The following is a 57,671-nucleotide window of genomic DNA, read 5'->3' as shown; positions in this document are numbered from 1 at the left end:
GGAGCGGGCGCTGACGCCGGTGCTGGAATGGGTGCTGGCAGGCGCTTGGGCGCCGGGGCCGGCAACGGTGCCGGAATGATGGGAATGGGCCCCGCCGCGGGCCAGGGCATGATGGATCCCATGGGCGTCGACGTCGGCGGGTTTGCCGGCCGTCGCGAACAGGAGGGCGCGCCCCGACCGGCGATCACGTTCGTGGTCTCCGCGGACGGCACCATCGAGCCGCGCCCCATCCTGATCGGCGTGAACGACTGGGACAATACCGAGGTGCTGGTCGGGCTCGAAGAGGGTGAAGAGGTGGCGCTCATCGGCGCGGCCCAGCTGCAGGCGCAGCAGCAGGAGTTCATCGACCGCATGCGCGAGCGGATGGGCGGCGGAAGCCCGTTCGGAGGAGGTACCCCGCGCGGCGGAAGGCGCTGAGGCAGCCCGGAGATCCGAAATGCTGATCAAGGAAATCGTCGTCGTCGCCCTTCAGGCCATCAGGGTCAACGCGTTGCGCTCGTTCCTCACCACGCTGGGGATCATCATCGGCGTCGCCGCGGTGATCGCCATGGTGTCGCTGGGCGAGGGCGCGCAACAGCGCGTGGAAGAGCAGATCCAGAACATGGGCACCAACGTGCTCACCATCCGGCCCGGGCAGAGCATGTTCCGGGGCATCCGGGACGGAGGCGCGCGCGCGCGCCTGTACGACGAGGACGCGGAGGCGCTGCGCATGCAGACGGGAGGCTCGCTCCTGATCGCTCCGGAAATCGAGCAGCGCCAGCAGGTTTCCTATCTGCGCTGGAACTCGAGCAACGAGGTGCTGGGCACCTGGCCCGAGTATTTCGACGTCCAGAACATCGATCTGGATCTCGGAAGGATATTCGACGAAGGCGAAGTGCAGGGCCGCCGCCGCGTGGCCGTCGTGGGGTCGGAGATCCCCAACCAGCTGGAGACGCCAGCGGCGCTGCTGGTGGGGCGCACCGTCCAGATCCGCGGAATCCCCTTCGAGGTCATCGGCGTTCTCGAAGAGCAGGGCGAATCCAGCCCGTGGTCGCAGCCGGATGAGCGTGTCTACATCCCGCTGAGCACGGCCCAGTACCGGGTCTTCGGGGGCCGCGACCGGCTCAATTCCATCAGCGTGAAGGTCCTGGACGAAGGTTCCATGGACGCGGCCTACGCCGACATCGACCGCATCCTGCGGCGTGAGCACCGCATTCCGCCCGGTGAGGAGGCCGACTTCTCCATCCGCAATTCGGCGCAGTTGCTCGAGTCGTTCAACGAGACGCAGCAGACCTTCACCTACCTGCTCGGGGGCATCGCGGCGATCAGCCTGCTGGTGGGCGGCATCGGCATCATGAACATCATGCTGGTGAGCGTCACCGAGCGCACCCGCGAGATCGGCATCCGCAAGGCCATGGGCGCCACTCGCCTGAACATCCTGCTCCAGTTCATCATCGAGTCGCTCGTGCTGTGCACGATGGGCGGGATTCTGGGGGTGGCCGCGGGAGTCGGCAGCGCCGAACTCCTCTCGAACACCGCGGGCTGGGAAACGGCGGTGGCGCCGGCGGCCGTGGCTGTGGCGCTGCTCTTCTCAGCGGGGATCGGGCTCTTCTTCGGGATATGGCCCGCGCGCCGGGCGGCGCTGCTCGATCCGATCGACTCGCTCAGGTACGAGTAGGGCGGGGGGGCGCCAGGCTCCCTACTGTCGCGGCAGAATGACCACCAGGGTCGTGTCGCCGCGCACCACCTGCATCTCCGGGCGACCCCGGCGGATCAGCCGCCCCAGGCGGATGCGGAATTCCGTCAGGCTGCTTGCGGGCTCTCCACCGATGCTCACGATCACGTCCTCGGGCGCCAGGCCGGCGCGGTAGGCGGGACTGCCTTCCACGACCTGCACGACCCGAAGCCTGCTTCCCCCAATGCCGGCCGAAGCGTCCGGTTCCACCACCTCGAGTTCGGCTCCCGCCACGAAACGGTGACCGAGCAGGTAGGGAGACCGGAAGCGAACGCCAGGCGGCGGGCCTCCGGGGCCTCTGCGTCCGCCGAAGCCACTGCCGTCGATGGTGATGCGCCCGCGCGCGGGCGACACCCTGCGGCCTCCGCGCTCGTCCGGCCCGGTCTCGTCGACCGTAATCCGTACACGTGCCGGGGGAGGCCCGCCCGGAGGCCGGGGACCGAAACGCTGGGAGCGCATCGCCTCACGGGCCCGCACCATCATTTCCTGTACCCGCTCCATCACCTCCGCGGCCGCTTCCAGTTCGCCGGTGGGCTCGGCCTGCTCGACCATGGCCCGGCGGACGGCCTCCATGTCAGTCCGAATTCTCGCCCAGGTCGTATCGGCCATGAGCGAGTCCACCATGCGCAGGATCTGCAGGCGCGCCGAGTCGACGCGCGCGGTGAACTCCTCCATCGTGGCCGGATCCATGGGATCGGGCCGCGTTCCGGCGACCACGCGCAGGGTCCGCTCCCGGTTTGCGCGCAGCAGGGTGAGCTCGACGGGAAGCCCGGGGCGAAGCCGCTCGCCCAGCTCGACCAGGGCTTCCGGCGAGACATCGGCCCCATCCAGACGGACCAGGAGATCGAACGGACGCACCCCCGCCCGGTCGGCGGGACTTCCGCGGTCCACCCGCACGATCATCACGCGGGTGGAACCGTCGGGCCGCGCGCGGCCTTCGACCTGGATGCCGATCCAGCCACCCTCAGCCGCCTGGACCCGCGTCTGAGCCTCCGCGCCCGCGGCTAACAGCGAAAGCAGCAGGAGCAAGGCTCCGGAAGCGCCGAAACGGAGCATGCTAGTACCGATCGGCGGAGGCGAAGAGCGCGTTCAACGCCGCTTCGCGCTCCGCTACCGCGCTGACCAGGAACCCGTTCAGGAACGGATCGTCGGGAGCTTCCTGAACGGCCGCCTGTCCCATGGCTACCATCGCGTCGATGACCGCAAGACGACGGGGATCCATGGGTGTCTCGGCCTCGGGACCGCGGGTCAGCGCCCGATACCGCAGCATCGCGTCCCGGTAGTTCTGTTCCGCGAGATGCAGGACCTGGGCCGCTTCCTCGGCAGTTGCGGCCTCCTCGATGGAGAGTTCGGCCGGGGACACCCCGCCCGCCGTCATCTCGCCCGCTGCAACTTGTCCGCCACCTGCCTGCAGACCCCATTCCGCCGGTGCCAGCACCGCTCCGGAGAGACCTCCCGCAAGGAAGAGCACCAGCGCGGCGGCGGCCTGCATCCAGCCGCGCCTGCGGTCGATCAGGCGGATGACCGCATCAGCCGGATTGCTTCCGCGCAGGAGTCCCTCGCGTTCCAGCCGTGCCTCCAGCGCCGGCCAGTCTCCGGGCGCCGGCCGCAGGTCCGGCAGCGACCCCAGCGTCTCCGTCTGCTCACGCAGCCGCTCCAGCTCCCGGGAGCAGTCCGGGCAGCGCGCCAGGTGCCGCCTCTCGCTCCTGAAGGGTGTCTCGTCAACCAGGCGAGCCAGAGCTTCCAGACTCAGATGCTCCATGCTTCCCGCTCCTGTTCGTGTCGGGGTTCGTGAACCGAACCCAGCCATTGTCTCATTTTCGCCCGCGCCTTGAAGAGCTGCGACTTGGATGTTCCCGCCGTCACGCCCAACATCTCACCGATGTCCTGATGCGTGTAGCCCTCCACGTCGTGAAGGATCAGCACGCGCCGCATCCCCTCCGGGAGCCGGTCCATTGCTCGTTCCAGCCGCTGCGCCAGGAGAGGATCTCCCGGCGAGTAACGCACCGGAACGGTATCCGGGATCGGCACCTCCCGATCCTGCCGGGTGCTCTCCCGGCGCCTCGATTGCAGCGCCGCGTTGACGGCGATGCGGTGCAGCCAGGTCGAGAACTTCGATTCGCCGCGGAACGTCGGCAGCGCCCGGATGACGCGCACCCAGGTCTCCTGGGCGTAGTCCTGAGCCGTATGGTCGTCCCCGGCGATTCTGCGCACCACGGCATACACGCGGGGGCTGTAGCGGTCGTACAGCGACCGCACCGCCCGAGCGTCACCTTCGCTCGCCCTGCGGATCAGCCGGGATTCGTTCATCCCTTCATCCGTCGGTACCCGCTCGTCGCGAAGCGCGATTGTCCTCTGTGCTCGACTCATTCGGGTTGTATCCAGACCGGTTCCGGCGTCCCGAACTACGTCTGTTGGATGAGTTGCGGCGCCAGTTGGTTGCCTGTAACCTTGCGCCGCATCTTGAACAAGCCTAAAGCCCCGGATAAGCCACGCAAATGAACGCGATTCCGTGGAAGGCGCGCGGCGCCACCCATCTGGAGTGCACCTGGACAGGCGAGACCTTCGACAGCGAGCAGCTGATGGGGCTCTCGCCCGCCGGTAGACCGCTGTTCGCCCGCTACGACCTGGACACCATCCGGCGCCACTTCCGCCCGGGTGATCTGGAGGGACGGCGGCCCGATCTCTGGCGCTACGAGGAGGTGCTGCCGGTACGGGTTCCCGAATGCCAGCTGTCCCTCGGAGAGGGCTGGACGCCGCTCACGGACGCACCGCGCCTCGCGAAGCGCTACGGCATGCGCCGCCTCTGGGTGAAGAACGAAGGCATGAACCCCACCGGCAGCTTCAAGGACCGCGGGCTGTGCCTGGCCGTATCGCGCGCGAAGGAGTTGGGGGCGAAGGAGCTGGCCATTCCCACGGCGGGCAACGCGGGCAGCGCTGCGGCCGCGTACGGAGCCGCGGGCGGGCTGCCGGTTCACATCGTCGCGCCCAACGACACCCCGGCCACCATCGTGGAGGAAATCCAGGGATTGGGCGCCGACCTGGTGCTGATGGACGGCCTCATCACCGACTGCGGCAAGGTCGTGCGCGAGGGGGCGGACTACATGGGCTGGTGGGATCTCTCCACGTTGAAGGAACCCTACCGCGTGGAGGGCAAGAAGACGATGGGGTACGAGCTCTTCGAACAACTCGGGTTCCGGCTGCCGGACGCCGTGATCTACCCGACGGGCGGCGGCACCGGCCTCATCGGGATGTGGAAGGCGTTCGACGAGATGAAGCGGATGGGCTGGATCGGGAGCGAGCGCCCGAAGATGTTCTCGGTTCAGCCGACCGGGTGCGCGCCGGTGGTGCGCGCCTGGCAGGACGGAACCGAGGCCGCCCGGTTCTGGGACGACGCCGAGACCTATGCGGCAGGTCTGCGGGTCCCGGCGGCGGTGGGCGACTTCCTCATGCTGCGCGCGATCAGGGAATCCGGGGGTGGCGCGGTCGCGATCGAGGACGCGGCGATGGCCGAGGCGGTGCGCGCGATGGGCGAGTGCACCGGCATCTTCGCGTGCCCGGAGGGAGGGGCGGTGCTGGCGGCCGTGCCGGAGCTGAAGGAGATGGGACTGCTCTCCGAGGACGACGAGACGGTGCTCTTCAACACCGGGAGCGGGCTCAAGTATGTGGGAATGACGCCGGTGGAGTCAGGGTGAGCTCTTCGTCTTCGCTCACGATCTGCCCGTCGAAGAGGTGGACGGTCCGGTCGGCGATGTGGGAATAGCGCGGATCGTGCGTCACCATGCAGATCGTGGCGCCATCGTCATGTAGTTCTGCAAGCAGCCTCATCACCGCGCTTCCGTTCCGCGAGTCGAGATTTCCGGTGGGCTCGTCCGCGAGCAGGATGAGTGGCTTTCCGACGATCGCGCGCGCGACCGCGACGCGCTGCTGCTGGCCGCCCGACAGCTGATTGGGGTAGTGTCGCGTGCGATGAGCGAGCTCCACCCGCTCGAGGGACTCCTGCACGCGCTCTTTGCGTTCCGCGAACCCCATTCCTCGATACGTCAGCGGCAACTCGACATTCTCGTACACCGTGAGATCGCCGATCAGGTTGAACGCCTGGAAGATGAAGCCGATCGCCCGGTTTCGAACCCGTGCGCGCTGGCTCGCATCCAGGTTCTCGGCCGGGGTGCCGTCCAGCAGGTATCGCCCGCTCGTGGGGCCGTCCAGCAATCCCAGAATCGACAGCAGCGTCGTCTTGCCGCAGCCCGACGGCCCCGCAATCGATACGTATTCGCCGCTGCGTATCGACAGATTGATGTTCGACAGCGCGTGGGTCTCCACCTCTTCGGCGAGGAAGACCTTGCCCACGCCGTCCAGTCGGATCAGCGCATCACTGGTCATCATCGTGCTCCTCCGCGTCCCCTCAGCCTCACCCGGCTGAACCCGTCCCATTGGGACATGTCCGACAGAATCACGACATCGCCTGGCTGCAGTCCCTCACGTATCTCGATGTCGTTCAGCGAACTGGCGCCGAGACGGACGGTGACCCGCTCCGCGAACCGCCCGCCATCGACCACCCTGAAGAGGCTCACCTGCTGATTGGCCTGCCCGAACGTCGGACGGCCCATGTGGACAACGTCGTCCAGGCGCTCGACGATCACGCTTCCGTCAACGCTGAGATCGGGCCGTGCCGACGGCGGAAGGCTCGGCGGTAGCGCGACGTCGATCGTCACGGTGCCGTTCCGAACCGCGGGATCGATGCGCACCACCCGCCCCTGAATCGTGTCCGTCCGGGTGTCGATCTTCGCGACCTGTCCGACGGCGATTTCCTGCGCCTGCGTCTGTGGTATGCGGATCTCGGCCTTCAGGCGGCCCGGCACGACGACTCGCGACAGGGCCTGGCCCGACTGCACCCACTGTCCCTCCTGGAGCGGAATGTCGAGCGGCGCCAGGACGCCGCTCACCGACGCGGTCACGTGCATGGACTGGATTCGATCGCGGCTGAACCGAGCCAGGTCGGCGAGGCGCGTGATCTGCTCCTCCTGGGCGCTGATTTGCTCCCCTGACGTGGCCTGGATCACGGCCAGGCGCTCTGTCTCGGTCTCGAGGCGAAGCGACAGAGCTTCCACGGACTCGCGTGACCGGTCGAGGTCGGCTCGGGCGACGAGTTCCGGATTCTCGTCGAAGAGCTGCTGGTTGATGCGATGGATTCGCTCTGCCTCCAGGTAGTCCGCACGCACGGTTGCCGTGGTGGCGCGCTGCTGAAGCTCTTGCATCCGCAGGCTGGTGCGCAGTTGAACGAGGCTCGCGTGCGTCGCCGACAACTGCTGCTGGGCCTGCAGCAATTGCATGTCCACATCGGGGTTGCTCAGGCGCATGATGAGATCACCGGCCGAGACGTCGGCGCCCGGCAGGGAAAGGATCTGCTCGATGCGCCCGGCGGTCACGGCGGTGATCCAGCGCATCTGCTCCGGTACGAGAGTGCCCGGACCCCGTACCTGCCGAATCAATGTTCCGTGCGCCACCGTGTCGCTCCATACGGCGGCGGCATCGACGGTCGGGACGCCCGACGGAAGCAGCTGCCATCCGAAGACGGCGATCGCGAAGGCGCCGATGGCCGTTGCGCTCCACGCCAGCTTCTTCTTCCGCTTTCGGGGGCCGGTATCGCGAATGATGTCCAAGTCTGGCTCCTTGGGGTTCTCACGAGGCCAGGGCTGTGACCGGGTCTACCCCCGTCGCTTCCCGCGCGGGAATCCAGCACGCGAAGGTGGCCACAGCGAGGATTCCGGCCGCCGCTGTGCCGAGTGTCCTGGCGTCGGTGCCCGTGACGCCCCAGAGGTAGGTTTCCAGCAGATCCGAGACGGCCATCGCACCCGCGAGTCCAACGCCGATCCCGACGACGACCGGGAGCAGTCCTCGCACGACGACCAGCCGCAGTACCCGGTCGCCATTCGCGCCTACGGCCATGCGGATTCCGATCTCGCGGCGACGACTTCGCACGGTTTGGGCCAGCACGGCGTAGACGCCGACTGCGGTCAGGATGAGCGAGAGAGCTCCGAAGAGCGTCACGAGCAGGGTGCCGAATCGTTCCCGCGCCATTGAGTCCGCGACCGTCTCGCTCAGAGCGAAGACGTCGGGGCCGGGAAGCGCGGGATCCACCGTGCGTATCGCCTGGGCGAACGCCAGTTCGAGTCGCTCCACGGGCAGGGTGCTCCGCACCACGAAAACCGGCATCGCGGCTCGGATGTTGGCGATGTAGTCGCCGGCCTGAGCGTGCGGAAGGTACATCGTTCGCCGGACCTCGGTCCGGAACGAGACATCCTGTACGTCCGCGGCCACACCGACGATCAGGACTCCGGGCCCCGCCAGGGAAGGGAATCGGTACTCGTTGTTGATTCGCCCGAGATCTATGCGCTGTCCGACGGCGTCGTCGCCGGGAAAATAGTTGCGTGCGAAGCTCTCGTTGACGATGGCGACCGGGACCGCGCCCTGAACATCCGCGGGCGCGAACGATCGTCCGCGGACCACCGGGACCGCCAGCGTCTCGAAGTAGCCCCGGGTGACGGTTCGCAGCTCGACCGAACCACCGAACTCGTCGCGTCCGGCTATCGAAATGGGGAAGTTCAGGCCCCGCTCGAAGGGGAGACTGCTCGCTCCGGCGGCGAGATCGATTCCGTCCGAGCTTCGCACACTCTCGATCACTCCCTGTGCGAACTGGTCGAGCTGCTCGGAAGTGTCATAGTTGGGAGGTCTGATCGGCAGCTTGACGGCTACGAGTGCTTCGGGATCGAACCCGGGGTCGGCTTGCCTGAGGTTCGACCAGGTGGTGAAGAGCAGGCCGGCGGCCACGAGCAGGATGGTCGAGAGCGCCGTCTGCCCCGACACCAGCGCCTCCTGCAGTCGACGCTGCCCGGTCGTGGTCCGGGAGCCCTGTCCCAGCGCCCGCCAGAGTCCCCCGCGCACCGCGGGCCGCGCGGCCACCAGACTCACCACGACGGCGGCCGTCAGCGAAATCGCGGTCGTGAACGCCACAACCCTCCAGTCCACCGTGATCGAGCCTGCCAGCGGCAGCCGGACGGGAGCCCACGCGACGAGCACATTGGCGCCCGACACCGCGAGCGCGACTCCGACGGCGGCCGCCGCGGAAGCCACCACGATGGCCTCTGCCATGCCAAGTCGCACGATCCGGCTCTCGGTCGCGCCGAGAGCAGCGCACAGCGCCATCTCTCCTCGCCGTCGCAATGCTCTAACCAGGAACAGGTTGCCGACGTTGGCGCAGGTGATCAGCAGGACGGCCATGACGGCGCCCATCAGGATCCAGATCGCATTCGCAGTCTGCCCGACGTACAAGTCCGAGAAGGAGTCGAGCGTCATTCCCGGTTCGGCTTCGGCGGCCTGCTGCGGGTACGTCATCCGGAACCCGGCATTGAGCGACGCCACCCCGGTCCGGGCGTCGCTCATCGTGTAGTCGTCGCCGAGCCTTGCGATGGCCGGCCAATTCTCGCCGTGGTCGTCAGGATCGACGGTTGGTACCTCAGTGGGCAGGACCATCTCCACGGGTTCCGGCACGTAAGGGAAGGCGAAGTCCTCGGGAAGCAGCCCGATGATCGCGTAGGGCTCTTCTTCAAGCCTGATCGAGACGCGGCCGGACACGTCCATCTGTTCGCCGAAGTGCTCGCGCCAGAACGCGGGAGACACCACCGCGACCCTGGGCCCTCCGGGCCGGTATTCATCCTCGGCGAAGGCGCGACCCACCGCCGGCGACATGCCCACGACGCCGAAGAAGCCTGAGGTTACGCGCAGGACTTGAGCGCCCGTGATCTCACCGACTTCGCCGACCCGTCCGAAAGACGACTGCCAGCTCGCGAAGGTGCCCAGGGAGCGTGTGCGCTCCTGCCAGTACGAGAACTGGGCTGCCGTCAGGTAGGGGGAAACGTAGGTGCCGTAGTTCCACGCCAGATTCACGACCCGCTGGCCGTCCGGAAACGGCACGGGCCGCAACACCACGGCGCTCAGCACGCTGAAGATCGCGCTCGTGGCGCCGATCCCCAGAGCGAGCACCAATGCGGCCACGACGGTGAACCCGGGGGTCCTCCGAAGGGACCTCAGGGAGTAGCGGACGTCATCGAGGATTGCGGACACGGTCTTCCTCTCAGAGCTCGGCGTCGGGCCGCAGACGCCGCCCAACCGCGGCTTCAAGCGACCAGATGGCGGCATGAAAGTCGTACACGGCAGCCAGGTGGTCGCGCTCCGACTGCGCCATCGAGTCCTCGGCATCCAGAAGCTCCAGGAACGGGGCCGCCCCGAGCGTATAGCGCCGGCGCGCGAGCTCGAGCTGCTCCGACGCCACCTCCAGATTGCGCTCCTGGATGCGCAGGGCCCGGTATGCCGTCGCCAGATCGTCGTAGGACTGCGTAACGGCCGCCCGGAGCCTGAGTTGCTCCGCCCTGCGAGCGTAGGTGGCATCTCGCCGGTCCGCGTGAGCCTGGGCGATGTTGCGCTGTCGGGCGAAGCCCTCGAATACAGGGAGACTCACGCTCAGGCGAAGGCTCAGCGGCTGCCTGGTAAAGTCGAACGGGAACGTCTGGTTCGCCGCCAGGACCTGCTGGCGAATCTGCTCGGTGAGCACGTACTTCGAGCAGTCTTCCGCCGTGAGCCCCGGCAGGTCCTGCAGGTGGGCCAGGAGGGCGTTGTCGAACTGGCAGCTTCGCCGCTGGCGGTCGACGCTGCCCCGGGCCTGCTGAACGACGTAGTCCCGGTTGCCGACCTGGCGGGTGAAGCCCGACCAGACCGCTGACGCCGAAACGGTTGGAAAGTAGCTGCTGCGGGCCCGGTTGACCTGCGCCGAAGCCGACGCCTCCGACGCCAGCGCCGCCCGCAGGCCGGGATGTCCCGACATGGCCGTCTCGATCAGCTCTCTCCGATCCCAGCCTGGTTCGAACACGGCGAAGTCCGAAGCCAGCTCGAGCGGGGCTCCCAGATCCGTGCCGAGTTGCTCCATGAGGCGGGCGATCTCGGTGCGGTAGAGGTTTTCCGCCCGGAGAAGGGCCACCCGGGCTCGCCCCAGGTCGACCTCGGATTGCTTGCCTTCGGTCGAAAGGGCGGCTCCCGCGTCAACCCGCGCGCCGATCAGCGCAAAGTTCTGCTCCCAGCGGGCCACCTGACGCTCCGCTACTTCGACCGCGTCCCTTGCCCTCAACGCAGCGAGGTACTGCAGCGTCACGGTGGCCTCCAGGGCAAACTCGTCCGCCGCGCCACTGGCCTCGGCGGCGCGCTGGTTCGCACGCGCGGACCTGGCCTGAAAGAACGTATTGCCGTCGATCGACCAGTTGACGGACAGGAAATAGCTGGAGAGCAGGTAGTCGGTGGTGCCCGCCGCGATGTCGGCCGACGAGAAGATGCCGAAGCGCTGCACGCCCGCGTACTCGTACTGGGCTCCTCCCCCGGCCGTGACCGAAGGCAGGAACTGACCCCAGGCCTCGCGGACCTGCCATGTGGCTCGATCCAGGTCGTTGGTCGCCGACAGAAAGGCCGGGTTGCCATCCTTCGCGATCCGGATGGCCTCTTCGAGCGAAAGGCTCATGCGTTCCTGGCCCGATGCGCCAGCGGGGGTTGAAGCGGTGCCGACCCCGGCCATCAGGACGAGAACCGCGCCCACTGCGGTGCCTCGAACCATTGATTCCCGCTCCACGTCCGGAGTGATTGTTGCCTTCGAGCGAAGGACATTGTAAGAAGCGTGCCAGAGCGGTGTCGTCTGTTCTATGTGATTTCAAGACAACTGGTTATGGAGTGTCATCGGCCCGTGTGGAAGAGTGCCGTCCGCCCGGTTGTGGGACTCGAACGTGCGATTGTGAACGGTTGAGGTTGGTGCCCGGGTGCCGATCCCTGTGGCCTTCGCAAGCCTTCGGAGAGGCCGCGGACTCGCCCGCGTTCATCAATCGCCCGAATCCATGGGAATCGCGATGCGCGCCCGCGCTCCGCCGCCGTCTCTCCGATTCTCCAGCGACAGGGTGCCGCCATGACTCTCGGCGATCTGCCGTGACAGCACGAGGCCGACCCCGGAGCCCCCGGACTTCGTCGTAAAGAAGGGCACGAAGAGGTTGCCGGTGTCTCCGAGCCCCGGGCCCTCGTCTTCGACGATGATCTCAACCCTGGCGTCATGAACCTCCCATCCGAGCCGCACCCGGCGGCCCTCGGCTTCGAGGGTGGCATCGGCCGCGTTCCTGACCAGGTTGATGAGGGCTTGCTGGAGCTGATCGGCGTCCGCGGAACAACTGGCGTCGGGACCCGCCACCACCTCCACGGGAACCCGCGTCTCCAGGTCGGCAACCACCTGTACCAGACTGCCGACCGGGACTGGAGCCAGCTTCGGTGCCGGCAGCCGTGCGAGCCGGGCGTATGAAGCCATGAACCGCCCCAGCGTCTCGGCCCGTGACGAGATCACGCCCAGGCCTCGCTCCACATCCTCCTCGATATCGGCGGGAAGCCGGCTGCGCCTGAGAAGCGTGTGGAGGCTGCCCGAAATCGACTTGATCGGGGCCAGTGAATTGTTGATCTCATGGGACAGCACCCGGATGATGCGCTTCCAGGCCTTGCGCTCCTCTTCGTGCAACGCGCGGCTCAGGTCCGAGAGCGCGATCAACCGGAGGGGATACCCCTCCTGGCGGACGACACTGCGCCGGAGTTCCCACCGGCCCGACCCGCCGGGAAACGACAGCTCCACCGTGCGCGGCGTAGTACCGGTCAACTGGCTGGAGAGACGCAGCTCCTCGGCTGTCCTGCCCCTGAGTCGGTGTGCCGGTTGCCCGAGGAGTCTCTCGCCCGCGCGATTGACGATGCGCAGCACACCCTGCGGGTCGAAGGCCAGCACCACGATGTCGATCTCCTCCAGGACCTTGCGGAGCGTCTCGGTGGCTTCAACGGCTCCGAGCCTCTGCTCCCTCAGGATCTCCTCGAGTGAGTTGATCTCCAGGTAGGCCAGCGAGAGAGGGTCCCGGGCGTCACCAACCCTGGCCCTGATCGAGAAGTCCCCCTCACGCAGGGCCGCGAGCATGTTCGCGATGGTCTCGAAAGGACGGAGCGCATGGTTCTTCGCAGCGGCACTGAGCCCGAGCCAACCGGCGATCAACGCCAGCGACAGCGGCCACCGGATGGTCGGGTCGAACTCGCTCCGCCAGAGCAGCAGGAGTGCGACGACGATGGCGGGCAGGCCCGCCAACACGGTAAGGAGGAGAACCCGCCTGTCGTGTCGCGTACCCAGCCACCTGAGGCTCATTCCGTCTCCCGGCCTTCCATGCCGCGCGAACGCGATCAACCAGTCACGGGTTTCCGATCATCGTCCTGGGCCCTGATCCGCTTCAGACGCCGGTAGAGGGAGCTGCGGGTAAGCCCGAGCGCCCGCGCCGCCTTGCTCACATTTCCACCGTGGCGATCCAGCGCCTTCCGTACGAGGATGCGCTCGGCCTCCTCCAGCGTAACGTCGTAGAGGGCTGCCGAATCGCCTTCGCGCCCGCGCAGCCGCAGGTCGGCCGCCTGGATGTGCGAGCCGCGTGCCATGACCACGGCCCGCTCGACCGAGTGCTGCAGCTCGCGCACGTTACCGGGCCAGGCGTGCGCCGTGAGGGCGGCCTCGGCCCCCGCCGAGAAGCCGACAATGGCTCTTCCGTACCGGGCTGCCTGCCTCCCCAGGAAGTGCCGGGCCAGCAAGGGGATGTCCTCGGGACGGTCCCGGAGTGGCGGAAGCTCGATCTCGACCGTGTTCAACCGATAGAGCAGATCTTCGCGGAAATCACCGCTCGCCACTGCTTCGCCGATGCTGGCGTTGGTGGCGGAAATGACCCGCACATCCACGTGCCGCACTTTCGACGAGCCGACGCGCCGGATCTCGCCGCTCTCGAGCACGCGCAGGAACCTGGCCTGCTGTTGCAACGATACGTTGGCGATCTCATCGAGAAACAGGGTGCCCTTGTGGGCGAGTTCGAAGCACCCGACCCGCTCGGTCCTGGCGTCGGTGAAGGCGCCTTTTACATGTCCGAAGATCTCGCTCTCGAAGATCCCTTCGCCAAACCCTCCGGCGTTCACGGCGACGAGGTCGTACCCGGATCGATGCGACACGGCATGCAGCCGTCGGGCGACTACCTCCTTGCCCGTCCCGTGCTCCCCGGTAATCAGCACGTTTGCGTGCGAAGGGCCGACGCGATTGATGATCTCCAGCACCGGCCGCATGGCCGCGGATTCGGCGATGAGTTTCGGTGCGCTCTCTCCCTTGAGCCTTATGTTCTCGGTCTCGAGGCGCTGGGCACGGCGCAACGCCCGCCCGAGATCCACCTGCGTTCGAATCGTGGCGAGCAGCCGTTCGTTGTCCCATGGCTTCTCGACATAGTCCCGGGCTCCCCGGCGCATCGCCTCCACGGCTCCGCCCACGCTGCCCCACGCGGTCATGGTGACCACGGGCAGGGTCTCGTCCAGTTCACGAAGGTCGCCGAGCAGCGCCAGTCCCTCCTTTCCGGAGGTGGTGTCGCGGGTATAGTTGAGGTCGAGCAGGACCAGGTCGAAGTCGCCCTTCTCGACCGCGCGCCGGACCGCACCGGGGGACGTGACGGCCGTGGTCTCGAAGCCCTCGCCCTTAAGCAGCAGGCGCAGTGCTTCCAGAATGTCCGCCTGGTCGTCCGCGATCAGGATGCGCGCCGTCATGGGCTGCCTGCCTCATTCTCGTCCAATGGGGAAGTCGTGAACTCACGAGAAAGCTTCGTGCCAATCGAGGGTAAGATATCGTATCAGATTGTAGCCCAATAGCTTATGGTCCACCATCAGGCGATGAGCGCCAGGACGGCCATCGGCCGATAGTGGGACGGCCTGTTCCGTTTTCGAACAACCGGGGTGGGTTGGTGGGGGTTGTTGGGCGACCATTGTCCACCCGCCCCAGGCTCGACTAGCGTCCCGTCCGCTCGATTCTCCAGACGTCGACATGGTCAAGGTCAAGGCTGTCCTGGCGGACGCTAACCAGGTAGCCCGCGCCGAACACGGGGACGGAGCCTTCCTTGCGCGGCGGGGCGGCAAGGCTGCCCAGCAGCCGGCCTTCGGGGTCGAAGACCTCCAGCCGGTTGCCGGCGGTGCGAATCACCTCCACCCACAGCGTGCCGTCGGGAGCGAGGAAGATGTCCTCGATGAAAGGCTTGCGCTCGGGCCGGCTCGGCCGGCGCGGATCACAGGACGCGTTCGGATTCTCGGAGAGGAACTCCTCGAAGTCCCGGTTTCCGGCCGTCCATTCCTCGTCCGAGACGGGCTCTTCCGGCAGGCCGCGCTCGATGATGCGAAGGGTATCCGTGCCATTCCGGGTGATGGCGATCCGGTAGACATCCGTCATCGCCGAATACTGGACGTTATCCGCGCCGGGATGTTGAACCAGCCCGGAGCCGAAGGGAATGTCGAAGAAGGTGATCACCGGTTCGTGTGCGCAGAGGATGCCGGTCGAACCCGGCGGCGCTTGCAGCCACGACAGCGTGTCCCCCGTCTCGCCACGGCTGTCGTGACCGACGAGCACCGACGTGACCCCGGTCGCATCCCGCGTGAACCCAAGGCGGTAGACCCGGTCCGCGCTCACGGGCCGGAACCGGATGTGGCCGACGGGTCCGCTCACGCTCCCCTCGATCCGCTGCTGTCCCAGCCACTCGCCTCCGGCGGAGAATTCGCCGATGCGCCCCAGGTTGGGATCCAGGGTCAGGAGCCGGTCGCCCACCCACGCGAGCGAATACAGGCTGCGGAACTCGCCCGGTCCCTCGCCAATGCGCCCGAAGGTACGTTGATGGACTCCGTCCAGGCCGAAGACCCGGACCTCGCGGTTGATCCCGTCGGCCACGAACAGCGTCCCATCCGGCCCCACTGCGACGCTGGTGACTCTGCCGAACTCCTCGGGAGCTCCCGTCTCCGCCACCGACTTGGGCCCGATGGACACGACCGGGACGAGTCGCCAGCCGGGTGGGGCGCCGGCGTTGTTCGTGCGGATGATGTTGCCAGCCGTGTCAACGGAAATGGTCAGGTCACCGGGGATGGTCCGGGACCCGTCCTCGCAGCCGGTGAAGGCAGTAAATGTCAGGATGAGCATGGTCGCCCGAAGCCTGATCACTCCAAACCCTCCACATCGATCCGGGGGGTCACGATGAGGATGAGCACGGGCTCTTCGGCGGAGCGGCGAGCCGAACCCAACAGCACCCTCTGACCATCACGCATCGTGACCGAGGCTCCGAGAAGCGGCGGTGATATCGGATCGCCTGTCGGCCCCCACACGATCAGGTCGGTGAGGGTCACCTGAGCGCGGATCGTCCCCGTAGAACGGCGCGCACTCACGTCTGCATGGATCGTCAAAGGCTTGTCGTAGTCGTCCGGGAAGATTCTCTGGGACCCGCTGCCGTCAACGGTGGGCGATCCGCGGTAGGGCAGTCCCAGGCCGACGTTCAGTACCGAGGTCGACAGGAGTCGATAGCCCTGAAAGTTGAAGGCCATCCGGAGTTCTTTCACCACATCGCTGATCTCCGGATCCTCGTCCGTGAAACCATCCGCCTGCACCAGTTGAAAGACGAATTGCACGTTCCAGACGTCCTGAGCGGGGTCTTCCCGCTCTTGTGCGCCCGCGAAACTCGCAAGCAGGCCCAGGGCCAGCGGAGCGATCAACCCGCATCCAAGCCGTCTCTTCGCACTCTCAATCATCAGTCGCTCTCCTTGGGGTTGAGTAGCCAGACTACGGCCATGTCGGGATCGCTTGTGGGAAAGACCACGAACGGCCTGTCCGCCTCCACGTTCATCTCGGCCGTCATACTCGGTGCGTGCGGAGTCCCTTGCACAGCGAGGGATTCGTCGCTCCCTCCGGTTCGGGCGGTGCGCATCAGGATCAGCGACGCGACGATGGCAGCGGCCGCCAGTGGCACGAGGATTCGTCCCCTCCAAAGGGTTCGCGGAGGTAGCGGCGCGGCGCGCTCCCCCTCCGCGACCGACAGTCTTTCGCTCAACCGGTTGGCCATCGCGGCGAGGACCGCGTCCATCCTGCGCCCGTCTCCGGCGATCAGCTCGATGCTCTCACGCATCTGGTCATCCAGGCTCTCACGCGAGTCGAGCCCCCCCTCCAGGACCTCGTTCGGCCAGTCATCGCGATGATCCATTAGTCCCCCGTGTTTCCATATCGATGGCCCCGGGACAGCATCTCCCTGCGCATCGCGCGCCGTGCGCGCAGCAGATGTACCCGCAGCGTGTTCGGGTTCATTCCCAGCAGATCAGCCGCCTCGATCGGTCTCAGCCCCTGCAACTCGACCAGATCGAAGACCTCTCGTTGCCTCATGGGAATCTCGCTCAGCAGGGTCCGAATCAGGCGCAAGGTTCTCGTCATCTCGAGCTGTTCGAGCGGGTCTTCGCGCCGAGGCGTCTCTGTCTGAGCCAACTGCCCAAGTTTCTCGACCAACCGTCGGTTCCGCCGCTTCCCGCGCTGGTGATCCAGGCTGGCGTTCCGCGTAATCCCGTAGAGCCAACTCGTAACCCTGGAGCGGCCGTTGAAGCTCTTGATCGACGTGAGCATCTTCATCACGACGAACTGTGCGACGTCCTCCGCGTCGTCGGGATCGCCGGTCAGGACCAGCGCCCACCGGCAAACAACGGGTCGCAGATGGTCCGCCAGCCTTCCGAGCGCCTCCTTTTCCCCCGTCCTGGCCTTTTCCGCCAACTCCAGGATGTCTCGGTCGGAGAGCATGCGTTCCCAGTCTTTGCTTGTGCGGCCTTCCAGTAAGAAAGACGCCGGGAGAGACGGGAGCGTTTACCTGGATCTTGCGGCGCTCAGGACGGAGGTCGGTCCGCGGGCGTGATGCGGCCTCGGACGACGTAGCTCACGTCCAGCTCGTCCGTCACGATCAGCCATGCCAGTGCGCCACGCACGACCGGGACGACCGGATCGAAGAGGTTCAGGGCGGGTCCCAGGCTGACCGCTCCGAGCCAGGCGCCGTCGCCGGAATAGACGTCAAACAACACTCCGTCGTCGGCGGAAGGAGTGCGGACCCACAGATTGCCCTCGGCCGACTGGAAGATAGCCTCGACGGCGGGTCTGATATCGGGCACCCGGGACCAGTCGAACTGGCGACCCACGCCCATGTTCGAGAGCATTTCCTGCATGCCGTCGATCACCGAGTCACGTTCGGCCGCAGGCACCGGGACGGGGGGTCTCCGGGTCTCGACCATGAGCGTCGCACCGGTTTCGGGTTCCCACCGCGTGATCCGATACTCCGGATCGCCGGCCGCGGTGGACCACACGGCGCCTCGCGCATCGATGTGCCTGACCTCGGCCGCGAAGAACGGGATGCGATACAGCATGTAGCCGCCGTCCCGCTCCAGGTAGAAGGTGCCGGGCTGACGTGCGGGGTCGAATTCTTCATCCTCGGCGGGGTCGGCGGACGGAGGCAGAGAGTCGATCCGCGTCATCGTCAGATCGTAGACGCGAATCTGCTCCCGGTTCCTGTCCGACCACGGCCGATAGATGCGGCTCCCGTCCACCATCGCGCCGTTCCACATCCAACCGTAATTCCCGTCGTCGAACGGAAAGGACTCGATGAAGCCGTCCTCGGGATCGACAACCGACATGCGCCCGTTGCGCCCATCCGGGACCCAAATCCGCCCGTTGGGGCCGAGCATGAGACCGTTTGCGTCCATGAACTCCCCCGGTCCCTGGCCCCTTCCGCCGTGGGTTGCGAGGTGGGCGCCATCCGGGCCGAAAACGCGCAGTTCCTGCACCTGGGAATCGAGGACGGCGAAAGCTCCCCCGTCCAGCACGACGAGACCCTTCAGATACGCGAACCCATCCGGTCCGTCACCATCGACCGAGCCGACGCGGAGTTCCTCTACCAGCGTCCACGTTGGAGATGCGTTCGCCGGCGGGATGTTCGTGACGCGAGCCGTGCCGGAAGGCAACGTGTCCCGCACCGTGGTCCAACTGCTCTGCGAAGCGGTGTCACTGCAACCCATCAGGACGACGAACGCCATTCCAATCAGGGTGGTTCGCATGCGCATACAACCTCCTACCGGGTCATGTCAGTGGCGCGCCCGACGACACGTCCGCCCCAGCTTCAGAAAGCGTCCGGGAGACGGCTCAACCATTCCGACCAGGCGTCAGGATCCGCGCCAAGATCCTCACCACTCACCCTCGTCAAGAGAGCCATCGCGGGTTCCCGCGTCCCCTCGTGGGCGGCGCCAACGTGGGCAAGGAGCAGGTCCGACGCTCCCCGGATCAGCTGTCCTCCGAATCCGGGCTCGATCTCGGTGGCCACCAGGACTCCGAGAACCATCTTGAACGCGAACGGATTTGTGCCATCGAGTAGCGCCGACAGGGGTTCCCGGGCCCCATTCCAACGAACCGGGCGGTGTCTCTCTGCTTGGAGAAACCCGCGAAGAACCGCCTCGGCCGCCCCCTGAACCCGCGCCTCGGGATGGATCAAGGTCGAGACCAGGTCGTGCCAGGTGGCGTCGTGCGCGCTGAAGTTGCCGAGGACGACCACCGCCGCCGCTCGCGAGGACCAGGATTCGTCACGCTTGAGTACTTCTCGGGCTAGGAGACGATCCCGCTCTCCATCCATGGCCTCGATCTGCTCCCAGATCGGATCGAGATCGGCCGCGTCGATACCCACGACTTCCACGTGCTCCCGTACCCTCTCGGGATCGTGTCGCGAGTGGAACATCTCCGCAGCCATGACCAGAGTCCCGAAGTTCCCTTCGGCCAAGGATTTGAGAGCCTGCCAACGTTCGGGCAGGGGGAGTGTCTCGCTGCCGGGGGTCCGATACCGGACTCGCGCACGGTCTTCCACGCCGACGATGACCGTATACGGTTCGGCGGCAGCGGACATGAGGAAGTCAACCGAATAGGAGTCGTAGTGAACGGCGACGGCGGCATCGGCGAATCCAAGCTGACTCTTCATGGTGACGGCGCACGCGTGGAGAGGCCGGTCGGGATCGATCCGCTGGATGGCCTCAAGCAACTCGGGGGCAGCCCAGCGCTTCAGCCCGATGAACTCGACCGGTCCTCGCGGCCCGGCGAGCACCTGACTCGTGCCCTGCGACGCCGCTACGGCGAGAAGAATCGCCATGCACAGGATCGATCGGGGGATGGTCATCTGGCGCACTCCGGCTGTAGGTGGGTGGTATTCCCGGTTTCCGGGCTGGGCCCGAAGGCGTTACCCGACGATGCGGCGCAGGGCGGCGATCTCGTCCTCCAGCGAGCGCTCGATCTCGTCGATGCGCCCGTCGGCGTCGAATTCCTCGACCCGAGCCTCGGCTTCCTCCAGCTTGCCATCGAGGTCGTATTCCTCGATCTGGATTTCGATTCCCCGGATCTTGCCGTCGAGGTCGTATTCCTCGATCTGCTCGTCGATCTCTCGCACCCTTTGGGCGAGGTCGTCGGTGCGCGCCAACTGGCGGTGCAGGTCGCGGACGTGCCTCTGGTGGGCGCCGATCTGACGCTGCAGGCCGCTTACGTGCCTTCGATGGGCCCATCCGACTTCCTTCAGGCTACTTTCCTCGGCGAGGACGTCCTGTACCTCGAGGTCTCCATTCATCACGGTCAGCATCAGGTCACGCCATTCCTCGGCCCGGGCGTCAAAGACCTCGGAGCGCCCATCGATGCTCCAGTCGTACTCCAGCCCGCCGGGACCACGGGTGACTACCAGCCGGTGCAGCCTCTCCGCCTGCGACTCGAGCACGAGCCAGCTTTCTTCATCCGCGCTGGCGGTGGCCACGTTCTGCGACCCGATGTCGAAGTTGCCGCGGTTGCGCATACACATGCGAAGGCCGTCCACATGGCGCTGGAGGGTCCATTCGCCCCTTCGACGCACTACGGTCCACCTTCCCGGATTGCACTGGAAGGGCTGGCCGCTAACGGCCTCAGATGTCGCAAGCGGAGCGGGTGCGGGCTCAACACTTCGCGATTCGACGGGCGGTGTATCGGTGACAGGCGGTGCGAGTTCCATCGTTTCCGGCACCGGAGGCGCAGCGGCCAGACGCTCCGTTTCCGCATTCTCCGGGGTCGGGGGCCGCGGGGCCAGCTCTCTCGGCACCGGACTCCCGCAGGCGACGAGCATGCCCGCCACGCCGATCGCGGCCAGCGCGGACGCGGTGCCAACCGCGGAATAGCGCGGGCGATGCTGCCTGAGAATGGAGAGAATGCGGTCTTCCAGTTGCGAGCGCTGCACCATGCCCAGGGCCAGAGCGGCCGGGCGGCCGACGGTCTCCGACGCCAGCGATAACAGGTGCCCGGCGTACTCCGAAGGCCGTGTGCCCAGAGCCAGGACCTCCTCGTCGCAGGACCGTTCGCTGGCCACCGCCGACAAGCGGGATGCCAGCCAGCCCAGAGGATGAAACCAGTAACAAGCCGCCGCCACGCGGCCGAGGAGCTGCCGCAACGCATCGCGTCTGCGCACATGCACGAGTTCGTGTGCAAGCACAACCTCGCGGCGATCCGCCGTCCAATCTTCGGCCGAGGACGGGAGTAGAACCACGGACCGCCACAGCCCCCCCGTCATCGGTATAGTCGCGCTTGCGCTCGACAGGATTCGCACGTCCTGCCGCATGCCCAGACGCCGCCGGATCGAGGCTGCCTGCTGCCGCCAGCCAGGTTTGCTCATGGGAACCGCCGCGCGAACCAGCTTCCGGAAACGGAGGCTGCCCACGACCAGAGACAAGAGCGCCGCAGCGCAGCCCACTATCCAGATGAGGAACGCGATGGCGGAGAGAGTCGACGGGGAGGGTAAACCGCTCGTTCCGGGCTGCGGCGAGCCGGATTCGACCGGCGAGGCACCGGACGCGGTCATCTGGCGGGTCGCCTGCCGTAGCGACTCGGCTGAGATGGGTGCGCCGGGCATGTCGCGCGGCATTCCCGCATCGGATGCCCGTTCCACTGTCCGCTCAAGGGACGGCATCCCGGCCTGAGCGTCCCGGGCCGGCAGAATCGGGACCGGCCACGACGGGCCCAGCAGACTCGCTACCGGCAATGCCAGCAGCACGACAAACGTGGTCGTCCAGAGCAGGTGCAGGGTTCGAGCGGATCCCCGGCGCCCGAGCCACGCCACCGCCAGCGCCAGACACAGCACCAATGTGGCCTTCACAACCAGTCCGGCAACTCCGCCGGAAGCAACCTCCAGTGTGCTCATCGCCCTGCCTCCGCGGCTTCATCGATCATCGCCTTGATGCGCTTGCGCTGGGCCGATGTCAGGTCGCCGTCAGAGAGCTTGAGAAGCGTTGCGACCGCGCCCTCGACACAGCCGCCGAAGAACGTCGACAGCACGTGACGCATGGCGGAACGACTTGCGCGCGGGGTCGGTGTCGTCGGCGAATAGACGTAACGGAGGCCGTCCAGCTCGCGGGTCAGGTGTCCCTTGTCGATCAGGATGCGCAGGATCGAGCGGACGGCCGAGTCCGTCGGCGGGTCCGCCATGCGCTCGCGGATCTGGGCGGCGGTAGCGCCGCCCGACTCGTAGAGGATGTCCATGACCTGGCGTTCCCGCCTGCTTGGCTGGGGACGTTCGTTCACCTGTTTCGCGCTCCCTGGTGGTGGGTTCATGCGATAGCGGTGTCAGCGGTTCCAGTCGGAACACGGGAAGAACTCCATGCCGCGTTCCGACGGGGTGGATCGGTATCTGCAGGACACCATATCAAACAAATGCTGAAAAATCAACATACCGCGTCCGGCGGGATCCGGTGCAGCCAGACGACTCACGACCAGCCGTGACTGTATGAGCCCGCTAGTGCGGAAGCCGGGGGTCGCCGGCTCTCAGCGCGGATCCGCGAAGCGGTAGTAGAAGGCAGGTAGCGGGACGATGCGGGTGCGCGGCGGACGTTCGTCCGCCGGGTCGGGGCGGCGCATGGCCAGGGCCCGGTTGAGGTTGAGCTCGAATCCGGCGGCGTGTCGCTCGAGCGCGTGCCAGTCCACCCCGATGGGTGCCCGCGCGATCAGGGCGAACCCGGTACGCTGGTCGGCAGGGAAGGCGGCGACGCCCCATAGTCCGGCGCCGGCGAATGCCCGAAGGTCGCCCCCGCCGAGATACTGCTTGCCGGTGACCGCCAGCGACAGGTCCCGCCCCGAGAAGGTGCCGAGCGCGAATTCCACCGCCCGGTTGTTGGACTCGTACTCGAAGACCAGGGAGATGAGGGCGGTGCCCCCGAGGGTCAGACCGTAGCGGTAGACGGGTGGATCATCCCCCGGGCCGACCGGGGACTGTGCATGCAGCAAGCCGCCGGGAGCGAGTCCCGCACAACCGGCCAGCAGCAGAACCGCGAAGGTTCGGATCACGGCAGCCCTGCGCGCAGGCCGACGTAGAAGCTGCGGCCGGGACCGGGCTCGTTGAAGCGCCTCCCGAAGGCGTTCACCACCACCGACGCGGTGTAGAGGGTGTCGAAGATGTTGGTTACGCCCGCCACCGGGGCCACGTCGAGCGCGCCGACGGGCACCGGATCCAGCTCGAAGCGCATGTCCAGAAGCTGGTAGGGATTCGTCTCGGCGGTGTTGACGTCGTTGACGGGAATGGCCGACACCCGGGTCAGCCGCAGTTCAGCGAACCAGCCCGGCTGGTCCAGCGAGGCGATGGCTTCCGCGCGGTGGGGGGCGAGTCCCGGGATCTGGTTGCCGCCGTAGTCGTTGCCGCGCGCCACGTAGTCGTCGAAGACCGCGTCGGTGTAGCTGTAGGTCGCGCGCAGGGAGGCGCCGCCGCCCGCCGCGAGGGTGAAGGCGGCCTCGAAGCCCTGGTGGCTCGCCGACCCGGCATTCGCGTAGAAGGTGCGGTCGATGTCGGGCACCTCGATGGGGACCAGCGCGTCGGTGATGCTGGTGGTGAAGACGCTGAACTCGTAGGCGAACCGGTTCCCGGAGACGCCTCGCGCCCCGGCTTCAAGGCTCAGGCTGCGCTGCGGGTTCAGCTCCGGGTTGAAGCCGCCGCGTCCGCTGGGGTCGTTGGCCAGCTCGGTCGTGGTGGGGCTCTCGAACGAGGTGCCGACGGTCGCGAACAGGCCGACGGAGGGGCCGGCCGCGACATGCAGCCCGACCGAGGGGCTGATGGCGTCCATCAGGCGGTCGCCCGAGTCGTCGCCGTTGGAGAGGAACGCGTCGTCCACGGAGAAGTTCAGGCGGTCGTAGCGCACGCCGCCCACCAGCCGGGCGCGCTCACCCAGCCTCAGGTCGCCCTGACCGAAGAACGCGAGGGTGCGGACGTTCTCCAGTTGGTCGAGCCTGAGGTCGGACCGCTCGCCCCTGGCGTTGCCGTGGTTCTGGCGGTCGTCGCGCTGCAGGGCGAGCTCGCCGCCCAGGTTCCAGGTGAACTGTCCCGACTCCCCGGCCTGTCCCCGGAGTGCGCCGCGCGCGCCTGCCGCGGTGCGCTTCAGGTCGATAACCGCGGACGGGATGGGATTGTCGAGGTTCCGGAACAGGCCCCAAGCCGAGATGTCCGCCTCGCCCGCGGCGGCGGGGCCGGTCCAGGCGAACCCGAGCTGCCCCTGCGTGACCTTCTTGTTGGTCTGCTGGAAGATGCTTCCGGTATGCGAGCGCCGGTCACCGATCGCCATCAGCGAGTCGTTGAGCGATCCCGGGTTTTCTCCGTCGAGGTTGGCCAGATTCGCGGTCACCACCAGCTCGCCCTCCGCGGCGGGCGAGCGCAGCTGGCCGTTCAGATGCAGTCGGCGCGCGCCCCCGTAGAGCGAGCCGTCGTTGGCGATCGGGTTGATGCGGAAGCCGTCGTAGTTGAACCGGGAGGCGCTGAGCAGGTACTCGCGGTCACCCGACGCCCCGTTGGCGGTGGCCTGGAGCCGGCTCATGCCGTTGCTCCCGAAGATGGTGGAGAAATCCTGGCGGAAGGGCTGGTCGGCCGCGCGCCGGGTCTCGAAGCGCAGCACCCCGCCCGCGCCGTTGCCGTACGCGGACGAGCCTGGGCCGCGCAGCGCCTCCACCCTTCCCAGGGTGCCCAGGTCGAGGTGGTCGAGGGTCGACTGCCCGTCGGGCAGGGTCGCGGGAATGCCGTCCACGAGCACCGTCACCCCGCGCACGCCGAACTGGGAGCGGGCGCCGAAACCGCGGATGGAGATGCGCTCGCCCACCGCCGAGTTGTAGCGGTTCTGCACCTGGACGCCGGGCAGGCCCTGCAGCGCCTCCTCGATGGAGAGCCCGGCCTTGCCGCGCGTGAGCGCCGATTCACCCAGCACCGAGACCGCGAAGGGAACCTCGCCCAGCAGGATGGGCGTGCGCAGCACCGTCACCTCGATCTCGTCGAGCGGAATGACCGCGGACGAATCAGGCTCCTGGCCCGCCAGCGGGGCGGGGAGGTTCGCCACGGCCAGCGCCAAGGCGATGCCTGCGAGGGCCAGTTCACGCGCCGGATTCCCTCGCAGGAACGAGCCGGGCACGCTCCGGGACTTTGGCCGGACAGCGTCGTGATGCAGAGGATGGGTCATCGTTGAGTGCCGGTTGAGTGGATTCTGTCAGTTCCTGATGTACACGGTCATGAACTCGGGCCGGCCCGCCTCCTCCAGGACGAGGGTCTCGGGCTCGGCCGCGCGGTCCGCCACTGCCGCTTCGACCACCACGCTCGGTCCCACGGGCACCCGGCAGAAGAGGAAGCGGCCGTCCCCGCCGGTGATTGCCTCGTACTGGCCGTCCCGCTGCTCGAGCCGCACAAGGCCGGCGTTGGGGTCGCCCCCGCCGCGCGGGTTGCTTCCCCGCGCGATGGTGCCGATGTCCCACCCGGTCCAGGTAGCCGTGACGAGGGCGCCGTCCACGGGGACTCCCGAGACTCCGTCCACCACCCGGCCGGCCAGCACGGAGGTACGATCCACCGCCTCCACCTCGGCGCAGGCATCGCGCAGCACCTCGCCCCGGGACGGCGTCAGCAGCCGCAGCGGCGCGATCTGACCGCGGCGCACCTCGACCTCCACCGGCTCGGGCGCAAAGCCAACCTCTTCGAGCAGCGGGTGGTGGTAGCCGATGCGGTACACCCCTTCGGTCAGCCCGGTCAGCCGATAAAGGCCGTCCTCCCCGGTCAGCGCCGAGTGATCGGTCCCCTCCGCGAACACGCGCGCGCCTTCCAGCGGCCGGGTATGCAGCGAATCCAGCACCGTCCCTTCGATCGTCCCGGTCTCGGCCTCGACCAGCGTCTCTCCCAGCGGGGTCAGGATGCGCATGACCACGGCGCCGGTCTCGCGGATCCCGGCCAGGAAGCGCTCGGGGATGTTGGTGAAGGGATTGGTCCGCATCCCGGGGCGGGGCATGCGGATGTACCACTCGCGCACTACCCACGTCCCGTTGGGGAGCCCCGCGAACATCACCTTGCCCCCCAGATGGCGCGAACGGAGGTCGGCGTCCAGATCCGCGTAATTGTACTCCAGCCACTGGAGCTCCGACGACTCCGGCTCCAGCCACATGACGCCGTCGATATCGATGTGCCCGCGACGTCCCTCCACGGGTTCGAAGGCGAGCCCGATGAGGCCTTCGGTTTCGTCCTCGCCCTCGCGCACGCGCAGGCAGTGGGTGTCGAGGAAGGCGTCCGAGAGCATCACGTTGGCGTCGGGGGCGTAGTAGTAGGTGCCGTCCTCCTCCTCCTGCACGAAGCCGTCCGCCATGAGTTCCTCGACGGGCCGCGAGACGAAGGTCTGGCGCTGCATGAGGTCGCTGAAGTTGCGCTGCTCGTTCATCACCGTTCGCGCGTCGGGGTCGAGGTCCCGCTCGTACCTCATGGTGACGTAGCGATAGACGGATGTCTCGTCGGTGAAGGCCGCCGCCGCGAGCGCCTTGCGCGCCTCTTCCCACACCCGGGCCACGTCGAGTCCACCCTCCGGACGCAGTACGCAGCGGCGCTCGCCTTCCACCGTGATGTTGTCCAGCGCGATCGCCTGCACCGGCACCACCATGTCGTGGAAGGCCGCCGCGCCGGCGGCCAGTTCGAGCGGTGGGGAGGTAATGCTGGCGTAGCCGATTCGGTCGGCGCGGAGCGTGTAGGTGCCGGTCCGCGGAGCGCGCAGCGTGAACCTGCCCAGGTCGTCGGTGAGGATGCGTCCCACCTGGGTTCCTTCGGCGTCGACGAGCACGATCATCGCGCCGGGCAAGGGGGTGCCGGCGCCCTCCTCCAGCACCCGTCCGCGCACGATCTGCGCGGTGGCGGCTGAGGCGGTGGCGGCGCAGGCGACAGCCAGCCAGGCGGCCGAAACCAACCATGAACCGACCCGCCCCGCGGTGCGGGGAGTCGATGCCGTGCCGCGGTGCATTGCGTCTGTCGTCATCCTGAGCATCCTCCTGACTGGACTGCACGGCATAGTTACCGCGATCCCGGCCCTCTTCCTATATTGAGTGAAATCACCGGTTGTTTCGTTGAGCGCAGGAGGTCCGGGATGTTCGGCCTGCCCCATGCATCGCTACACGATAGCGCACCACCTGTCCATACCGCGAAAGTGGTGGCGGCGAGCCTGGCCCTGATCGCCGGGCTCGCATCGCCGCTGATGGCGCAGGAGCGCGGCTTCCAACCCACGGACTACTACCGCATCGTGGGCGTGTCCGAGCCGGCGATGTCGCCGACCGGCGCGTACGTCGCCTTCACGGTCACGCGCGTGATCGAGGACGAGAACCGGCGCCACCGCGAGGTGTGGCTGCAGCCTCTCTCGGGCGGCAGGCCCGACGGCGAAGCGATCCGCTTCTCCGATCCCACCTCCGAAGCCAGCGGGCCGCGCTGGTCGCCGGACGGCCGCCTGCTCTCGTTCCGCTCGAGCCGGGGCGACGACCCCAACCCCATCTGGTTCCTGCGTGTGGACGGTCCCGGCGGGGAGGCTTTCCACATCGAGGGCGTGGAAGGCTCGCCGGTATGGTCGCCCGACGGGAGCAGCATCGCCTTCACCCGCGCCCCGGATGAGGACGGCGGGGACGACGACGACGGCAACCGCCAGATCGCGCCCGACGCGGTTACCGGCACGCTGGATGCGGAGCGCTTCGATGGCCACGTGATCACGGCCATGCGCTACAAGCGCGACGGAGTGCATCCCCTGCTCGCGCACTACTCGTTGCGCGACAAGACCCAGTTGTTCGTAGTGTCCGCCGACGGCGGCACCGCGCGCCAGCTCACCGACCTCGAGTTCGACGTGGGTGGGGTAGCCTGGTCTTCGGATGGCCGGCGCATCTATTTCACCGGCAACGAACGCCAGGACGACGAATACAACTCCGAGAACACGGGCGACATCTGGTCGGTGGCGGTGACGGGCGGGTCGGTTCGCCGCCTCACCACCAACCCCGGCAGCGAGTCGGCGCCCGCGCTTTCGCCGGACGGCGGCTCCATCGCCTACCTGTCCAGCCCCGCGCGCGGCGAGCAGTCCGACCTCATGGTGCGCGAAGTGGGGCCGGACGGCAGCATGCGCGGCCTTGCCGTCAACCTCACCGCGGGCTGGGATCTGCAGCCGGGAGCGCCCTCCTGGTCGGAGGATGGCAGCGAGCTCCGCTTCTCCGCCGGGATCGGGGGCAATTCCCACCTGTTCGCCGTTCCGGCGGCCGGAGGTGAGATCCGGCAGGTCACCGCGGGCGACCGCAGGCTGTCGGGCTTCTCGTTTACCGCCGACGACGGCGTGATGGCGTTCACCGCCACCGATCCGGTGACCCCGGCCGAGCTCTACGTGGCGGCCGGCGACGGCTCCACCGAGCAGAAGGCGACCGGCTTCAACGACGGCTGGCTCTCCGAAATCACGCTGATGCCCGCCGAGCGCATCGCATGGATGATGGACGACAGCATCGAGGTCGAGGGCTGGGTGGTGCGGCCGGTGGACGAGGTTCCGGGCCGCAGCTACCCGATGGTGCTCAAGATCCACGGCGGGCCGCACAGCGCCTACGGCAATACCTTCTTCCCGACCTTCCATGTGCTCTCCGCCGCGGGGCTCTACGTCCTCTACACCAACCCGCGCGGTTCCTCCGGCTACGGGCACGCCTTCCAGTACGCCACCCTCGAGCAGTGGGGCATCGTCGACCGCGAGGACTACCTCGCCGGCGTTGACGCCACGCTCGCGGCCTATCCCGCCATCGACCCCGAGCGCCTGGGCGTCTCGGGCGGGAGCTACGGCGGCTTCATGTCCAACTGGCTGACCGCCACCACCGACCGTTTCGCCGCCTCCGCCTCGAGCCGCTCGATCACCAACTGGGAGAGCTGGTGGGGCACCTCGGACGCCCAGGGGCTCACGGAGTACGAGTTCGGCGGCACCCCGTGGGAGGAGCGGGACCTGTACAGGCGCCTGTCGCCCATCTCCTATGTCGAGAACGTGACCGCACCCACCCTGCTCATCCACTCCGAGCAGGACTGGCGCACTCCGATGCCCGACGCCGAGCAGTGGTTCATGTCGCTCAAGAAGCTGCGCGTTCCCGTCGAGCTGGTGCGCTATCCCCGGTCCAGCCACGGTCTCTCGCGCACGGGCGAGCCCTGGCTGCTGGTGGACCGGCTGGAGCGCATCCGCAGTTGGATGGTGCACTGGCTGATCGACGAGGAGGAGACCGTTACGAGCCAGCCCCGGTAGCCGCGGAGGGAATGCACCAATCCCCGAGGGGCCTGCGCGAGCCCGGCAGCGGCATGAGGGAACCCGGAGCCATGCGCGAGTCCGGCGGCGAGCGCGCGGATCCGGCCCTCATCCTCGGGGCACGTCCTGCGAGTCCCGATGACGGCCTGCGCATCGGCACTTCCAGAGGCGGATGCCCCATCCACGCCTTCCGATTCGGCTCCGGGCCGCTGCGCGTGAGTCTCCTCGGGGGATGCCATGCCGACGAGCCCGTGGGGCCGGCGCTCCTCGCCAGGCTGTGCGGATGGCTGGGCGGGCTGGCTCCGGATCATCCGATGCTTGAGCGCTTCGAGTGGTGGATCGTGCCGCATGTGAATCCCGACGGAGCGGCGCGCAATCGCGCGTGGCAGGCCGGCGGGCTCGACTTCGAGTTGGGCGAGTACCTGGCGCACGTCGTGCGCGAACTCCCCGGGGACGACATCGAGTTCGGCTTTCCCGCGGACGCGGATGACAGGGGTGCGAGGCCCGAGAACCGGGCGGCCAGCGCGTGGTGGGCCAGCGCGGGCGGCGCATTCGATCTGCATGTCTCGCTGCACGGGATGGGGTTCTCGTCGGGACCCTGGTTCCTCATCGATCCGCACTGGATCGACCGGACCGCGCGCCTGCGTGCCCGCTGCAGGGAGGTGGTGCGCGACATGGGATACCGCCTCCACGACGTGGAGCGGGAAGGGGAGAAGGGCTTCGTGCGCATCGCCCCCGGCTTCTGCACGCGCCCGAACCACAACGCCATGCGCGAGCACTTCGTGGAGCTCAGGGACGAGGCCACGGCGGGACGCTTCCGCCCCAGCTCTATGGAGGCGGTGCGCTCGCTGGGGGGCGACACCCTCACGCTGGTAACGGAGATGCCGCTGTTCATCACACCGGGGGTCGGGGAGACGCTCGGTCCTCCGGATCCGGCGGCGGCTCGCTGGAAGACCCGCATCGACGGATGGAGGGCGGAGCTGGCTGCCGGCCGCGCGGCGCCCGCCGAGGTAACCCGCGAGGGTGCGCGGCTGGGGATCCGGCCCATGCCTGTGGCAGACCAGATGAAGCTGCAGTGGACGCTCGTGGAGGCTGGGCTCGAGACGGTCGCCGCCCGGGCGCGCGCGTGATGTCGACCCACGGCTTCGAACCCGCCGCCGACATCTTCCACGAGCGCCGCGCGCTGGTGCTCGACGCATTGGGAGACGCCGCCATCGTGCTTCCGGCGGCGGCCGACGCGTGCCGGCGGGGCGCCGATCCCTCTCCCTACCGCCCGGACTCCGAGTTCTTCTATCTGACCGGCTTCACCGAACCCGGAAGCGTTCTCGTCCTGCGCGGCTTCGCCGAATCGAAGCGCTCGGTGCTCTTCACCCGCTCCCGCGATGCGACGGCGGAACTCTGGGGCGGGAAACGGCTCGGCCCCGAGGCTGCCCGCGAGCAATTGGGTGTGGATGCCGGCCATCCCCTGGATGAGCTGGGGCAGGAGCTCGGTATCCTGCTCAAGGGAGCGAGCCACGTCTTCTTCCGGCTGAGATCCGATCCGTGGGTTGACCGCCTGGTGCGGGGCGCACTCGCGCATGCCCGCGCCCGCGGTGCGCGAAAAGGGTTGGGACCGCGCGGCGTCATCGACCCGGGCGAGATTCTGGATGAGATGCGGCTCCGCAAGGACGCAGGGGAGGTGGAGTCACTGCGGAGCGCCGCCGCGCTGACGATCGCCGGGCACCGCGCGCTCGCCCGAGAGTTGCGACCCGGGGTGGGGGAGTGGGAGCTGCAGGCGGCCCTCGAGGCGGTGTTCCGCCGGCACGGGGGCGCGACCCCCGCATATCCGTCCATCGTGGCGTCGGGCGCCAACGCTTGCGTACTCCACTACGCAGAAAACCGCCGCCGGGCACAGGCGGGCGAACTGGTGCTGGTGGACGCAGCCGCCGAACTCGGCCACTACTGCGCCGACGTGACCCGCACCTACCCGGTGGACGGGCGCTTCACCGCGGATCAGCGGGCCGTCTACGAGATCGTGGACCAGGCGCGCGCGGCCGCGATCGCCGCTGCGGCGCCGGGCGTGCCGGTGAACCTGGTGCATCGTGCCGCATGCGACGTGCTGGCCGGGGGACTGGCGTCGCTCGGCGTGGTGGCCACAGGGGGCGGCAGACCGGAGGACAGCACGGCCCTTCGCCGGTTCTTCCCGCACCAGACCTCCCACTGGCTCGGGCTCGACACCCACGACGTCGGCGACTACGCGGTCGACGGCACCTCCCGGCCACTCGAGGAGGGGATGGTGTTCACGGTCGAGCCGGGGCTCTACTTCCACGAGGATGCGGAAGGATCCGCAGCCCGCTTCGCCGGAATCGGCATCCGCATCGAGGACGACGTGCTGGTGACCGCCACCGGGGTGGAGAACCTCACCGCGGAACTGCCCACCGAGGTGGGTGCCGTGGAGGCGCTCATGGGGGGACGATGAGTAGAGTGCGGGGCAGCACCCTGCTGGCGCGCCTCCGCGCGGCCGAGCCGACCATCACCGTCGAACTGCGGCCGCCGCGCAGCGGCCTCTCCTACGCCGCGGGGATGGATGCCTGGATCGACATGTATCACACGCTGGAGCGCCTGGCGCGCGACGACCGCTACATCTTCCTCACCGACAACGCGGTCGACGCCGCCGAGGAGGAGAGCCTCGGCCATGTTGCCGCCAACCTGGCGCGCGGCGTGCCGGCGTCGCGCATCGTCCCGTTCCTGACCGCCAAGCACTCGCTGGACTACTGCATGATGTTCGCCCGGCGCGCAGTCTCGGGCGGCTGCGAGGCGCTGGCCGTGGTGGGCGGTGACACGACCGGGCCCCCGCCGCGCTGCGTCGAGCACGGGTATCAGTTGCGTGACCTCATCCGGTGCGAGTTCCCGTCGCTCACGCTGGGGGGATGGGCCAATCCCCACGCGGACCCGGCTGTTCAGGTCGACTACATCGCAGGCGGAGACTTCGAGGCGGACTTCTTCCTGACGCAGATCGTGTCGCATCACTCGCTGCCCACGGTCGAGCGTTTTCTGGAGCAGCTGGATCGCCGCGGTGTCGACATTCCCGCCATCTTCGGGGTCTTCTTCTACCGGAGCGCGAATCCGGGGACCCTGCGTCGGCTCAGCCGGTTTCTCCCGATCCCCGGCGAGCAGATCACTCGCGAGTTCGATGCGGGCGCGAGCGCCGCGGAGATCTGCGCCCGCAGCATCCGGGCGCTGCAGAAGGCCGGGGTCCGCAACATCTACCTTGCGAATCTGGGCTTCCGGAGCGTGGACCGGCGCTATCGCGCGATCATGCGGGCGCTGGAGGAGATGGGGGGCTGAGGGGCGCGCAACGAAAAACGGTGCGCGGCGCTCACGCGTTACCCGGGGCTTCGCCGATTCTTACCTGCGGGTCCCCGTACTTCTCGATGTACCCGCGCACCCGGTACTTCCTCGCCGTGTTGGCCGAACTCATGTAGCGGATCTTGCCGAACACCGGGCGCTCCGGGCCCCAGGCGCGGTCGTGGAGGCCGAGGATCCAGAGCATCCCGGTATAGGAGTTCGGGTCGCGTCCGTCGAGCGCGTACTTGTCGTTGAGTTCGATCATGATGCGGAGCGCTTCGCGCGGGCTCTCGCTCCACTCCAGGATCTTCTTGCCCCAGAGCATGCGCAGGTAGTTGTGGATGCGGCCTTCACGCCGCAGCTGGTTCTGGGCGGCGTTCCAGAGAGCGTCGTGCGTGCGTGCCTTCTCGAAGTCGGCGAGTCCGTATACGGCTTCCCGGGGATCCGAGGCGTGCTCCGCCAGCGTCTGGCGAGCCCAGCCGGGCAGCGCCTCATAGGTGTCGTAACGATCCACGTGGCGGCATCGAACGAACCCGAGCTCACGCCACGTAACAAGTTGATCCAAAAAGGCTTCTGCGCTCTCACTCATGCCCCACCAACCGGCGCGCCTCCCCCGCGCGTCGCGCGAGAGACGGGCAGGAGTCCATCCTTCGTGGCCCGCGATTCGGTCGAATACCTCCTGCGCGGAGATGTGGCCGAAGTGGAGGTAGGGGGAGAGCCGGCTGGTCGCGTTGCGCTCCGGATGATTGGCGTCGGTGGCATACCGGTCGAAGGCGCCCTCGACGAAGGCGGAGAGCCGGGCCGCCGCGGCCTCCGAACCGCCGCGAAGGTCGACGGGCGGGACCGAGTGATCGATGGGAAGGCGTGCGATGAGATCAGCGGGATCGCTCACGTCGGCGGCGGGCCATCGGTCGAGGATATCGGCAGGGACCTGCGCCTCGGAGGAAGGGGTGAGGATGTCCAGTGGATCGGGATGCGGGAGCCGCTCCAGGTGGGCGGGAAGCTCGCGCTGCAGGAATCGTCTGAACGCGTAGGCTGTTGCGAAGGGCGCGTTCGAAGCTCGCAGAGGAAGCAGGCCGTTGCCGTCTATTGCCTCTACGCGCACCGAAATCCGGTGCGCGGCCGCGTTCACCATCCGCGGCAGGAAGAAGGCGGGAAAGTCGTCGGTGACGATGACGGCCGCGTGCTCCGCGAGGGCTTCGACGAGTCCCTTGCCGGCGCCATCCGCAGGCTCGACGTAGGGGTAGTAGGCGACGCCCCGTTCTGCGAAGCGCGCCTCGTTGTCGATCATCCCGTCGATGACGAACCGGTGGAGGCGATCCGATGCCCACGGGTATCCTGCGCGCAGGGGTTCCAGCACGAGTAGCGGGAGTCCGCGGTCGACGCTGAGCTCGGCGGCCCGCTGGAGGCCGAAGTTCCAGCGCGTCCGGCGCGCGCCGATCATCCAGTACAGGATGAATGCGCCGCCGGCGACTGGAGCGTCGTTGCAGCGCTTGATGCGGGCCGGGGGCGTTCTCGAGCGTCGTGATCGCGGGCCCGCGTCGCCGTCTTCGTGGAGTGGCGCGCTCCTGCTCCTTTGGCGGGATGGTTGATGCGGCACCCGTGTGTCGGCCCCCTATGACGCGGGAGGCTGCGGGTCGGCTTCGCCCGTTCCCGTTGCCTTCGGACGAGATGCTCTCCTTCGGGAAGGCGCCAGCAGGTCCCTTCCGGTGCGTACCAGGGTGGAGAGCGGGGCGCTGCCGAGCAGAATCAGGGGCTTGTTCGACCCTGCGGCGACCGCGTGCGGGGTGCCCCGGAGGCTTCGCCGGCCGCCCGATTCGGTGCGCATGCCCATGACGATGAGGTCGGAGCCGCGGCCATGCCGGATGATGGTTTCTCCCGGGTCGGCGCCGGTTTCCACGACGATGTCGTAGGAGCCGGTGGCTTCGTCGCGCACCATTCTGTGAATCTCGCGCTCGAATCGGCGGCGTTCCTCCTTCGATGCCGAGGGAGGAGTGGTAGCGAGATACGTGATGGCTCGCCCCTTCGTGCGCGCCAGGCTGGCGAGCAGGCGGACCCGGGGGCGGCTGTGGCTCCGACGTCCTCCGAGGGGCACCAGGACCCGCTCCACATCGTCCATGCGCCAGCTTGAAGGGGTCCGCGCAACGACCACGTCGCAGCCGATCGCCGCGATGCGCCGCTCCAGCGCGGACTCGACGACCGGGTCGGAGAGGTTGGGCAGTCCGAGCAACACGGTCTCGCAACGGTGTTCCTCCGCGACGCGCGCGATCTCCGTCCAGGGATCGGGGGCGGTGGTGACGAGGATCTCCGCCATCATCGAGTGCTCCACGCTGTGCACCATGGACTTGCCCAGCACGGTCTGCGCGTCGATGACCCGGGATTCCGATGGGGACGCCGCGTCCGGCGGCGAGAGAACCGTGAGCAGCAGGACGCGGCCCGAGCCCGGCGTGCGCAGTGTTCCGGCGATGTCCACCAGGCTGGCGGCGCTGGCCGGGTTGGCGATGGGTGCGAGCACCAGCGGGCTCCGCCCCCGGAGCAGTGTTAGATGCGGATGCGTGGCCTCTGCGGAGACGTCGGTGAGGCGCGCTGCGGGGGCCAGGAGGGTGAGGTAGAACGCGGTGCCGATGGCGATCCAGGTCATCACGATGCTGCCGGCGAAGGGCACCGCGAAGATCTGGAAGGCCGCGAGCGATGCGCAGCACACGCCGCCCAGGACGGGCAGGAAGGGGATGCGCCGCGAGGCGGAGCGGTACTCGACCAGGACCGTCGCGACGTGCACCATGGCGAAGGAGATGAGGAAGATGAGGCTCGAGGCGGCGCCGGCGGCCGGGACCTCGCCGACGGCGATCGCGATCGCCGCCACCACCGTGCCCGTGACCACGACCGCCGTCGCGGGGGTGCCGCTCGACCCGCGCATGCGTGCAAGCCGGCGGGGCAGGGTGCGGTCGCGGGCCATGGCGAAGGCGACCCGCGACGCGCCCAGGAGGTTCGCCTGAAGTGCCGAGAGCATCGACAGGATCCCCGCGCCGATGACCAGCCAGTAGCCCGCCACCCCCATGTACTCCTCGACCGCCGCCGCCACCAGCCCTTCCGGGTTGGCCGCCGCCACCGCCGCCACCCCCCCCGCCCCCGCCGGTGTCCCCACCGTGGCGAACAGGAAGAGCATGGGCAGGTAGAGCGCGAGCGCGATGCCGAGCGAGAGGTACATGGCGCGCGGGAGGGTCCGCTGCGGTTCGCGCACCTCTCCCCCCACCGCGGCGATCAGGTCGAACCCCTGGAGCGCGATGAAGGTGTAGCCCATCGCCCGCACCACCCCGCCCGCTCCCTCCGTGAAGAACGGGTTGAGCCGGTCGGCCAGCTCGCCGGGCGACCCGGTGCCCCACGCCCACGCCCCGCCGGCGATGACCACCGCGAACACCACCACCTTGCCGATGGTCTCCGCGGTGCCGCCCCCCGCCGCGCGGCGGACCAGCGCGAGCATGTAGGCGCCGATGGCGATCGCGGCCGCGGCCAGGCGGGCGGTGTCGCCGCCCAGCCGGGTCTCGGCCAGTTGCGGCAGGGCGCGCAACAGCCCCTCCATGAAGAACGCCGCGAACCCGAGCGCATACAGCACCCCGGCCACGATCGAAGCGAACCACACCACCCAGCCGACCACGAAGGCCAGCTCGATCGAGAAGACGTTCTTGGCGTAGGTGTAGGTCCCGCCGGACTCGGGGAAGCGGCGGGCCAGGCGGGCGAAGCTGGCCGCGGTGAGCAGGGCGATGCCGCCGTTCATGGCGAAGGAGACCATGGCGCTCGGCCCGGCGACCGAGAAGGCGGTGCCCGCGAGCGCGAGGATTCCCCCGCCCACGATGGCACCCACCCCCAGGATGGTGGCGCCGAACAAGCCCATGTGCCGTTCCTGAACCTGCACCGCGTCCTCCGTATTACAACCGGCCGAGCAGTTCGGCCGCCCGGCTCAGGTCGTCGTCGGGCAGCCGGATGCGTACCCCCCGCACCAGGTGCCGCACTCCGGCGAACATCTCGCGCGCGATCGCCAGTCCTTCCGCACGGGCGTGCGCGGCGCTCCTGCGCTCGGCCGCCCGCATCCGTTGCACGATCCCTTCCGGCACCTCGACGCCCGGCACCTCGTTGGCCATGAACTCGGCGTTGCGCAGGGACGCGAGGGGAAGCAGGGTCGCGATTACCGGGATGTCGGTTTGGGCGCGCGCCAGGAAGTCCTCCAGGCGCCCGGGATCGAAGAGCGGCCGGGTGACGGCGAAGTCCGCCCCTGCGTCCACCTTCCAGGCGAAGCGGCTGAGCTCGAAGGCCTGGTCGACCGCCGCCTGATCGAGCCCGACCCCTGCCACCAGCTCGGTGGGCGCGCCGATGTCGTTGCCGCCCGCGTCCAGGCCACGGTTCAGGCGCTGCACCACGTTGACCAGACCGATCGAGTCGATGTCGGAGATCGCGGTGGAGTCCGCGTAGGGGCCCAGGTCGGTCGACTCGCCGCTCACGATCACCAGGTTGCGGATGCCCGCCGCCGACGCCCCCAGCAGGTCGCTGATCATGCCGTGCATGTCGCGGTCGCGGCAGACGTAGCGCACCAGCGGCTCGATGCCTGCGCGGTCGCCAAGCACCATGGCCGTGGTCAGGGCGTCCATGTGCGCCTGCCCGCGGGTGCCGCCGACCACGAAGACCGCGTCTACCCCGCCGTGCGCCAGCGCGCGCGCCTGCCGGGTAGTCTCTTCCATGAGCCAGCCGCGGGGGGCGGCGATCTGCACGGTGGTCACGAACTGTCCGGTGGCGAGCTTCCTGCCCCACGCGGAACGTTCGGCGAGCGGCACCGCGGACCTGCCCGTCCGCTCGGCTGCCCCGGCGCGCGCGGCCGCCCGCACGCGGACCGGCTGTACGCTGGCCACGTGGTCGCGGATCTTGCGCACGTGCGCTGCGGTGGTGCCGCAACACCCGCCCACGAAGCGCGCGCCGGCGGCGACCAGGCGGCGAGCGTACTGGCCCATGTACTCCGGGCTGGCCATGTAGATCTGACGGTTCTCGACCACCCGCGGCAGCCCGGCGTTGGGCTGGGCAGAGGCGGGCAGCCCGGAGCTCGCGGCCAGGCGCTCCACCGCGTCGAGCATGATCGCCGGGCCCACCGAGCAGTTGATGCCGGCCACCTCCACCCCCCACTCCGCCATCGCCGCCCCGGCGGCCTCCATGGTGGTGCCCCCGGGGGTGGCGCCGTTGTCGCCGATGGTGACCTGCGCCAGCACCGGCAGGTCGGTGAGCGAACGCACCGCCCGGAAGGCTGCCTCCAGCTCGCCCAGGTCGCTGAAGGTCTCGAGGCAAAAGCCGTCCACGCCGCCGTCAATCAGCCCCCGCGCCTGCCGCTGAAAGAACGCCACCGCCTCCTCGAAGGCCGTCGCCCCCCAGGGCTCGATGCGGATGCCGAGCGGGCCCATCGCCCCCACCACGGTGGCCCGTCCCGCCGCCGCATCGCGCGCGAGCTTTGCTCCCGCCCGGTTGATGGCTTCGGTGCGTTCCTCCAGCCCGAACCCCGACAGCTTCACCGGATTGGCCCCGAAGGTGTTGGTTTCGAGGATCTCGGCGCCGGCGTGCACATACTCGTCGTGAACCTCGCGCACCATCTCGGGTGTCGATAGGTTAAGCTCGTCATAACATACGTTTACGAACACACCCTTGCCGTAGAGCATCGTGCCCATGGCGCCGTCCACCACGTGCGCGCGCCCGTCGGCGATCAGGTCGCGCAGAGCAACGCTCACGGGTCGTACGCCAGGTTCGGGGCCAGCCACCGTTCCGCCTCCGGCACACCGATTCCCCGCCGGCGCGCGTAGTCCTCGACCTGGTCGCGCCCGATGCGGCCCACGCCGAAGTAGTGCGCCCGGGGGTGCGCGAAATACCATCCCGCCACGCTGGCCGCAGGGGTCATGGCGCAGCTCTGGGTGAGCCGGATGCCGGCGCGCGCAGTGGCGTCCAGCAACTCGAAGATGGTGCGCTTGCCCGTGTGGTCCGGACAGGCGGGATACCCTGGCGCGGGACGGATGCCCGTGTACGACTCGGCGATCAGCGCCTCCCCGTCCAGATCCTCGTCCGGGACGTATCCCCAGGCCTTCCTGCGCACGCGCTCGTGCAGCAGCTCCGCGAAGGCCTCGGCCAGCCGGTCGGCGAGAGCCTTGGCGAGGATGCTGGAAAAGTCGTCATGCTCCCGCTCGAAGCGGCGGCACAGTTGGTCCAGACCGGCGCCCGCAGTCACCGCGAACGCGCCCAGGTAGTCGGCGATCCCCGTCCCGCGCGGCGCCACGAAGTCGCTCAGGCACGAGTTGGGACGCCCCGACGCCTTCTCGAACTGCTGGCGCACCCCGTGCGCGATCGCCACCGTCTCGCTCCGCCCCTCATCCGCGTAGATCTCCACGTCGTCGCCGGCCGCGTTGGCGGGGAAGATGCCCACCACACCCCTCGCCTCCAGCAGCCCCTCGCGCACGATCTCGTCGAGCAGCGCGCAGGCGTCCCGATGCAGCACCGCCGCCTGCTCGCCCACCACGGGATCATCCAGAATAGCCGGGAACCTGCCCGCCATCTCCCAGGCCTGAAAGAAGGGGGTCCAGTCGATGTAGGGGAGCAATTCGGCAAGAGGGAAGGGGGCGAGCACCCGGATCCCGAGCCTCCGCGGCGCCACCGGCGGCTCCGATGCCCAGTCGATGGCGAGCTTTCGCGCGCGGGCCTTCTCCAGCGGAAGGATGCGGGCACGGGCCTGCTTGCCGGCGTGCCTGGCGCGCAGCTCCGCATAGCTCGCGCGGGTTCGCTGCAGGAAGGCGGGTGCCTCGCGCTCGTTCAGCAGCCGGCTCATCACGCTCACCGCGCGCGACGCATCGTGCACGTGAACCGCGGGCCCGGAATAGCAGGGCTCGATCTTCACCGCCGTGTGCGTGCGCGAGGTGGTCGCGCCGCCGATCAGCAGCGGCAGCCGGAAATCGAGCCGCTCCATCTCGGAAGCCACGTGCACCATCTCTTCGAGTGACGGCGTGATCAGCCCCGAGAGCCCGATGGCGTCGGCCCCCTCCTGGCGGGCGGTCTCGAGGATGAGCTCCGCCGGCACCATCACCCCCAGGTCCACCACTTCGTAGTTGTTACACTGGAGCACCACGCCCACGATGTTCTTGCCGATGTCGTGCACGTCGCCCTTGACCGTGGCGAGCACGACCCGCCCGGCGGCACGCGCCTGTCCGTTTCCGGCCTTCTCGGCCTCCAGGAAGGGCACCAGGTACGCGACGGCCTTCTTCATCACGCGCGCGCTCTTCACCACCTGCGGCAGGAACATGCGCCCCGCGCCGAAGAGGTCACCCACCTCGTTCATGCCGTCCATCAGCGGGCCTTCGATGACGTCCAGCGCCCGCTCGCGCGCCTGCCGCGCCTCCTCGGTGTCCTCGACGATGTGTTCCGAGATGCCCTTCACCAGAGCGTACGCCAGCCGCTTCTCGACCGGTTCCTCGCGCCACCCGTCGTCCGCGCCGCTCACCCGCTGCGCGACCCCCCGGTACTCGCCGGCCAGCCCGATCAGCCGCTCGGTGGCCCCGGAGTCGCGCGCCAGGATCACGTCCTCCACGGGTCCCAGCAGCTCGGCGGGGATCTGGTCGTAGACCGGCAGCGCGCCCGCGTTCACGATCCCCATGTCCATCCCCGCCCGGATGGCGTGGTAGAGGAACACGGAGTGCATGGCGTCGCGCACCGCGTCCGAGCCCCGGAAGGAGAAGGAGAGGTTGCTCACCCCTCCGCTCACCTTGCAGCCGGGAAGCTCGCGCTTGATGGCGCGGCACGCCTCGATGAAGGCGACGGCGTAGCGGTCGTGTTCCTCGATCCCGGTCGCGACGGCGAAGATGTTCGGGTCGAAGATGATGTCCTCGGGCGGGAAACCGACTTCGTCGGTGAGGATGCGGTAGGCCCGGTGGCAGATCTCCACCTTGCGCTCCAGGGTGTCGGCCTGCCCCTCCTCGTCGAAGGCCATCACGATCACCGCGGCCCCGTAGCGGCGCACCATGCGGGCCTGCCGGCGGAAGTCCTCCTCGCCCTCCTTCAGGGAAATGGAGTTGACGATGCCCTTGCCCTGCACGCACTTGAGCCCCGCCTCGAGGATGCTCCACTTCGAGGAGTCGACGACGATCGGCACCCGCGAGATGTCCGGCTCGGAAGCGATCAGCGACAGGAAGCGCACCATCGCCGCCTCGGAATCCAGCAGCCCCTCGTCCATGTTCACGTCGATGAGCTGCGCGCCGTTCCGAACCTGCTGGCGCGCCACCTCGAGCCCGGCCTCGAAGTCGCCCTCCTTGATGAGCCTGCGGAAACGGGCCGAGCCGGTGACGTTGGTGCGCTCGCCGATGTTGGCGAAGAGCGAGTCGGCGCCCAGGTTGAGCGGCTCGAGCCCGGAGAGGCGGGAGCGCCGCTCGATGCGCGGCGGGCGGCGCGGAGGGAGGTCCGCCACCGCCTCGGCGATGGCCTCGATGTGCGCCGGAGTCGTGCCGCAGCATCCTCCCGCGATGTTCAGGAAGCCCGCGCGCGCGAACTCGCCCATCTGGCCGGCCATCGACTCCGGGGTCTCGTCGTACTCGCCGAGCTCGTTGGGCAGGCCGGCGTTGGGGTGGCAGCTCACAAGGAGGTCGGCGCGGGTGGCGAGTTCCTCCACGTGCGGGCGCAGGGCGGCCGCGCCGAGCGCGCAGTTGAGGCCGATGGCGAGCGGGTCCGCGTGACGCACCGAGTTCAGGAACGCCTCCACCGTCTGCCCGGAGAGGGTGCGGCCGCTCGCGTCCACCACCGTGCCCGACACCATGACCGGGACGTCCAGCCCGCGCCGGTCGAGCAGCGAGCGGACCGCGAAGAGCGCCGCCTTGGCGTTCAGGGTGTCGAAGACGGTCTCGACCATGAGCACGTCGACATCGCCGTCCAGGAGGCCGCGCGCCTGCTCGTCGTAGGCTGCCGCGAGTTCGTCGAAGGTGACGTTGCGGAAGGCCGGGTCGTTCACGTCCGGAGAGATGGACGCCGTGCGGTTGGTGGGTCCCAGGATGCCCGCCACGAAGCGCGGCCGGGAGGCGTTGCGCGCGGTGAAGGCGTCGGCCGCGGCCCGGGCGAGGCGCGCAGACTCCAGGTTGATGTCGTAGACCGCCGTCTCGAGGCCGTAGTCCGCCATCGCGACCGAGGTGGCGTTGAAGGTGTTGGTCTCGACGATGTCCGCCCCGGCGGCCAGATAGCCCTCGTGGATCTCGCGGATGACCTCGGGCCGGGTCAGCGAGAGCAGGTCGTTGGCGCCCTTGAGCGGGTGGGGGTGGTCCACGAAGCGATCGCCCCGGAAGTCGTCCTCGTCCAGCCGGTACCGCTGGATCATCGTGCCCATCGCGCCGTCCAGGACCAGGATGCGGTCCTCGAGGGCATGCTCCAGCGCGGTCACGCGCCGGGCGCGGACGGACGGGTCGGGGGCAGGGGCAGATGCGGAGGTAGTCATGGCGTCAGTATAGTAACGGAAGGCGTCTCCGATACCGCAGGAGCGAGCACCGGGTCCCGCCAGGAACTTTCGGGTCCGGTTGCCGTTTACTCCGGGAGCGCATGCCGGTGCGCCGAGCAGGCTTGTCGTTGCACCGGAAAGACCGGTCGGCGCGCGGGAACGATCGCCGTTACGCCGGGAACGCCTACAGCAACCCCGGGAGGGTCATGGAAACCGTCCGCATCCCCAATCAGGCGACCTACTCGCCCATTTCGCTGACCGACCTGATGGTCGCGGCGCCGCTCGCTTCGCGCATCCTGCTGGGGGCGACACCCCCGGGGCGCGCACTCCAGGCCGTGGCGCTGGGCGCCTACGCGGGGAGCGTGGCGGTCGACTGGTTCGCCCGCCGCAACGTGCGCGCCATCGACTTCCTGGACACCTTCGGAGCGGACGTGAAACATCTCACACCGATGCCCGAGCAGGAGCGCGAGCGCGAGGTCGAATGGCTCACGGAGCGCGTGAACGACGAATACACCGCCGAGCGCATCCCGCGGGCGGAAGTCGCGCGCCTGATCAACCGGCACCTGACCGACTTCATCGCCGACATCACCGACCAGCGCGTCGAAACCAGTTCGGAGATACGTCAGTTCACCCTCGCGGGACTCGTCTTTCCCTTCGCCCTCGGCACCTGCGACATCTTTTCGGGCGACGTGTCCATCCTCCGGGACGCGGGTGTCTTCGAACCGCACATCATCGCGCACGAGTTCTCGCACCGGAAAGGGTATCTGAAGGAGCTGCACGCGCAGGTGCTGGGATACCTGTCGATGGTCGGCTCGGGCGAGGCGGTGCTGGTGCAGTCGGCACGCTGCGAGCGGCTCCACCGCAATCTCTGGGTGCTGGCGGACCGCGAGCCGGTGCGCTACCGGACGATGATCGAGGAGGGAGCGCTGCGCGAGGAACTGCGGGACGACTTCATGGCACTGCATCCCGAGGATGGACCCGCCGAGGGAACGGTGGCGAACCTGATGCGCCGCCTCTACGACGAGCGCATGAAGCTCACCGGCCAGAACGGACTGTCGGACTACGACGAAGGCTTCACGAACTTCCTGTACACGAGCGAGAGACGAGCTGCGGAGGCATAGCGGCACAGTTCGGCGCGCCTGGGAGACGGGCAGGACTGCACAGCTGGAAGGAACGCAATGATGGGTAATGGCAGGATGTACTGGACGGCGCTCGTGCTGGCGTTGGTGTTGGGCGGCTGCGCGACGACTCCGCCGGTCGAGGAGACGACCGGCTGGCTGGTCGAGAAGGTCGTGGAGGTGGAGGGGGTGGATGCGATGCGGATCCGCAACCAGAGTGGACCGTTCCTCGCGAAGCTGTGGGCGCAGGCGGCCGCTCGGAACATGGTCATCGCATACCAGTATCGGGGGATTACGCTCGTCAGGATGCATCCGGATGGGCGCTACGTCCTGGGGAGGGGTGGAGGCCCGGGGGTGCCCGTCCGCGGGCCGGTGACCGCCGCCAGCAGAGCCCCCTGGGATACCGTCGGGACCTTCTCGATCGTCGGCTACGACCCGGAAACCGAAGAGGTCGGAGTGGCGGTCCAGTCGCGGGTATTCAGCGTGGGCAACGGGGTCATCTGGGGCGAGGCCGGGGTCGGGGTGGTGGCCACCCAGGCCGTGGTGGACGTGAGCTACGGCCCGCAGGCACTCGCGCTCCTGCGCGAGGGATATTCGCCCGCCGAGGTGGTGGAGCGCGTCCTGGCCGCCGACCCGAATCCCGACCCGGAGCGGTGGAGCATCGAGGGCCGCCAGTTCTCGGTCATGAACGCACGCGGCGAGATGGCGACCCACACCGGCCCGCGCGCCAGCGATTGGGCGGGGCACCGCATCGGCCGCTACACCTCCGCGCAGGGCAACATCCTGGCCGGTCCCGCCGTCGTGGACGACATGGTCACCGCCTTCGAGAACACCCCCGGCCACCTCTCCCAGCGGCTGGTGGCCGCCCTGGAGGCCGGTCAGGCGGCGGGCGGCGACACCCGCGGCATGCAGTCCGCAGCCCTGCTGATCGTCAAGGAAGACGGCGGCGTCTGGCTCAACAACGACGTGGTTCTGCGCCTCCAGGTCGACGACCACGCGGAGCCCATCGCCGAGTTGCGCCGGCTCGTGGAGATGGCGGTCGAGCGGCGGGCGCGGAGGCGGCGGTAGGTGGACTAACGCCCCTCCACCAGCCTTCCACCCTCCACCCAGATCTCACCCCCCACCGTCACCGTCGCGTCCGCGAAGAAGTTCCAGCGCACGTAGCCGCCCCCGACTGACCCGCCCAGCTCGGTGTTGTCGCCCAGCGACAGCCGCACCACGGCGTCCCCGTAGCCGTAGTACGGGATCCACTCCTCGCCCTCGGGAATCGCCAGCAACGGGTTGAACCCCACCCCCAGCTCGCGGAAGGTCCGGCCCGCCTCTCCGGCTTCGTCCATCTCGCGCACGACCCCGTCACGCCCGGCGTCGGCCTCCACCTCCACCACGCGGCCTCCCTCGAAACGCAGGACCACCCCTTCCGCGCGTTCACCGCCCCACAGCGCGGGGGGGAAGGCGATCTGCCCCACCACCGTTTCCAGCAGCGGCAGGACCCTCGCCGCGCCCGCGGGAATCTCCACCTCGCGATCGATCAGGTTGCGCGCACGTTGCGCACGCGCAGCCGACGCGTCCCCGTCCTGGCGCGTCACCGGTCCGTCGTCCACAAGGAAGGTGATGTCGGTACCGGCGGGCGTCGTCACCCGCACGGGCCCGCTCGTGAGCGCCGCCTCGAAGGCCACCAGCGCGTCGGCGAGGGCCGCGTAGTCGGTGTCCAGCACGGCGGTCCGGTAGACGCGATCCACCCGGTCGTCGACGGCAAGCTCCACCATCTCGAACGAGGTGGCGCCGGCCCAGTGGAAGTGAACGGTCCGCCCCCGCCCGCTCCGCAGCACGTCCTGCAGCGCGCGGTACACGTCGTTGTCCCGCGTCGGGTCCGCCGCGGCCCCCGGGAGCTTGACCGCGACATCTACCGTGGCGAGCGGCTCCGCCCACCCCTCCGGCGCAGTCTCCAGGGCAGCCGCGAACTCTGCGGGCCGACCTGCTGACGGGTCCGCTCCCGCGACCGCCTCATCCGCCCCAAGCACTGCGCCACGGACATCGACCGCACCCAGATCCACCCCGCCGGCCGCCCTGACGCCGGCGCGCAGCAACGGGACGATTGCATCCCAGCGGTTGCCGCCCTCCCCGACCAGCAGGACGCGCTCACCGGGCTGCAGGTCCATCCGCGCGAGGAGGGCCGCCGAGAGGGCTTCGAAGTCGAGGCCCTCGCCAGCGTCGGCGTCGCTGCTGCCTTCGGGCGCGCACCCCGAGAGCGCGTGGATCAGGAAGATCGCCAAGGCCGTTGATACTATGCGACGTCCGTCCGTGATACTACTGCGCATGAAGCCTCCTCATATGCCCGACGCCGGCACTACCCGCCCGCCCGCTCGATCATCGCCGCCACCTCCCGCATGCGCGCCGCCAGGTCCCGCACCGCCGCCACGTACACCCGCTCCCACCCCGGAAGGTCGGCGCGGTCGTTGGTCTCCAGCTCGTATCGCAGCCCCGGAAGCATCCACGACGCGTACCCGCTGAAGGGGTCGGGCGAGACGTAGATCGAGCGGCTCCACGGGCGCCCCTGGAGCCCGCGGTCGTTCAGCCACGCCTTCTCCAGCCCGATCAGCGCCCGGTTCACGGCCTCGGCGGCGGCGGGGTCGACGTCCCCGGACGCGATCCAGAGGTCGCGGGCGGCCACGAGTTCGGCGGCGGCCTCGTCCAGCTCCCGCGTCGACTCGGCAAGGGCGGAGAAGTCCACGCGCAGCCCCCGTGCCTCGGCCACATCGTTCAGAGTGCCCACGTGGGTGCGCGTGTCCGACGCGTAGCGGGCCACGTCGTACGGGAGCACGTCGGCGTTGGCGAAGCGCAGCGCGAGGATGCCGTCCGCGCGTGCGATCATCGGCCCGAAGACGAAGTCGGTGTCTCCGAACCGCTCGTACCAGGCGAAGTTGTCGTAGTTGGAGTGGTACACTCCGCCGGGATTCCCCGACGAGAGCGCCCCGGACGGCACGCCGGCGTGCGTGTAGAAGCCCACGTGGTCCGACCCGCCGCCCAGGTTGCCCATCGCCGGCTCCTCCGCCTCGTCGGCGGTGCTCTCGAGCCACCAGTCCAGGATGGTGCCGTCCTCGCCCGGATAGGCCACGCGGCCCACCGCCTCGATGATCGGGCCCTTGAGCGAGGGTGACGAGGACGCGCCGAACCGCCCGCCCGACACCGCCCCGTCGGCGTTGATGTACGCGATCGCGTTGGCCTCCAGCTCCTCGCGGAAGTGCTCCACCCACTCGGTCGAGCCGATGATGCCGTACTCCTCGGCGTCCCAGTGCGCGATCATGATCGAGCGCCGGGGCCGGCACGCCTCGTCCCGGGCCAGCGCGCCGAGCGCCTCCGCCAGGGTGAGGAGCATGGCGGTGCCTCCGTTGGGATCGATCGCGCCGAATCCCCAGGGGTCGTAGTGCGCGCCCAGAATGAACCACTCGTCGGGGAACTCGCTTCCGCGCAGCGTGCCGACCACGTTGGTGGCGCGGGTCAGCCGGCGCGGCTGATTCACGCGCACGCGCACCGTGAGTTCCGGTCCGCCGGTCAGGCGGTAGTCGAGCTCCATCCCGGCGCTCCACCCGGGCGGGGTGGCGCGCCCGGTCATGCGCGACAGGATCTCGGTCGCCGCCTCGTAGCCGATGGGGAGCACGGGGATGGTGTGCAGCGCCACCTCCGACGGGTCGAGGCGCTCCACCTGGATGTCGCCGTCCAGGGGCAGCGCCGGAACGAACGGCGTGAGCGGATCGCCCGTCCAGGGAAGGGTGAGCACCGAGCCCCGCTGGATCGTCTGCCCGTTCATCATCGGGCCATCCGGATAGGCGTCGATATCGGAAAAGCCGGGATCGTTGAACATGACCACGCCCGCCGCTCCACGCTCTTCGGCGAACAGCACCTTGTAGCCCCGGAAATTCCCGCCGTAGCGCGCGATGACGACCTTGCCGGCCACCGACACGCCCATGGAGTCGAGTGCCAGGTAGTCCTCGCGCCGCCCGAAGTTGGCGTAGACCACCTCGGCCGTCACGTCGCCGGACCCCGAGTAGGCGTTCCACCCGTTGAGGAGGTCGGGATGGCCCGAAAAGCGGTCCTCCGGGAGCTCGGGTTCGCGGTTCGACAACTGCATGGACACGGGGGTGACGATGTGCACCTCCACGTCGTCGGTAAGCTCGGGCAGGTACACGTCGTAGGGGTGGCGCTCGACCTCCAGGCCCGCGCGCTCCATCGCCCCGGCCAGGTACTCGCCGACGCGCTGCTGGGCCTCCGAGCCGGCGGGGTGGGGGTTTGCGGTGATGGTGCGCAGATGCTCGCGGAACGAGTCGCTGCGGGGCAGCTCCAGGAAGCGGGCCTCGCACACGAGCTGCGAGGCGGCCCGGGCTTCCGTGAAGCCGGTGGGGGAAGGTTCCTGGGACGTGGCGGGCGTTGCGGCGGCGAGCGCGGCCGCGAACATCAGCGCGATCGGCGCGTGGAAAGCGCAGGGGCGGTGGACGATGGGACGGGGGGCCGTGGAGCGGCTGGGATGGCGCATGTGCGTGTGGGGTCGGGGTGGCGGATGCGGGGTGGAAGGGAACGGACGGTGCTCGTTAGCGCTCGTTGCCGTCCGTCCCGCCCGCAAAGTGCATCAACCCGCGGGGGTGCCGCCACCTCCGGGCCCGCCGGACACGCGCGCGATACCCTCCGCCTTCTTCGTCACGGCCCTGGGCACCTCGGTCGGGGTCGCGCCTCCCAGCAGCTGTTCCGCGAAGTCGAGGCGCTCCTCCACCGACCCCAGGTGGTAGGCGATCTCGGTTACGTCGCGGCGGATTCCCTCGAGTTCGGCACGGGTCGGGGCGCCGGTTGCGCTCACTCCCGGAATGCGGCGCATGAAGAACTGGGCGAGGAGGATGCCGGCCGCGCCGATCATGCCGCCGGTGACGAAGACGGATACCAGCACGATCAGGATTTCCGCTTCCATGCCTTCCCGCCCCGTTCGAGGAAACCGGCGCCGGCGCCGCGGCTCGAAGCGCCCGCGCGCGACTCGTTTATCGCATGAACCCGCGGGATGGTTCCCCGACCGGTCTTCCCCGGGCCCATCGAGGTGAGCCTCAACGCCCTTGCCCCGCTTTCGGCGACGGATTCACTTGTGCACCACTGTCCCGGGCAACCGCCGTGTCGTCCCTCCATCCGAACAGAGCCCTACCATGAACGCCATCGTCAGGTTTCTCTCCCGTCCGATTTCGCCCGCGCCGCGCGCGTTTTCGCCCCTCCTCATGCTCATCGCGCTCGCGCCGCGCCCCGCGGAGGCGGCTCCCATTCCGGCCCCGCAGGAGTCCGATGCCCAGGCCGGTCCGGCGAACTACGAGCTCGCCGCCCGCTTCGCGCCCTACCGAATCAGCGAGATGGTGCATTCGACATCGGTCGATCCGCAGTGGATCGAGGGCACCGACAGGTTCTGGTACGAGTGGGAGAACGCCGACGGGACGTTCTTCTACATCGTCGATCCCGGCGCCGGATCGCGCACCCTGCTCTTCGACAACGACCGCATCGCCGCCGAACTGACGCGCATCACCCGCGATCCGTGGGACGGGCAGCATCTGCCCATCCGTAACATCCGCTTCATCAGCGACAACATCCTCCACTTCGAGGTGGAATCCTCGCAGGACGAGGAGGTGGAGGATGAGGACGAGGAAGTGGAGGAGGATCAGGACGAGGAGGAGGACGACTCGGGCAGTTCGACCCGCAAGCGCGTGCACCACTTCGAGTACACGGTGTCGACCCGGACGCTGCGTGAGCTCGAGGACTACGAGGCGCCCGACAATCATCCGGACTGGGCCAGCGTGTCCCCTGACGGCCAGACCGTGGTCTTCGCCCGCGACCACAACCTGTTCATGATGAGCGGCGACGACTACGAGCAGATTCTCGAGGCCCGCCGGGCCAAGTCCGGGGACGAAGCCGACGACGCCGAGGACGATGTCGAGGTCACCGAGACCCAACTCACCACCGACGGCGAGCAGTACTACACCTACGAGGCCAACTACACCGGCCGCGGCGAGACCAACGTCTCCCTCGAGGAGGAGAAGGATGACCGCAAGGCGGCGTCGATCTCGTGGGCCAAGGACTCGGAGCGCTTTGCGCTGATCCGGCGCGACAACCGCGAGGTGGGCGAGCTCTGGGTGGTGCACGTGGTGGGGAATGGCAACGACCGCCCGGAGCTCGAGACCTACTCCTATGAGATGGCCGGGGAGGAGTCGGTGACCCAGGAGGAGATCATCGTCTATGACCTCGCCTCCAAGAGCCAGGTGACGGTCTCGCACGAGCCGTGGAAGGACGAGGATCTGCGCATCACGGCGCAGCGTCAGTTCGACTACCCGGACTCCGAGGAACCTGACCGCTCGCTGTGGATCTCCGACGACTCCGAGGAGCTCTACTTCGTGCGCCTGAGCCGGGACCGGCACCGGGCCGCGGTCATGGTTGCGGACGCCGGCACGGGCAACGCGCGCATGCTCTTCGTGGACAGCCTGAACACATACATCGAGACGCGCCCGGTCGAGATGCTCGCGGGCGGCGACATCCTGTGGTGGTCGGAGCGGGACGGCTGGGCCCACCTCTACCTGTACGGGCCCGACGGGGAACTGAGGCAGCGGCTCACCGAGGGGCCCTGGCACGTGGACGGCATCGTCGGCGTGGACGAGGCGCGCGGCTTCGTCTTCTTCACCGGGCAGGGCCGGGAGGAGGGCGAGGATCCCTACTACGCGCACCTCTATCGGGTGAGCTTGAACGGGACCGGGCTCACGCTGCTGAACCCCGGGAACTTCGACTTCCAGTCCGAGATGGGTGAGTCGAACCGCTACTTCGTCAGCAACTACTCGCGCGTGAACACGGCTCCCACATCCGCGCTGTTCGACGCCTCGGGCCAGCGCATCATGGACCTGGGCGAAGCCGACTTCGGGGCCCTGGATGCGGCCGGATACCACTTCCCCGAGCCCTACCAGGTGGAAGCCGCGGACGGCGTAACCGACATCTACGGGGTGATGTACAAGCCCTACGACTTCGATCCTTCGAAGACGTATCCCATTGTGGCGTACGTCTATCCGGGACCGCAGACCGAGTCGGTGTCGAAGTCGTGGTCGGCCAACCCGTACGAGCAGGCGCTCGCGCAGTTCGGCATGATCGTCGTGACCATGGGGAACCGGGGCGGCCACCCCGATCGCTCAAAGTGGTACCACAACTATGGATATGGCGACCTGCGCGACTATGGACTGGCTGACAAGAAAGCAGTCATCGAACAGTTGGCCGACCGCCACGACTTTATAGACATAGACAAAGTGGGAATATACGGCCATTCCGGCGGCGGCTTCATGTCCACCGCGGCCATGCTCGTCTATCCCGACTTCTTCAAGGTGGCGGTGTCGTCGGCGGGCAACCACAACAACGACGTGTACAACCGGTCCTGGTCGGAGACCCACCACGGCGTGAAGGAGGTCGTGGACGACGAGGGCAATGTGAGCTTCGAATACGACATCGAGCGCAACTCCGACCTCGCCGCCAACCTCAAGGGCCACCTCCTGCTCACCACCGGCGACAACGACAACAACGTGCACCACGCCGGCACCTTCCGCATGGCGGAGGCCCTCATCCGCGCCAACAAGCGCTTCGACTTCTTCATCTTCCCGGGCCAGCGCCACGGCTTCGGCGACATGAGCGACTACTGGTTCTGGCTGCGCGCCGAGTACTTCGTGAAGCACCTGCTGGGCGACACCCGCTGGGACGTGGACATCATCCCGTTGCAGATGAACGCGCCGCAGACACGCTGAGCGGGGGATCCGAGCACGACCGGACGCACCTGCGATGCCGACCGAGCGCCGCCGCGGAGCAACCGCGTTGGAGGGTTACGGAGCATGAGATCAGCTTCCCTTCGCCGACAGCTGCTGGCGGCCGCGTGTCTCGCCCTCTGCGCGACTTCCGGCTGCCGGCCCGACCCGGACCCCGCCGGACTGTCGGAGGCTCACGCCGCCGCGGTCCGCGACAGCGTGTCGAATGCGCTCGATGCGTTTCGCGAACTCGGCTCGAGCCCGGACCCGACGGTGGTCGCCGGCTTCTACTCCGAGTCCCCCGCGTTTCGGTTCTATGAGAGCGGGGCGCTGCGCTACGAGTCGGCGGCCGACGTGCGCGCCGCGCTCGAGGGTCTCGGCCCGGGAATGCGGGTCACCACGGAGTACTCGAGCACCGACATCGAGGCGCTGGCGCCGGGTGTCGCGCTCGTCCGGTCTCTGTTCGAGAGCACGCTCGAGGGCGAAGACGGGTTCGCGTTCACGTACGGCGGGGCGATGACGACGGTCTGGGTCCACGAGGCCGACGGGTGGCGCATCCTGAGCGGCCACACCTCCGCGCCCGTCCCGCGGGCAGGCGCGGAGGACGGGGCTCCGTGACAGGGCGGAGGCTGACTCGCCGCACCTTCCTCAAAGGCGCACTCGCCGCGACCGGACTCGCGCCCGGCGCGTCCTCACTGGCGAAACTGCGTGGTGTTCCTTCGCACCGCGGCGCCACCGCCGCTGATTCTTCGCGGCGCGACGAGAGAGTCCTCATCATCGGCGCAGGCATGGCCGGCCTGGCGGCTGCCGCCGAACTCCGTGAGTTCGGATTCGCAGACGTTGCGATTCTGGAAGCGCGTGACCGAATCGGCGGGCGCCTCTGGACGGACGCCATTGGCGGCAACATTTCCGTCGATCTCGGGGCATCCTGGATCCACGGCGTAGACGGAAACCCCATCACCGCCATCGCCAGGGAAAACGGCATCGGGACGCACCCCACCGACTACGACAACGACGTGGTGCGCTTCCACAATGCCGAGAGGCCGTCACCATCCACCGGGCGGGCGCTGCGCCGGTTCTGGCGGCTGGCGGAGGGCCAGCCCGGCACCAACCTCCAGTCCGTCTACGAACAGCTGCTCGAGATCGAGCCGCTGACGGCCCCTGACCGGCGCTACCTGGACTATCTGTTGAACACCATCGTCGAGCACGAGCACGCCGCCGACCTGCGGAACCTCTCGCTGGAGAGCATCCAGGGCGGAGATGAGTATGGCGGCCACGACGCGGTGTTTCCGGGCGGATACGGACAGGTCGCCGACATTCTGGCGGATGGCCTGGACATCCGGTTCCGGGAAGCCGTGACGGAGATCGACTACGCGGGGACGGACATCATCCTGACGACGGCCGCCGGTGCGACCTTCGAGGCCACCCGAGTCGTGGTGACGGTTCCGCTCGGAGTGCTGAAGCAGGACCTCATATCGTTCCTGCCCGCGTTGCCGCTACGGAAGCGCGACGCGATCGATGGCCTGGAAATGGGCGTGCTCAACAAGACGTGCCTGCTGTTTGAAGACGTGTTCTGGGACAGCGACGTGGAACTCATCGGTTACGTCGGTGCCCGGAGAGGGCAGTGGGCCGAGACCCTCAACCTGTATCCTTACACGGGGCATCCGATTCTGATGATGTTCAACGCCGGGGCCTACGGCGCTCGGATCGAGGGGCTTTCAGACCAGGAAGTCATCGCGCAGGCGGTTGCGGCGCTCGCGAGCATGTATGGCGTCATCCCGCCGCCCGTGGATGCCCTCATCACACGTTGGCGCTCGGATCCGTGGGCCCAGGGGTCCTACTCGTACGTCGCGGCCGGATCCTCGTATCAGCGATACGCCGCACTGGGCGAGCCCATCGGCGGCAAGCTGTTCTTTGCCGGTGAGGCGACACACGTGGAATTCCCATCGACCGTGCACGGCGCGTTTCTCTCGGGCATTCGCGCAGCCCGCCAGCTCGCTGCGCTCCCCGCGCGCGGTGGCGAGGGAGACGTCTAACCGGACGAGAACGGCGTCCAGCCCGAGGCTATGGCGGGCTCGCGTATGATGCGGAGGTCGGGTGGGGTGATGATCTCGCAGGTCGGGCCGGGAGCGCGGGCGAGGCGGCGGTCGAGGGTGAGCAGCGGGCAGGAAAGGGCCTCGGCGAGCGCTACGTACCACGCGTCGTAGATGGTGATGTTGTGGCGCAATTCCCATATGCGGTCTGCCAACGGGGCGAACGGGTAGAACTCGATCTCGAGCGTGAGCAGGTCGCGGCGCGCGAGAGCCGCTTCAAAACTCGGAAGATGCCCGGTCAACTCCATGCGGCGAAGCGCGTTGCTTGCCTCGGCCGGAACCATCTGGGGAGCCGCCATCGAACCCTTCCCGCACGCCTCCGCGATCGCGGCCTCGGACCAGGTTCCATCCGGTCCCAGGTGCGCGACGGCCGCCGCGAGCACCGACCCATCGACGACGACCGTCACTTCCGATCGGCGTCCCGCGCGCGCAGAATCTCCTCGGTGGTCACGCTGTTCTTCATCGCGCGCTTGTGGGCGCGGACGTCCCTGAGCCACTCCTCGATCGAAGGCTTGGCCGCCAGCCGCACCAGTTCGCCACGCAGGTACTCCTGCATGGACTGGCCTTTCGCGGCAGCGCGCGCGGCGATCTTGTCGCGCACGTCCTCGGGCACGCCTCGGATGGTGATCTGAACGCTCATGACAGCATTTTAGTGTCACAGACATCAATCTGCAAGCACCGGCCGATGGCCGTCAGCGTCGCCAGGCTCCCGGACCCGGAATCCCGCGACTGAAGAGCACCTCGGTGCCGGGATCCCGATCCACCGCCTCGTCCGCGTCGGCCTGCGTCTCGATGCTCGGCGGAAGGTCGCGCAGGATGGCCCGAATGCGACGGGTGCCGGGGTCGCGCAGGATCGCCATCGGACGGCGGCTGTCCTCGTCCAGCGTGGCCGATCCGCCCGGTCCGGTGAGCGTGACGCTGGCCAGGCGGCCCTCCCAACCCGGTTGCACCGGAAGCATGAAAAGGAAGCTCGAGCTGCCGTCGCCATCGGCGATGACCGGCATCTCGAAGTCGAGAGAGAAGAGCACGCTTCCATCGCCGGCCCGACCGGCAACCCGGTAGTCACCGGTCGCGTTCGGGAGTGAGGGCGGAGCGGCGATCACGAAGACGGGCTCCAGGAAGGGCACGCGGTCGGCGTTGACGCCGCCCCAGAGGAGGAGGGACTGGATGGGGATCGTATCCCGCGCCGTGGTGCCGCCCACTGCGAGGCTCGGCTGGGAGCGGGCGTTCCCGGGGTCGTGCAGGCGTGGGTGGGTGTCTTCCGCGTTCAGAGCCCCGAGCGCCGCGCCAGCGGCCAGGAGGAACAGCGCCGGGATGGCGATGCGGATGCGGGTGCGGTGCGGGGTCCTCATGACTGCTTCCTACCCGCCCGATCCAGATCCGGTGCCCGGGATCACGCGGTCCTTCCTGCGCCTACGGGCCGCCGCATCGCGCCCGTGACCGCGGCCCCGCCTACCTCGCGAAGCTCCTCCGCGGCACCCGGCACTGCGGCCACGCCCCGCGCCTGCCGTTGTTCGGGTTCACCGGAAGCACCCGCTGGGTCACATCCATGCGCTCCGGGTCCTCCGACGCCATGTAGGTCAGCATGGCGGCCAGGGTCGCGTTGTTGCGCAGATCGTCAAAGACGATCTTGTCGAAGGTGTCGCGGTTGGTGTGCCAGGTGTACTGGCGATAGTCGGGATAGTTGGACTGGAGCCGGAACCCGGGCGCGGGCTTGCAGATGAAGGACATGTGGTCCGAGCCCCCGGTCTCCGGCACCCCCGGGACATCCAGCTCGATATGGCCGGTGATCTCCGGGGGGATGCGCTCGAACCAGCGGGCGAAGTGCTCGCCGGCGCCCAGGAAGCCCTGCATGCGGATGAAGTCGATGCGCCAGGTGCCATTGTCCTGATTGAACGAGGCCTGAAGCCCGTCCACCACCTCGGGGTTGTCGACCGAGAATGCGTTGGAGCCGATCAGCCCCTGCTCCTCGCCGCCCCAGTGCCCCACCATGATGGTGCGCCGCGGGTTGGGATAGGTCTCCTTCAGGATGCGCATGGCCTCGTGCATCATGATGGTGCCGGTGCCGTTGTCGGTTGCTCCCGACGCGCCGTCCCATGAGTCCAGGTGCGCGCTCAGCAGCACGTACTCGTCGGGCAGCTCGGTGCCGGGGATGGTGGCCACCACGTTGAACGCGGGCACGTCGCCCAGGAATTCGGCCTCCGCGTCCAGGCGGATGCGCGGGCCCTGGTCCCGCGACGCGAGCCTGTGGAGCAGGGAGTAGTCCTCGCACGCCAGATGAAGCGAGGGGATCTCGCGAGTGGCGGAGGCGAAGATCTTGTCCACGCCCCAGCCCCGGGACCAGTTGCCGGTGATCAGCCCGAGGGCGCCGGCGCTCTCCAGCCTCTGAGGGCCTGCGTTGGGGATGAACGTGAGTTGATAGCTGGCCTGCCATTCCGCCATCGCCGCTTCCCGGGCTTCGGTCATGCGCTGGAAGGACTCCGGGGTGGCGTGGTCAAGCCACGACTGGTCCTCGCGGCAGGTGGGTTCGGCGAAGGAGACGGCGACGAACTTGCCCTCGGCAGACGGCAGCCAGGCGTTCAGCTCGGCAGCGTCGGCGAAGTCGGGCAGCGCGACCACCTCACCCTCCACGGGCCCGTCGGTGCCGGGGCTCCAGGCGAGCAGCGTGCCCTCGAGCGTCCGTCTGCGGGGCTCCACCATGTCGATGTGGGTAAAGCCGCGCTCCCATCCGATCCAGGTGCCGTACTCCTGTCGCTCCGCCTCGATGCCCCAGCGCTCGTAGTTGGAGATCAGCCAGTCCGCGGACCGCGAGTAGGCCGGAGAGCCCATCAGCCGGGGGCCGATGGAGTCGAGCAGCGCCTGCGCGAGGTCGAAGGCCTGGCTTTGCGGGCCCATGCCCTCTTCCCACATCGCCTGGATGACGGGGTCGTCGGTCGGGAAGGTCTGGGCGGGCAGCGGCGCCGCGAGGGAGAGGACCGCTGCGGCGAGAATGGTGCGCTTGATGGTCATGGGATGGTTCCTTCGCTTGCGTGCATGCCGGTTCCAAGCCGTCAGGATGGGCCAACGGGTAGGGGAGCGCCAGCGGGGCGCGGCGATGGCGACTGGACTGCGGACCACTGATGCCAGCCGAGCGACCGGTGCGATGGGTCCGTTGGTCCGGGTGCCGTGATGCGCGTCAAGCACGTTGCCGGATGGTTGGCGTGGTGTCATGCTGACATTCCACGGTTCCGCTTCTCGCCCATCTCTCCGGAGGCGAATCATGACGCGCGCTCGCCTGCCGCTCCCGGCTCTCGCCCTGCTTGCTTCCCCAGCCCTCGCCGCGCTTGCCGCCGTGCCCGCCCACGCGCAGCGCTTTTCCATCGAGGACGTGCTCAGCCCCGGTTATCCGGTGCAGCTGGTGTCGGCCCGGGCGGCCGACCGCATCGCCTGGATCGAGTACGAGGAGGGGAAGCGCAACGTGTACACGGCAGAGGCGCCCGGCTTCGCGCCGGTGCGGCTGACGCGCTTTGAGGACGATGACGGGCGCGACCTGTCCAACCTGCGCATCTCGGACGACGGCTCCACGCTGGTCTTCCTGCGCGGGCACACCCCCAACAGGCAGGGGTGGATCGCCAACCCGGCGAGCGATCCCCGGGGCGCCGAACGGGCCGCTTGGGCCGTGAGCACGGGGGGCGGCGAGCCCTGGCGGGTGGCGGAGGCCTGGAACGTGGCGCTCTCTCCCGACGGCGAGTGGATCGCATGGGAGAGCGATGGCGACATCTACCGGGCGCCGGTCAACCCCGGGGTCGCGGCCGGCGACCCGGAGCGGCCGCTCTTCAGCGTGTTCGGCAGCCAGGGCGATCCGGTGTGGTCGCCGGACTCGCGTCGCCTGGCCTTCGTGAGCGACCGCGAGGATCACAGCTTCGTCGGCGTGTACGACACCGAGCGTCCCGGAATCACATACCTGGGCCCTGCCGTCGACCGCGACACCAGCCCCACCTGGTCGTCGGACGGGGCGAGGGTCGCCTTCATCCGCAGGCCCGGGCTGCCCTTCGGCGCGCGGGCGGAGCGGGGCGGCGCCCCCGAGGAGGGCGGAACCGAGGACGCGTGGCCCGCCGGAATGACCGAAGCCTGGTTCGCCGGCGGCTACGACTTCTCCATCTGGGTCGGCGACGCACGCACGGGCGAGGCGGTGGAAGTGTGGCACAGCCCGCCGGGCGACAGCATCTACCGCGAGGTGCGCGAGGTCATCTGGGCCGGCGACCACATCATCTTCCAGGCCGAGCCCGACGGGTGGCGCCGGTACTACGCGGTCGCGGCGGACGGGAGCACACGCGACCCGGTCGAGCTGACGCCGGGCGACGGCATCGCCGAGTACATCTCGCTCTCGCCGGACGGGCAGTGTCGAGCGGATTCACATCTGATTGAGGTGATTGACGTTACGGGAACATAAGGTCCGGCTCCCGCCGTTTCGTTCCCGCTGGATCGCGAACTCTCAGGCGCGAGCCCTCCGGCGGTTTTCCAGAGCCGTCCTGAGCTGTCCCTCGTCGGCTCGCTGATAACACTGGAGGACCGTCCTGGCCTCCTTCCAGCCGCCGAGCTCGCAGAGCACCTTGAGCGGCTGGTCCATCAGGT

44 protein-coding genes (1 of these 44 running past the window's edge) are annotated in these 57,671 nt (G+C 68.5%); 13 read left to right on the top strand and 31 right to left on the bottom strand.

The genetic code is table 11. The features are described from left to right. A protein-coding gene (locus OXU32_14545) for an efflux RND transporter periplasmic adaptor subunit (GenBank protein MDE0075173.1) crosses the window boundary here: on the top strand, positions 1-417 show its 3' portion. It extends 1,260 nt beyond the left edge of the window; the window shows 417 of its 1,677 coding nt (coding positions 1,261-1,677); its start codon lies off the left edge, out of view; it ends in the stop codon at positions 415-417. Positions 418-436: 19 nt separating this feature from the next. After that, entirely contained in the window at positions 437-1,657 is a 1,221-nt protein-coding gene (locus OXU32_14540; GenBank protein MDE0075172.1) for an ABC transporter permease, read from the top strand. A 21-nt stretch (positions 1,658-1,678) separates the two neighbouring features. Here OXU32_14540 and OXU32_14535 read toward each other — a convergent pair whose 3' ends face one another. Genes OXU32_14535 through OXU32_14525 form a run of 3 tightly spaced genes read right to left on the bottom strand, consistent with a single transcriptional unit; the run spans position 1,679 to position 4,024 of the window. Beyond that, positions 1,679-2,770: a PDZ domain-containing protein gene (locus tag OXU32_14535; protein ID MDE0075171.1), complete on the bottom strand. Its 1,092-nt coding sequence runs from the start codon at positions 2,768-2,770 to the stop codon at positions 1,679-1,681. A gap of 1 nt (position 2,771) precedes the next feature. After that, positions 2,772-3,476, bottom strand: coding sequence for a hypothetical protein (locus tag OXU32_14530; protein MDE0075170.1), 705 nt, complete (start codon positions 3,474-3,476; stop codon positions 2,772-2,774). Next, entirely contained in the window at positions 3,464-4,024 is a 561-nt protein-coding gene (locus OXU32_14525) for an RNA polymerase sigma factor (protein ID MDE0075169.1), read from the bottom strand. The genes OXU32_14530 and OXU32_14525 overlap by 13 nt, the downstream gene beginning before the upstream one ends. 188 nt (positions 4,025-4,212) lie before the next feature. On the opposite strand from OXU32_14525, the gene OXU32_14520 reads away from it, so the two are divergent. Then, the gene (locus OXU32_14520) at positions 4,213-5,409 is read left to right on the top strand and encodes a threonine synthase (protein MDE0075168.1); all 1,197 of its coding nucleotides are present in this window, start codon (positions 4,213-4,215) and stop codon (positions 5,407-5,409) included. Here the strand turns inward: OXU32_14520 and OXU32_14515 are convergent. The 17 genes from OXU32_14515 to OXU32_14435 all read right to left on the bottom strand — a co-directional run bounded on the left by OXU32_14515 (position 5,372) and on the right by OXU32_14435 (position 26,974). Beyond that, entirely contained in the window at positions 5,372-6,100 is a 729-nt protein-coding gene (locus OXU32_14515; GenBank protein MDE0075167.1) for an ABC transporter ATP-binding protein, read from the bottom strand. The two genes, OXU32_14520 and OXU32_14515, sit on opposite strands and share 38 nt — an antisense overlap. Next, positions 6,097-7,377, bottom strand: a complete 1,281-nt coding sequence (locus OXU32_14510; protein ID MDE0075166.1) for an HlyD family efflux transporter periplasmic adaptor subunit — start codon at positions 7,375-7,377, stop codon at positions 6,097-6,099. Before OXU32_14510 ends, OXU32_14515 begins: the two co-directional genes overlap by 4 nt. Before the next feature lie 19 nt (positions 7,378-7,396). Then, a complete protein-coding gene (locus tag OXU32_14505; protein MDE0075165.1) occupies positions 7,397-9,838 on the bottom strand; it encodes an ABC transporter permease in 2,442 nt (813 codons plus the stop codon). A gap of 10 nt (positions 9,839-9,848) precedes the next feature. Beyond that, positions 9,849-11,372: a TolC family protein gene (locus tag OXU32_14500; GenBank protein ID MDE0075164.1), complete on the bottom strand. Its 1,524-nt coding sequence runs from the start codon at positions 11,370-11,372 to the stop codon at positions 9,849-9,851. A gap of 258 nt (positions 11,373-11,630) precedes the next feature. Further along, the gene (locus tag OXU32_14495; GenBank protein MDE0075163.1) at positions 11,631-12,971 is read right to left on the bottom strand and encodes an ATP-binding protein; all 1,341 of its coding nucleotides are present in this window, start codon (positions 12,969-12,971) and stop codon (positions 11,631-11,633) included. Between the two features lie 35 nt (positions 12,972-13,006). Further along, positions 13,007-14,389, bottom strand: a complete 1,383-nt coding sequence (locus OXU32_14490; protein ID MDE0075162.1) for a sigma-54 dependent transcriptional regulator — start codon at positions 14,387-14,389, stop codon at positions 13,007-13,009. A 238-nt stretch (positions 14,390-14,627) separates the two neighbouring features. After that, positions 14,628-15,821, bottom strand: a complete 1,194-nt coding sequence (locus tag OXU32_14485; GenBank protein MDE0075161.1) for a hypothetical protein — start codon at positions 15,819-15,821, stop codon at positions 14,628-14,630. After that, positions 15,818-16,402: a hypothetical protein gene (locus OXU32_14480; GenBank protein ID MDE0075160.1), complete on the bottom strand. Its 585-nt coding sequence runs from the start codon at positions 16,400-16,402 to the stop codon at positions 15,818-15,820. The genes OXU32_14485 and OXU32_14480 overlap by 4 nt, the downstream gene beginning before the upstream one ends. Continuing rightward, complete coding sequence (locus OXU32_14475) at positions 16,402-16,851, bottom strand: hypothetical protein (protein MDE0075159.1); 450 nt, start codon at positions 16,849-16,851, stop codon at positions 16,402-16,404. The genes OXU32_14480 and OXU32_14475 overlap by 1 nt, the downstream gene beginning before the upstream one ends. Continuing rightward, positions 16,851-17,432: an RNA polymerase sigma factor gene (locus OXU32_14470; protein ID MDE0075158.1), complete on the bottom strand. Its 582-nt coding sequence runs from the start codon at positions 17,430-17,432 to the stop codon at positions 16,851-16,853. The genes OXU32_14475 and OXU32_14470 overlap by 1 nt, the downstream gene beginning before the upstream one ends. An 83-nt stretch (positions 17,433-17,515) precedes the next feature. Further along, positions 17,516-18,733 (bottom strand): hypothetical protein, encoded by a 1,218-nt coding sequence (locus tag OXU32_14465; GenBank protein MDE0075157.1) that lies wholly within the window; start codon positions 18,731-18,733, stop codon positions 17,516-17,518. A gap of 62 nt (positions 18,734-18,795) precedes the next feature. Beyond that, the gene (locus OXU32_14460; GenBank protein MDE0075156.1) at positions 18,796-19,836 is read right to left on the bottom strand and encodes a hypothetical protein; all 1,041 of its coding nucleotides are present in this window, start codon (positions 19,834-19,836) and stop codon (positions 18,796-18,798) included. 60 nt (positions 19,837-19,896) lie between these two features. Continuing rightward, positions 19,897-21,867: a hypothetical protein gene (locus OXU32_14455; GenBank protein MDE0075155.1), complete on the bottom strand. Its 1,971-nt coding sequence runs from the start codon at positions 21,865-21,867 to the stop codon at positions 19,897-19,899. Further along, positions 21,864-22,247, bottom strand: coding sequence for a BlaI/MecI/CopY family transcriptional regulator (locus tag OXU32_14450; GenBank protein MDE0075154.1), 384 nt, complete (start codon positions 22,245-22,247; stop codon positions 21,864-21,866). Before OXU32_14450 ends, OXU32_14455 begins: the two co-directional genes overlap by 4 nt. A 240-nt stretch (positions 22,248-22,487) precedes the next feature. After that, positions 22,488-23,006: a hypothetical protein gene (locus OXU32_14445; protein ID MDE0075153.1), complete on the bottom strand. Its 519-nt coding sequence runs from the start codon at positions 23,004-23,006 to the stop codon at positions 22,488-22,490. Beyond that, positions 23,003-25,153 carry a TonB-dependent receptor gene (locus OXU32_14440; GenBank protein MDE0075152.1) on the bottom strand — a complete coding sequence of 717 codons (2,151 nt, stop codon included), beginning with the start codon at positions 25,151-25,153 and terminating at the stop codon, positions 23,003-23,005. Before OXU32_14440 ends, OXU32_14445 begins: the two co-directional genes overlap by 4 nt. Before the next feature lie 27 nt (positions 25,154-25,180). After that, positions 25,181-26,974, bottom strand: a complete 1,794-nt coding sequence (locus OXU32_14435) for a carboxypeptidase regulatory-like domain-containing protein (protein MDE0075151.1) — start codon at positions 26,972-26,974, stop codon at positions 25,181-25,183. A gap of 108 nt (positions 26,975-27,082) precedes the next feature. Here OXU32_14435 and OXU32_14430 point away from each other — a divergent pair, with 108 nt between their 5' ends. Genes OXU32_14430 through OXU32_14415 form a run of 4 tightly spaced genes read left to right on the top strand, consistent with a single transcriptional unit; the run spans position 27,083 to position 32,563 of the window. Then, a complete protein-coding gene (locus OXU32_14430; protein ID MDE0075150.1) occupies positions 27,083-29,236 on the top strand; it encodes a S9 family peptidase in 2,154 nt (717 codons plus the stop codon). Positions 29,237-29,247: 11 nt separating this feature from the next. Beyond that, positions 29,248-30,366 carry a M14 family zinc carboxypeptidase gene (locus OXU32_14425; GenBank protein ID MDE0075149.1) on the top strand — a complete coding sequence of 373 codons (1,119 nt, stop codon included), beginning with the start codon at positions 29,248-29,250 and terminating at the stop codon, positions 30,364-30,366. Next, on the top strand, positions 30,366-31,694 hold the full coding sequence (locus tag OXU32_14420) for an aminopeptidase P N-terminal domain-containing protein (GenBank protein MDE0075148.1): 1,329 nt from the start codon (positions 30,366-30,368) through the stop codon (positions 31,692-31,694). Before OXU32_14425 ends, OXU32_14420 begins: the two co-directional genes overlap by 1 nt. Continuing rightward, a complete protein-coding gene (locus tag OXU32_14415; protein ID MDE0075147.1) occupies positions 31,691-32,563 on the top strand; it encodes a hypothetical protein in 873 nt (290 codons plus the stop codon). The genes OXU32_14420 and OXU32_14415 overlap by 4 nt, the downstream gene beginning before the upstream one ends. A 31-nt stretch (positions 32,564-32,594) precedes the next feature. On the opposite strand, the gene OXU32_14410 is transcribed toward OXU32_14415, so the two are convergent. The 4 genes from OXU32_14410 to metH form a co-directional block, all read right to left on the bottom strand. Beyond that, a complete protein-coding gene (locus OXU32_14410) occupies positions 32,595-34,007 on the bottom strand; it encodes a deoxyribodipyrimidine photolyase (GenBank protein ID MDE0075146.1) in 1,413 nt (470 codons plus the stop codon). A gap of 171 nt (positions 34,008-34,178) precedes the next feature. Next, positions 34,179-36,476 carry an amino acid permease gene (locus tag OXU32_14405; GenBank protein ID MDE0075145.1) on the bottom strand — a complete coding sequence of 766 codons (2,298 nt, stop codon included), beginning with the start codon at positions 36,474-36,476 and terminating at the stop codon, positions 34,179-34,181. Positions 36,477-36,489: 13 nt separating this feature from the next. After that, positions 36,490-38,325, bottom strand: a complete 1,836-nt coding sequence (locus OXU32_14400) for a bifunctional homocysteine S-methyltransferase/methylenetetrahydrofolate reductase (GenBank protein MDE0075144.1) — start codon at positions 38,323-38,325, stop codon at positions 36,490-36,492. After that, positions 38,322-42,053, bottom strand: a complete 3,732-nt coding sequence (gene metH, locus OXU32_14395; GenBank protein MDE0075143.1) for a methionine synthase — start codon at positions 42,051-42,053, stop codon at positions 38,322-38,324. Before metH ends, OXU32_14400 begins: the two co-directional genes overlap by 4 nt. Before the next feature lie 206 nt (positions 42,054-42,259). Between metH and OXU32_14390 the strand changes: the two genes are divergently transcribed. Both OXU32_14390 and OXU32_14385 read left to right on the top strand, forming a co-directional pair. Then, entirely contained in the window at positions 42,260-43,174 is a 915-nt protein-coding gene (locus tag OXU32_14390; GenBank protein ID MDE0075142.1) for a DUF3810 family protein, read from the top strand. A 60-nt stretch (positions 43,175-43,234) separates the two neighbouring features. Continuing rightward, the gene (locus tag OXU32_14385; GenBank protein ID MDE0075141.1) at positions 43,235-44,239 is read left to right on the top strand and encodes a DUF1028 domain-containing protein; all 1,005 of its coding nucleotides are present in this window, start codon (positions 43,235-43,237) and stop codon (positions 44,237-44,239) included. A gap of 5 nt (positions 44,240-44,244) precedes the next feature. On the opposite strand, the gene OXU32_14380 is transcribed toward OXU32_14385, so the two are convergent. The 3 genes from OXU32_14380 to OXU32_14370 form a co-directional block, all read right to left on the bottom strand. Further along, positions 44,245-45,489 (bottom strand): hypothetical protein, encoded by a 1,245-nt coding sequence (locus tag OXU32_14380; GenBank protein ID MDE0075140.1) that lies wholly within the window; start codon positions 45,487-45,489, stop codon positions 44,245-44,247. A gap of 29 nt (positions 45,490-45,518) precedes the next feature. Then, the gene (locus tag OXU32_14375) at positions 45,519-47,624 is read right to left on the bottom strand and encodes a M28 family peptidase (protein MDE0075139.1); all 2,106 of its coding nucleotides are present in this window, start codon (positions 47,622-47,624) and stop codon (positions 45,519-45,521) included. Positions 47,625-47,795: 171 nt separating this feature from the next. Then, on the bottom strand, positions 47,796-48,128 hold the full coding sequence (locus OXU32_14370) for a hypothetical protein (protein ID MDE0075138.1): 333 nt from the start codon (positions 48,126-48,128) through the stop codon (positions 47,796-47,798). A gap of 226 nt (positions 48,129-48,354) precedes the next feature. Here OXU32_14370 and OXU32_14365 point away from each other — a divergent pair, with 226 nt between their 5' ends. From OXU32_14365 to OXU32_14355, 3 genes are all read left to right on the top strand, one after another. Then, positions 48,355-50,967 carry a DPP IV N-terminal domain-containing protein gene (locus tag OXU32_14365; protein ID MDE0075137.1) on the top strand — a complete coding sequence of 871 codons (2,613 nt, stop codon included), beginning with the start codon at positions 48,355-48,357 and terminating at the stop codon, positions 50,965-50,967. Between the two features lie 84 nt (positions 50,968-51,051). Then, positions 51,052-51,582 (top strand): nuclear transport factor 2 family protein, encoded by a 531-nt coding sequence (locus OXU32_14360; protein ID MDE0075136.1) that lies wholly within the window; start codon positions 51,052-51,054, stop codon positions 51,580-51,582. After that, complete coding sequence (locus OXU32_14355) at positions 51,579-53,000, top strand: FAD-dependent oxidoreductase (GenBank protein ID MDE0075135.1); 1,422 nt, start codon at positions 51,579-51,581, stop codon at positions 52,998-53,000. The genes OXU32_14360 and OXU32_14355 overlap by 4 nt, the downstream gene beginning before the upstream one ends. On the opposite strand, the gene OXU32_14350 is transcribed toward OXU32_14355, so the two are convergent. From OXU32_14350 to OXU32_14335, 4 genes are all read right to left on the bottom strand, one after another. Continuing rightward, positions 52,997-53,464 carry a type II toxin-antitoxin system VapC family toxin gene (locus tag OXU32_14350; protein MDE0075134.1) on the bottom strand — a complete coding sequence of 156 codons (468 nt, stop codon included), beginning with the start codon at positions 53,462-53,464 and terminating at the stop codon, positions 52,997-52,999. The two genes, OXU32_14355 and OXU32_14350, sit on opposite strands and share 4 nt — an antisense overlap. Beyond that, positions 53,461-53,697: a hypothetical protein gene (locus OXU32_14345; protein MDE0075133.1), complete on the bottom strand. Its 237-nt coding sequence runs from the start codon at positions 53,695-53,697 to the stop codon at positions 53,461-53,463. The genes OXU32_14350 and OXU32_14345 overlap by 4 nt, the downstream gene beginning before the upstream one ends. A 52-nt stretch (positions 53,698-53,749) precedes the next feature. After that, complete coding sequence (locus tag OXU32_14340; protein MDE0075132.1) at positions 53,750-54,409, bottom strand: hypothetical protein; 660 nt, start codon at positions 54,407-54,409, stop codon at positions 53,750-53,752. Positions 54,410-54,509: 100 nt separating this feature from the next. After that, positions 54,510-56,066, bottom strand: coding sequence for a M28 family peptidase (locus OXU32_14335; GenBank protein ID MDE0075131.1), 1,557 nt, complete (start codon positions 56,064-56,066; stop codon positions 54,510-54,512). A 250-nt stretch (positions 56,067-56,316) separates the two neighbouring features. Here OXU32_14335 and OXU32_14330 point away from each other — a divergent pair, with 250 nt between their 5' ends. Continuing rightward, positions 56,317-57,489, top strand: a complete 1,173-nt coding sequence (locus OXU32_14330) for a hypothetical protein (protein ID MDE0075130.1) — start codon at positions 56,317-56,319, stop codon at positions 57,487-57,489. Positions 57,490-57,671: the final 182 nt, after the last annotated feature.

Source organism: Gammaproteobacteria bacterium (genome assembly GCA_028819075.1).
Classification (GTDB): Bacteria; Gemmatimonadota; Gemmatimonadetes; order Longimicrobiales; family Gaopeijiaceae; genus BD2-11.
The sequence above is the reverse complement of the archived record's forward strand: the minus strand, read 5'-3'. Positions and strand labels throughout refer to the sequence as shown.

Bases quoted from the DNA above. Each gene is read 5' to 3' on its own strand.
- OXU32_14410 (MDE0075146.1), bottom strand. From the start codon at position 34,007: ATGATCGGCGCGCGCCGGACGCGCTGGAACTTCGGCCTCCAGCGGGCC.
- OXU32_14380 (MDE0075140.1), bottom strand. From the start codon at position 45,489: ATGCGCAGTAGTATCACGGACGGACGTCGCATAGTATCAACGGCCTTG.
- OXU32_14500 (MDE0075164.1), bottom strand. From the start codon at position 11,372: ATGGTTCGAGGCACCGCAGTGGGCGCGGTTCTCGTCCTGATGGCCGGG.
- OXU32_14425 (MDE0075149.1), top strand. From the start codon at position 29,248: ATGCACCAATCCCCGAGGGGCCTGCGCGAGCCCGGCAGCGGCATGAGG.
- OXU32_14385 (MDE0075141.1), top strand. From the start codon at position 43,235: ATGGGTAATGGCAGGATGTACTGGACGGCGCTCGTGCTGGCGTTGGTG.
- OXU32_14465 (MDE0075157.1), bottom strand. From the start codon at position 18,733: ATGCGAACCACCCTGATTGGAATGGCGTTCGTCGTCCTGATGGGTTGC.
- OXU32_14525 (MDE0075169.1), bottom strand. From the start codon at position 4,024: ATGAACGAATCCCGGCTGATCCGCAGGGCGAGCGAAGGTGACGCTCGG.
- OXU32_14470 (MDE0075158.1), bottom strand. From the start codon at position 17,432: ATGCTCTCCGACCGAGACATCCTGGAGTTGGCGGAAAAGGCCAGGACG.
- OXU32_14330 (MDE0075130.1), top strand. From the start codon at position 56,317: ATGACGCGCGCTCGCCTGCCGCTCCCGGCTCTCGCCCTGCTTGCTTCC.
- OXU32_14460 (MDE0075156.1), bottom strand. From the start codon at position 19,836: ATGACCATCCCCCGATCGATCCTGTGCATGGCGATTCTTCTCGCCGTA.
- OXU32_14360 (MDE0075136.1), top strand. From the start codon at position 51,052: ATGAGATCAGCTTCCCTTCGCCGACAGCTGCTGGCGGCCGCGTGTCTC.
- OXU32_14440 (MDE0075152.1), bottom strand. From the start codon at position 25,153: ATGACCCATCCTCTGCATCACGACGCTGTCCGGCCAAAGTCCCGGAGC.
- OXU32_14370 (MDE0075138.1), bottom strand. From the start codon at position 48,128: ATGGAAGCGGAAATCCTGATCGTGCTGGTATCCGTCTTCGTCACCGGC.
- OXU32_14390 (MDE0075142.1), top strand. From the start codon at position 42,260: ATGGAAACCGTCCGCATCCCCAATCAGGCGACCTACTCGCCCATTTCG.
- OXU32_14535 (MDE0075171.1), bottom strand. From the start codon at position 2,770: ATGCTCCGTTTCGGCGCTTCCGGAGCCTTGCTCCTGCTGCTTTCGCTG.
- OXU32_14490 (MDE0075162.1), bottom strand. From the start codon at position 14,389: ATGACGGCGCGCATCCTGATCGCGGACGACCAGGCGGACATTCTGGAA.
- OXU32_14345 (MDE0075133.1), bottom strand. From the start codon at position 53,697: ATGAGCGTTCAGATCACCATCCGAGGCGTGCCCGAGGACGTGCGCGAC.
- OXU32_14495 (MDE0075163.1), bottom strand. From the start codon at position 12,971: ATGAGCCTCAGGTGGCTGGGTACGCGACACGACAGGCGGGTTCTCCTC.
- OXU32_14520 (MDE0075168.1), top strand. From the start codon at position 4,213: ATGAACGCGATTCCGTGGAAGGCGCGCGGCGCCACCCATCTGGAGTGC.
- OXU32_14430 (MDE0075150.1), top strand. From the start codon at position 27,083: ATGTTCGGCCTGCCCCATGCATCGCTACACGATAGCGCACCACCTGTC.
- OXU32_14480 (MDE0075160.1), bottom strand. From the start codon at position 16,402: ATGATTGAGAGTGCGAAGAGACGGCTTGGATGCGGGTTGATCGCTCCG.
- OXU32_14475 (MDE0075159.1), bottom strand. From the start codon at position 16,851: ATGGATCATCGCGATGACTGGCCGAACGAGGTCCTGGAGGGGGGGCTC.
- OXU32_14530 (MDE0075170.1), bottom strand. From the start codon at position 3,476: ATGGAGCATCTGAGTCTGGAAGCTCTGGCTCGCCTGGTTGACGAGACA.
- OXU32_14455 (MDE0075155.1), bottom strand. From the start codon at position 21,867: ATGAGCACACTGGAGGTTGCTTCCGGCGGAGTTGCCGGACTGGTTGTG.
- metH (MDE0075143.1), bottom strand. From the start codon at position 42,053: ATGACTACCTCCGCATCTGCCCCTGCCCCCGACCCGTCCGTCCGCGCC.
- OXU32_14415 (MDE0075147.1), top strand. From the start codon at position 31,691: ATGAGTAGAGTGCGGGGCAGCACCCTGCTGGCGCGCCTCCGCGCGGCC.
- OXU32_14365 (MDE0075137.1), top strand. From the start codon at position 48,355: ATGAACGCCATCGTCAGGTTTCTCTCCCGTCCGATTTCGCCCGCGCCG.
- OXU32_14335 (MDE0075131.1), bottom strand. From the start codon at position 56,066: ATGACCATCAAGCGCACCATTCTCGCCGCAGCGGTCCTCTCCCTCGCG.
- OXU32_14420 (MDE0075148.1), top strand. From the start codon at position 30,366: ATGTCGACCCACGGCTTCGAACCCGCCGCCGACATCTTCCACGAGCGC.
- OXU32_14375 (MDE0075139.1), bottom strand. From the start codon at position 47,624: ATGTTCGCGGCCGCGCTCGCCGCCGCAACGCCCGCCACGTCCCAGGAA.
- OXU32_14435 (MDE0075151.1), bottom strand. From the start codon at position 26,974: ATGACGACAGACGCAATGCACCGCGGCACGGCATCGACTCCCCGCACC.
- OXU32_14540 (MDE0075172.1), top strand. From the start codon at position 437: ATGCTGATCAAGGAAATCGTCGTCGTCGCCCTTCAGGCCATCAGGGTC.
- OXU32_14515 (MDE0075167.1), bottom strand. From the start codon at position 6,100: ATGATGACCAGTGATGCGCTGATCCGACTGGACGGCGTGGGCAAGGTC.
- OXU32_14340 (MDE0075132.1), bottom strand. From the start codon at position 54,409: ATGAGGACCCCGCACCGCACCCGCATCCGCATCGCCATCCCGGCGCTG.